46 protein-coding genes and 3 tRNA genes (2 of these 49 cut by a window edge) are annotated in these 57,671 nt (G+C 39.2%); 6 read left to right on the top strand and 43 right to left on the bottom strand.

The annotated features are described in order from the left end of the window. Together MMG00_RS03375 and gabT are read right to left on the bottom strand one after the other, a co-directional pair. A protein-coding gene (locus tag MMG00_RS03375) for an NAD-dependent succinate-semialdehyde dehydrogenase (protein ID WP_242151400.1) crosses the window boundary here: on the bottom strand, positions 1–277 show its 5' end (the start). 1,112 nt of this gene lie to the left of the window's left edge; 277 of the gene's 1,389 nt are visible here — the first part of the coding sequence; the start codon lies at positions 275–277; the stop codon falls past the left edge of the window. A 172-nt stretch (positions 278–449) separates the two neighbouring features. Continuing rightward, the gene (gabT, locus tag MMG00_RS03370; RefSeq protein WP_242151396.1) at positions 450–1,733 is read right to left on the bottom strand and encodes a 4-aminobutyrate--2-oxoglutarate transaminase; all 1,284 of its coding nucleotides are present in this window, start codon (positions 1,731–1,733) and stop codon (positions 450–452) included. A 318-nt stretch (positions 1,734–2,051) separates the two neighbouring features. Here gabT and MMG00_RS03365 point away from each other — a divergent pair, with 318 nt between their 5' ends. Further along, positions 2,052–3,527 carry a PucR family transcriptional regulator gene (locus MMG00_RS03365; protein WP_242151393.1) on the top strand — a complete coding sequence of 492 codons (1,476 nt, stop codon included), beginning with the start codon at positions 2,052–2,054 and terminating at the stop codon, positions 3,525–3,527. A 108-nt stretch (positions 3,528–3,635) separates the two neighbouring features. Here the strand turns inward: MMG00_RS03365 and MMG00_RS03360 are convergent, their stop codons facing one another. From MMG00_RS03360 to MMG00_RS03350, 3 genes are read right to left on the bottom strand one after another with little or no spacing between them, the layout of a single operon-like run. Further along, positions 3,636–4,628 carry an asparaginase gene (locus tag MMG00_RS03360; RefSeq protein ID WP_242151390.1) on the bottom strand — a complete coding sequence of 331 codons (993 nt, stop codon included), beginning with the start codon at positions 4,626–4,628 and terminating at the stop codon, positions 3,636–3,638. Between the two features lie 12 nt (positions 4,629–4,640). Beyond that, complete coding sequence (locus MMG00_RS03355) at positions 4,641–5,951, bottom strand: MFS transporter (RefSeq protein WP_242151388.1); 1,311 nt, start codon at positions 5,949–5,951, stop codon at positions 4,641–4,643. A 35-nt stretch (positions 5,952–5,986) separates the two neighbouring features. Then, positions 5,987–7,078 (bottom strand): tartrate dehydrogenase, encoded by a 1,092-nt coding sequence (locus tag MMG00_RS03350; protein WP_242151385.1) that lies wholly within the window; start codon positions 7,076–7,078, stop codon positions 5,987–5,989. Positions 7,079–7,242: 164 nt separating this feature from the next. Between MMG00_RS03350 and MMG00_RS03345 the strand changes: the two genes are divergently transcribed. Then, a complete protein-coding gene (locus MMG00_RS03345) occupies positions 7,243–8,154 on the top strand; it encodes a LysR family transcriptional regulator (RefSeq protein ID WP_242151381.1) in 912 nt (303 codons plus the stop codon). A gap of 36 nt (positions 8,155–8,190) precedes the next feature. Here MMG00_RS03345 and MMG00_RS03340 read toward each other — a convergent pair whose 3' ends face one another. Beyond that, a complete protein-coding gene (locus MMG00_RS03340; protein ID WP_242151377.1) occupies positions 8,191–9,075 on the bottom strand; it encodes an EamA family transporter in 885 nt (294 codons plus the stop codon). Positions 9,076–9,905: 830 nt separating this feature from the next. Here MMG00_RS03340 and MMG00_RS03335 point away from each other — a divergent pair. Then, complete coding sequence (locus tag MMG00_RS03335) at positions 9,906–10,088, top strand: hypothetical protein (RefSeq protein WP_242151374.1); 183 nt, start codon at positions 9,906–9,908, stop codon at positions 10,086–10,088. Between the two features lie 370 nt (positions 10,089–10,458). Here MMG00_RS03335 and MMG00_RS03330 read toward each other — a convergent pair whose 3' ends face one another. The 4 genes from MMG00_RS03330 to MMG00_RS03315 form a co-directional block, all read right to left on the bottom strand. Then, positions 10,459–11,781: an MFS transporter gene (locus tag MMG00_RS03330; RefSeq protein ID WP_242151372.1), complete on the bottom strand. Its 1,323-nt coding sequence runs from the start codon at positions 11,779–11,781 to the stop codon at positions 10,459–10,461. Beyond that, the gene (locus MMG00_RS03325) at positions 11,781–13,661 is read right to left on the bottom strand and encodes an ABC transporter ATP-binding protein (RefSeq protein WP_242151369.1); all 1,881 of its coding nucleotides are present in this window, start codon (positions 13,659–13,661) and stop codon (positions 11,781–11,783) included. Before MMG00_RS03325 ends, MMG00_RS03330 begins: the two co-directional genes overlap by 1 nt. Positions 13,662–13,681: 20 nt before the next feature. Beyond that, entirely contained in the window at positions 13,682–15,415 is a 1,734-nt protein-coding gene (locus MMG00_RS03320; RefSeq protein ID WP_242151366.1) for an ABC transporter ATP-binding protein, read from the bottom strand. A gap of 164 nt (positions 15,416–15,579) precedes the next feature. Further along, positions 15,580–17,688 carry a TonB-dependent receptor gene (locus tag MMG00_RS03315; protein ID WP_242151363.1) on the bottom strand — a complete coding sequence of 703 codons (2,109 nt, stop codon included), beginning with the start codon at positions 17,686–17,688 and terminating at the stop codon, positions 15,580–15,582. Between the two features lie 199 nt (positions 17,689–17,887). Here MMG00_RS03315 and MMG00_RS03310 point away from each other — a divergent pair, with 199 nt between their 5' ends. Further along, positions 17,888–18,475, top strand: a complete 588-nt coding sequence (locus MMG00_RS03310; protein ID WP_242151361.1) for a TetR/AcrR family transcriptional regulator — start codon at positions 17,888–17,890, stop codon at positions 18,473–18,475. 239 nt (positions 18,476–18,714) lie between these two features. On the opposite strand, the gene MMG00_RS03305 is transcribed toward MMG00_RS03310, so the two are convergent. From MMG00_RS03305 to MMG00_RS03225, 17 genes are all read right to left on the bottom strand, one after another. Continuing rightward, positions 18,715–20,562, bottom strand: a complete 1,848-nt coding sequence (locus MMG00_RS03305) for an SLC13 family permease (protein WP_242151359.1) — start codon at positions 20,560–20,562, stop codon at positions 18,715–18,717. Positions 20,563–20,766: 204 nt separating this feature from the next. After that, the gene (locus MMG00_RS03300) at positions 20,767–21,312 is read right to left on the bottom strand and encodes a hydrolase (RefSeq protein ID WP_242151356.1); all 546 of its coding nucleotides are present in this window, start codon (positions 21,310–21,312) and stop codon (positions 20,767–20,769) included. A gap of 326 nt (positions 21,313–21,638) precedes the next feature. Continuing rightward, positions 21,639–21,860, bottom strand: a complete 222-nt coding sequence (locus MMG00_RS03295; protein WP_242151354.1) for a hypothetical protein — start codon at positions 21,858–21,860, stop codon at positions 21,639–21,641. A gap of 481 nt (positions 21,861–22,341) precedes the next feature. Continuing rightward, positions 22,342–23,148 (bottom strand): tryptophan synthase subunit alpha, encoded by an 807-nt coding sequence (gene trpA, locus MMG00_RS03290; RefSeq protein ID WP_242151353.1) that lies wholly within the window; start codon positions 23,146–23,148, stop codon positions 22,342–22,344. Next, on the bottom strand, positions 23,148–24,332 hold the full coding sequence (gene trpB, locus MMG00_RS03285; RefSeq protein ID WP_242151350.1) for a tryptophan synthase subunit beta: 1,185 nt from the start codon (positions 24,330–24,332) through the stop codon (positions 23,148–23,150). Before trpB ends, trpA begins: the two co-directional genes overlap by 1 nt. Before the next feature lie 344 nt (positions 24,333–24,676). After that, on the bottom strand, positions 24,677–26,083 hold the full coding sequence (gene trpCF / locus MMG00_RS03280; protein ID WP_242151347.1) for a bifunctional indole-3-glycerol-phosphate synthase TrpC/phosphoribosylanthranilate isomerase TrpF: 1,407 nt from the start codon (positions 26,081–26,083) through the stop codon (positions 24,677–24,679). A 70-nt stretch (positions 26,084–26,153) separates the two neighbouring features. After that, a complete protein-coding gene (gene trpD / locus MMG00_RS03275) occupies positions 26,154–27,194 on the bottom strand; it encodes an anthranilate phosphoribosyltransferase (RefSeq protein ID WP_242153272.1) in 1,041 nt (346 codons plus the stop codon). Between the two features lie 359 nt (positions 27,195–27,553). Beyond that, a complete protein-coding gene (locus MMG00_RS03270; protein ID WP_242151345.1) occupies positions 27,554–28,231 on the bottom strand; it encodes a hypothetical protein in 678 nt (225 codons plus the stop codon). Positions 28,232–28,303: 72 nt separating this feature from the next. Then, positions 28,304–28,951: a metallophosphoesterase gene (locus MMG00_RS03265; protein WP_242151342.1), complete on the bottom strand. Its 648-nt coding sequence runs from the start codon at positions 28,949–28,951 to the stop codon at positions 28,304–28,306. A 153-nt stretch (positions 28,952–29,104) separates the two neighbouring features. Next, positions 29,105–29,491 carry a hypothetical protein gene (locus MMG00_RS03260; RefSeq protein WP_242151339.1) on the bottom strand — a complete coding sequence of 129 codons (387 nt, stop codon included), beginning with the start codon at positions 29,489–29,491 and terminating at the stop codon, positions 29,105–29,107. Between the two features lie 154 nt (positions 29,492–29,645). Then, complete coding sequence (gene nadE, locus MMG00_RS03255) at positions 29,646–30,431, bottom strand: NAD(+) synthase (RefSeq protein WP_242151336.1); 786 nt, start codon at positions 30,429–30,431, stop codon at positions 29,646–29,648. A 108-nt stretch (positions 30,432–30,539) separates the two neighbouring features. Further along, positions 30,540–31,652, bottom strand: a complete 1,113-nt coding sequence (locus MMG00_RS03250) for a nicotinate phosphoribosyltransferase (RefSeq protein WP_242153270.1) — start codon at positions 31,650–31,652, stop codon at positions 30,540–30,542. Between the two features lie 248 nt (positions 31,653–31,900). After that, positions 31,901–31,977: transfer RNA gene (locus MMG00_RS03245), tRNA-Asn, on the bottom strand. Between the two features lie 357 nt (positions 31,978–32,334). Then, a tRNA-Asn gene (locus MMG00_RS03240) sits at positions 32,335–32,411 on the bottom strand. A gap of 380 nt (positions 32,412–32,791) precedes the next feature. Then, positions 32,792–32,868, bottom strand: a tRNA-Asn gene (locus MMG00_RS03235). 84 nt (positions 32,869–32,952) lie between these two features. After that, entirely contained in the window at positions 32,953–34,806 is a 1,854-nt protein-coding gene (gene ilvD / locus MMG00_RS03230) for a dihydroxy-acid dehydratase (protein WP_242151333.1), read from the bottom strand. Positions 34,807–35,057: 251 nt separating this feature from the next. Further along, a complete protein-coding gene (locus MMG00_RS03225; RefSeq protein ID WP_242151330.1) occupies positions 35,058–35,480 on the bottom strand; it encodes a YchJ family protein in 423 nt (140 codons plus the stop codon). A 163-nt stretch (positions 35,481–35,643) separates the two neighbouring features. Between MMG00_RS03225 and MMG00_RS03220 the strand changes: the two genes are divergently transcribed. Beyond that, positions 35,644–38,100: a ComEC/Rec2 family competence protein gene (locus tag MMG00_RS03220; protein WP_242151327.1), complete on the top strand. Its 2,457-nt coding sequence runs from the start codon at positions 35,644–35,646 to the stop codon at positions 38,098–38,100. On the opposite strand, the gene MMG00_RS03215 is transcribed toward MMG00_RS03220, so the two are convergent. The 16 genes from MMG00_RS03215 to MMG00_RS03140 all read right to left on the bottom strand — a co-directional run bounded on the left by MMG00_RS03215 (position 38,087) and on the right by MMG00_RS03140 (position 55,284). Beyond that, positions 38,087–38,860: a DeoR/GlpR family DNA-binding transcription regulator gene (locus tag MMG00_RS03215; protein ID WP_242151324.1), complete on the bottom strand. Its 774-nt coding sequence runs from the start codon at positions 38,858–38,860 to the stop codon at positions 38,087–38,089. The two genes, MMG00_RS03220 and MMG00_RS03215, sit on opposite strands and share 14 nt — an antisense overlap. A gap of 495 nt (positions 38,861–39,355) precedes the next feature. Next, positions 39,356–40,780 carry an Asp-tRNA(Asn)/Glu-tRNA(Gln) amidotransferase subunit GatB gene (gene gatB, locus MMG00_RS03210; protein ID WP_242151321.1) on the bottom strand — a complete coding sequence of 475 codons (1,425 nt, stop codon included), beginning with the start codon at positions 40,778–40,780 and terminating at the stop codon, positions 39,356–39,358. 61 nt (positions 40,781–40,841) lie between these two features. Next, positions 40,842–42,293, bottom strand: coding sequence for an Asp-tRNA(Asn)/Glu-tRNA(Gln) amidotransferase subunit GatA (gene gatA, locus MMG00_RS03205; RefSeq protein ID WP_242151318.1), 1,452 nt, complete (start codon positions 42,291–42,293; stop codon positions 40,842–40,844). Between the two features lie 12 nt (positions 42,294–42,305). After that, positions 42,306–42,593 (bottom strand): Asp-tRNA(Asn)/Glu-tRNA(Gln) amidotransferase subunit GatC, encoded by a 288-nt coding sequence (gatC, locus tag MMG00_RS03200; protein ID WP_242151315.1) that lies wholly within the window; start codon positions 42,591–42,593, stop codon positions 42,306–42,308. Continuing rightward, entirely contained in the window at positions 42,577–42,825 is a 249-nt protein-coding gene (gene ccoS / locus MMG00_RS03195; RefSeq protein WP_242151312.1) for a cbb3-type cytochrome oxidase assembly protein CcoS, read from the bottom strand. Before ccoS ends, gatC begins: the two co-directional genes overlap by 17 nt. Next, the gene (locus tag MMG00_RS03190) at positions 42,822–45,290 is read right to left on the bottom strand and encodes a heavy metal translocating P-type ATPase (RefSeq protein WP_242151309.1); all 2,469 of its coding nucleotides are present in this window, start codon (positions 45,288–45,290) and stop codon (positions 42,822–42,824) included. Before MMG00_RS03190 ends, ccoS begins: the two co-directional genes overlap by 4 nt. 557 nt (positions 45,291–45,847) lie before the next feature. Further along, on the bottom strand, positions 45,848–46,681 hold the full coding sequence (locus MMG00_RS03185) for a FixH family protein (RefSeq protein WP_242151306.1): 834 nt from the start codon (positions 46,679–46,681) through the stop codon (positions 45,848–45,850). 17 nt (positions 46,682–46,698) lie between these two features. Beyond that, positions 46,699–48,135 (bottom strand): cytochrome c oxidase accessory protein CcoG, encoded by a 1,437-nt coding sequence (ccoG, locus tag MMG00_RS03180; RefSeq protein ID WP_242151304.1) that lies wholly within the window; start codon positions 48,133–48,135, stop codon positions 46,699–46,701. A gap of 183 nt (positions 48,136–48,318) precedes the next feature. Continuing rightward, on the bottom strand, positions 48,319–49,368 hold the full coding sequence (locus MMG00_RS03175; protein ID WP_242151301.1) for a cbb3-type cytochrome c oxidase N-terminal domain-containing protein: 1,050 nt from the start codon (positions 49,366–49,368) through the stop codon (positions 48,319–48,321). A gap of 38 nt (positions 49,369–49,406) precedes the next feature. Then, positions 49,407–49,637, bottom strand: coding sequence for a cbb3-type cytochrome oxidase subunit 3 (locus MMG00_RS03170; protein ID WP_242151298.1), 231 nt, complete (start codon positions 49,635–49,637; stop codon positions 49,407–49,409). An 18-nt stretch (positions 49,638–49,655) separates the two neighbouring features. Next, positions 49,656–50,480: a cytochrome-c oxidase, cbb3-type subunit II gene (gene ccoO / locus MMG00_RS03165; protein ID WP_242153267.1), complete on the bottom strand. Its 825-nt coding sequence runs from the start codon at positions 50,478–50,480 to the stop codon at positions 49,656–49,658. Between the two features lie 19 nt (positions 50,481–50,499). Then, the gene (gene ccoN / locus MMG00_RS03160; protein ID WP_242151295.1) at positions 50,500–51,957 is read right to left on the bottom strand and encodes a cytochrome-c oxidase, cbb3-type subunit I; all 1,458 of its coding nucleotides are present in this window, start codon (positions 51,955–51,957) and stop codon (positions 50,500–50,502) included. Positions 51,958–52,125: 168 nt separating this feature from the next. Further along, positions 52,126–53,490, bottom strand: coding sequence for a deoxyguanosinetriphosphate triphosphohydrolase (locus MMG00_RS03155; RefSeq protein ID WP_242151292.1), 1,365 nt, complete (start codon positions 53,488–53,490; stop codon positions 52,126–52,128). A 5-nt stretch (positions 53,491–53,495) separates the two neighbouring features. Further along, positions 53,496–54,512 carry a tRNA (adenosine(37)-N6)-threonylcarbamoyltransferase complex transferase subunit TsaD gene (tsaD, locus tag MMG00_RS03150; RefSeq protein ID WP_242151289.1) on the bottom strand — a complete coding sequence of 339 codons (1,017 nt, stop codon included), beginning with the start codon at positions 54,510–54,512 and terminating at the stop codon, positions 53,496–53,498. Positions 54,513–54,715: 203 nt separating this feature from the next. Then, complete coding sequence (locus tag MMG00_RS03145; protein WP_242151287.1) at positions 54,716–55,096, bottom strand: diacylglycerol kinase; 381 nt, start codon at positions 55,094–55,096, stop codon at positions 54,716–54,718. A gap of 41 nt (positions 55,097–55,137) precedes the next feature. Continuing rightward, positions 55,138–55,284, bottom strand: coding sequence for a hypothetical protein (locus tag MMG00_RS03140; RefSeq protein WP_242151284.1), 147 nt, complete (start codon positions 55,282–55,284; stop codon positions 55,138–55,140). 175 nt (positions 55,285–55,459) lie between these two features. On the opposite strand from MMG00_RS03140, the gene topA reads away from it, so the two are divergent. After that, positions 55,460–57,671, top strand: the 5' portion of a protein-coding gene (topA, locus tag MMG00_RS03135) for a type I DNA topoisomerase (RefSeq protein WP_242151281.1). The gene runs 296 nt beyond the window's last position; the window shows 2,212 of its 2,508 coding nt (coding positions 1–2,212); the start codon lies at positions 55,460–55,462; its stop codon lies off the right edge, out of view.

Genomic DNA, 57,671 nt, shown 5'->3' with positions numbered 1-57,671 from the left:
TTAAGTAGCTTACTGCGTAATCGACTTCACCTAAAGATTCTTTAAGCGGTTTACCGTTCTCTTCAGTCATCACTTTAGCGATATCAGCTTTATGCTCGATAATGAGCGCTGCCCATTTACTGATTAACGCTGCGCGCTCATAATTGGACGTTTTTTTCCATGATTTAAAGGCAATAGCGCCCGCTTTTAATTTTGCTTTTACTGAATCTGCATTATCAATTGGCAACGTTGCTAAGATTGCGCCCGTTGCCGGGTTATGTACTGTTAAAGTTGTCATTGCAGTACTCCTACTCTATTCCTTGATGAGGCAACATCAAGGAGATGGGTATTCAAAGTTGAATAAAATAAGCGACTTAGATCTCAAAAAAAGATCTTCCCCCCTTTTTAAGAGGGGAAGATAAATCTATTATGCAGATCTGTTTCAATTCATCATTTTCAATAACGAAAATTTATGCGTTTGCAAAAGCATCCTTAAGGATTGCTAAGCCTTTCGCTAATTCTTCATCTGTAATTGTTAATGGTGATAAGAAACGAATCACGTTGCTATTTAAACCTGCATAAAGGAGGAATAAACCATTGTCATTTGCGTATTTTACAATTTTACCAGTACGAGCAGCATCAGGACGTTTTGTCACAGGATCTGTTAATTCAGCTGCAACCATTGCGCCTAAACGGCGAACATCACCGATATAGTTATGGGCTTTTTGCGCTTCTTTTAAGAAAGCTTCAAGTTTTGCACCTAATACTTCTGCTTTTTCGTTTAATTTTTCATCTACCACGATATCCATTACGGCAAGTGCTGCGGCACATGCTAATGGGTTACCTGAGAATGTTCCACCAAGCTCACCTGCTCCTGGCGTGTTAACTACTTCTGCACGGCCAACAACCGCACTTAAAGGCATCCCTGCAGCAAGTGATTTTGAAGTTGTCATAAGGTCTGGAACAATACCGAAGTTTTCCATCGCAAATAATTTACCCGTACGGCAGAAACCCGTTTGGATCTCATCTGCAATGAAGAGAATGCCGTGTTCTTGACAGAAATTAAACACATACTCAACGAAACGTTTTGGAGGAATTACAAATCCGCCCTCACCTTGTACTGGCTCCATGATTACACATGCAACCGTATCTGGTGAAACTGTACCTTTGAAGAATTCATTGAAACGCTCAATCACTTCATCAACATATTCATCAACGCTCATGTGCGCTGGGCGCTCATAAACAAATGGGAATGGTGCTTGATAAAGATCTGAGGCAAAAGGACCAAAGCCTTCTTTATAAGGTTTTACTTTACTTGTTAAACCCATTGTAAGGTTTGTACGACCGTGGAATGCGCGGTTGAATGATACAACGCCTGATCTTTTAGTATATTTACGCGCAATTTTAACGGCATTTTCAACTGCTTCTGCACCTGAGTTAAGAAGGATTGCTTTCTTCGCGTGATCACCTGCTGTCATTTCACAAAGTTTTTTACAAACTTGGATATAACCTTCATACATCACAACGTTAAAACCAGGATGCGTGAAGTTATGAAGTTCATTTTGAATCGCTTCGATTACTTTAGGATGACTGTGACCAACGTTCATCACACCGATTGCACCTGCAAAGTCAATAAACTCTTGACCGCTTTGTGTCATCACTGTTGCATTTTTAGCAGATGTAGCGATATTTAAGTTACCGTTACCAACGCCTTGTGCAACATATTGTTCACGTAAAGCTTTTAAATCTGACATAGAGATTCCTCCAAAAAATTAATATGTGGGTATATATGTGATATGGATTCGATAGAACATCGAACCTTGAAAGTAATTTTTTAAAATAGGTCGGCAATCTACACAGATTGTTCTTAGCTCTCAACTATTTGCCACAGCAAGCTTTCTTTCCTATCAATTCACCAGACTACATAATGTCGCGCTACTTACGAGATTGCGTAGATTGCCAGTTCCTATTCTTGACGTAGATCATCATAGTTTTTTCCCATTTTTCTGACAATTAGCTAAAGATAATGAAATATATGGTACAGTCATACGATCGTATGAGAGATAAATATTATGACACTGCAATTAACTATTAAAGAACTGCTCCATAAAGCAGAATTAAAGATCAGCCTTAAAGCCGGTAGAAATGGGCTTGATCGCACGATTTTATGGGCTCATACTTCGGAATTAGAGAACCCTAGCAAGTGGGTTTTACCCCACTATCTCATCATGACAACGGGACTTGGAATTCCCAAAGATGCCGAAAAACAGCGCCAATATTTACAATATTTAGTTGATGCTGAGCTCGCGGGATTACTCATCTCAGATCATATGAATGCGCCAACAGACTTAGAAGCGCTCTATGAAAAGGCTGATGAAATCGGCTTCCCTATCTTAATGAGTGATTACAATACGCCCTTTATCAATATCGCCAAAGTCATTAGTGAAGCCAATAAAGATAAAAAGGAATCGATTAATCACCAGCTCATTAAAGTGTTATACGAACATACAAGATCGTTAATTAAAGAGCATAATATTAACGATCTCGTCAATCGTGTGAGAGCGCTTTTAAACTTTGAGCTCTATTTAATAGATCTTGAGCGCCCAACCGTGCCGCCCTTTCCTGATGCGCCTTATCCTGATGAATGGCAAGATACTTTTAGCAAACATCCATTTTCCAATAATAAAACTCAACGGCTAACACAAAATGGGGTTACTTGTACAATTGTGCCTTTAAAAGCGAAAAGTTACGCGCTTGCCATTATTGATCAATCGATTAGTAATGATCTTTTACAAAACCTCATTCTTCTCTTTAGCTTCTATATTGAAGGTCGAAAAGAGAATTTTTCGCAACTCATGAAGCTCAGCAACGAGCTATTTGATGATATTTTACATGAACGGGTTAATGAATCTTATGTGGAGAAACGCCTCCCTAACTTTAGAATCACGCCTAATCATAGCCAAATACTGATTTTTAAACGCAACCTTAAGCTAAACTATGAAACCTTCTTCTTTAATCATGCGATCTACGGCATTTTGATTTCCCAAAAAGATCATCTCATGATGCTCACCGATAGCGATAATATTCCGCTACTGAGCCAAAATAGTGAAGCGATGGGAATTAGTAATCCGCTTGAAAGCCTCTCTCGCTTAAATGATGCCATTAAAGAAGCAAAGCTTGCCTATAAAAAGAGTTCTAAAAGTTATCCTATTCAATATTATGCCGAAGATAACTACGCAAAATATGGCGTTCCCAAAAGCTTGGAAGATGCCAAAAAACTCTTTGACCTCAATTTAGGGGCCCTTTATCAGCAAGATCAAGAACGAAATACCCGATATTTAACAACCCTAAAAGTCTTTTTAGATAATGATCGTGCTTGGGAAAAGAGTGCAAAGCAGCTCCATATTCACAAACAAACACTTGTCTACCGTATGCAAAAGATCCAAGAGATCACCGGCAGAAAAACAGATACGATGGAAGATATCGTAGAACTATGGATTGCGCTAAAAGCTGGGGAGATTTTAGGATTGATTGAAGAGAGTCATTAAAACATATTAGCCTAAGTAACTAACCTAACATTTCCTAATACAAATATAGAACAAAAAAGCCCTTTCATAACTTATTATGAAAGGGCTTATACGACTTAAAAAATTATATTAAAAAACCATAGTTGAAAGATACTTTTGAAAATATCCATCAATACTTTCCTTATTAGAAAGTGCTAAAGCTACTAACAATCTTGATTTTTTCGGAGATAACCAACCACTCATGATCGCGTTTCGTTGCTGAAGATCTATCTCACTACCAATATAACCATAAGTATTATATGCCGTAGATCCCGCTAGTGTTGCTGAAGATATAATAACTGGTTTAGTCTCCGCAATTATCGACACTGCTTCAGCAGCTTCTTTTGAAACATGTCCTGCGCCAAAGCTAGAAATCACGATTGCATCCGCTTTAGGTGCTATTAAATTGAGTATCTCAGGAGTATCACCCAACGTAGCTTGATACAAAAATACATCCGCAGTAATAGCCTGTGGTTTTATAAAACTACATCTATTTTCTGGTGTTTTAAAATAACGGCAGCTATTTTCAAATATAATACCAACAGGGCCCACCTGAGAGGTAAAAGCATTAACATCTGCGGTGTGCCTTTTTTCAACCCATTTCGCTTCATATATCCAATTATTCATTACCACTAACGCTCCTCTAGCACTACTATTTTCAGAAGATGCAGCAATAAGTGAGGCAAGTAAATTAGAAGGTCCATCCGCCCCTGCTTGATCTGGTGATCTCATGGCACCCGTTAGAATTAACGGGATATCTGAATCCCATATTAAATCTAAGAAGAATGCGGATTCCTCTAATGTGTCAGTTCCTTGGGTTAAGACTATCCCATCAACACCTTGAGCAACCTGCTCTTTAGCCCAATCATAACACTTTAATAGATTTTCAAATTGGATATAACTACTTGGAATTTGCGTAATATTTTCGGTCACAACTTCTAAATTCTTAAGTGCCTGAACATCACCTAATGACTCTATCAAATCTTCTGCTGTTAACTTAGGAGTGACCCCCTTCTCAGAATCTCCTTTAGTCATACTCACAGTGCCACCAAGCGAGCCTAATGCAATTATCCTCTTACCCATTATCTCCCCCCCCTATTTTAAATGACCTGGTTTAACTAATAACATGGAAACCATCCCAATACACGTCACCACAGCTGCAGCAGTAAACATTGCGCTATATCCTGATTGGCTGACTAAATATCCGGTCAATGTCGGTGCTAATACAGCTCCTATATTTGATAAGAAATGCATCATTCCACTATATGTACCAATTTTATTCTTCGGTGTTGTATCAATCACAACAGTCCAATAAACAGTATTTGCTAATGCGTTTAATGCATTTCCTACTGAAATTAATGCGATGACAGCTGCGGCACTTGTTACTAAATTTACAGACAAGAAACATAATGTCGTCAGTAATAAAATACCTGCTGCAAAATAGCTGCGAGCTATGGTTAATTTACCGGTTTTTTGAAATAACCAATCAGAAAAGCGACCGCCTAACAAAACTGTAAAACAAGCGCCTATCCAAGGGATCATTCCCATATACCATAAAGAAGACAAGTTATAATCAAACTGATCCTGTAAAAAACGCGGAGTCCATGTCAACAGTAAGAAGTTAACGTAAATAAACGCAAAATAACCGATCGTATTAAATACTAGTGTTCGGCTTTTAAAGAAGTCAAACCATCTTAAAGACGTGTTCTTAGCTGCAGTAGCTATAAACTCTGTATCAGCTATAGCGTGACTTGCTTCTATTTCAGATAGTTCCTCAGCACTAACATATTTATTTTCTCTTGGCGTATTTGTAAAATATCGCATAAGAATAATAATTGCTATTAATCCCACAACCCCGAGAATAATAAACATTGCTCGCCAGCTACCCGTTAAAGCTAATAATCCAACGGCTACAGGTGCTGTTAATAGTGCCCCCAAAGGTGTGCTTAATAGCCCAATTCCTACGACAAACCCTCTCTCCTTAGGTGTCGCCCAGGTACCAATTGTCTTATTAATAACTGAATAAGCAGGTCCCTCAGAAAAGCCAAACAAGATGCGTATTACAGCAAAACCTGCTAATGCAGATCCTCCAAATATCATCATTCCTATTTCACCAGCGAACGCTGTACTAATTTCAAATATAGACCACGCAACACCAGCGACAATCCAAACTTTTTTTGCTCCCCACTTATCTGCTAAAGCTCCACCTATAAGCGCTCCAAACATGTATCCATAGCCAAAATATCCTAAAAGATTTCCCCAATCTTTATTATTAAAGCCAAACTCAGCCATAATTTCAGCACCGGCATAAGATAATGCCCCTCGATCGATATAGTTAATCAGTGCAACAATTAAGACTAATATAAATATCGTGTATCTAAAATTTTTTCTTTTAATTTTAGTCATAGACCTCTCCTTTGATGTATTAATATCATTTATTATTAGGATTCAATTAAACTTACTATTTTTTCACCCATCTCCTGTGTTGTATGCTCTCCTCCTAGATCTTTTGTATAAAATCCTTCTAGTAAAACTGTTTCAATTGCTGCCAAAATTACATCATGCGCCTTTTGATAGCGTTCATATCCACCCAACCCCCCAAAAAATTGGAGCATCATTGCACCTGACCAAATCATTGCAATGGGATTCGCGATATTCTTACCATAAATATCTGGTGCTGAACCATGAACCGGTTCAAAAAGGGATGGAAACGTTCTCTCTGGATTTACATTAGCAGAAGGTGCAAGCCCCATTGTTCCAGTACATGCAGGTCCCAAATCTGACAAGATATCACCAAATAAATTGGATGCGACAACAACATCAAATTGCTCTGGTTGCATCACGAAACGCGCACATAAAATATCAATATGTTGTTTATCCCATGTGATTTCCGGATAGTTTTTCGCCATCTCTTCAACACGCTCATCCCAATACGGCATGCTAATTGCTAAACCATTCGATTTTGTAGCGCTCGTCAGCTTTTTACGGGGCCTTGTTTTTGCAAGCTCAAAAGCATATTGCAAAATACGATCTATACCACGTTTACTAAATACGGATTCCTGTAACACAAACTCATGTTCTGTCCCTTCGTAAACTTTGCCGCCAATTGCCGAGTACTCTCCTTCCGTATTTTCACGTACTACGTAAAAATCAATGTCCCCTGGCTTCTTATTCGCTAAAGGCGATTTTACCCCCGGAAGCAAACGCACAGGTCGTAGATTCACATACTGATCAAACTTTCGGCGGAACTGTAATAAAGATCCCCAAAGTGAAACATGGTCAGGCACTGTTGCCGGCCAACCAACCGCACCATAATAGATTGCATCAAAGGATTTCAAAGTTTCAAACCAGTTATCTGGCATCATCTTTCCATGCTCTGCATAGTACTCACAATGCGCCCAATCAAATTCTTTAAACTCTAAATTTAAATCAAACTTTTTTGCAGCAGCTAGCAATACCTTAATCCCTTCAGGCATTACCTCTTTACCAATTCCATCTCCCGCTAATACAGCAACTTTAAATACTTTACTCATGCATCTTTCTCCCTTTTATAATGCTTTCATTGCATCATGGCAGAAAAAAAAGAAGAGTTCAGTCACGTTATGGAAACCTATAATCCTCTAAATATAGACAATTATCTTATAAAAACGCTAAGATCACAAGAGACACCCCATAATGAGTACTTCGAGAGGTTCCTATGATTGAACTACCACAAACTAATGATTTATTCGTATTCTTGATCGTCGTCAAAAATAAAAGCTTCATCAAAGCAGCCGATGAATTGGGTTTCTCACGTTCTTATATCTCTAAAAGAATTCAAGTACTCGAGGAAACATTAAACTGCCAACTCTTACATCGATCAACTAGAGCCATTGAACTCACTAACCAAGGGGAAAAGGTCTATCTCTGGGCACAGGAAATTCTCCTTGATGTTCGGAAAATGTCTGAAGACCTCACAGATTCAAGCGATGATCCGCAAGGGAATCTTACAATTACAAGTAGTCTTGGTTTTGGTAGACAGCATATTGCCCCCCTTCTATCCGATTTTGTAAAAAAATACCCCAAGGTCTCTATTCGTTTTGATACGATCGACAAAATGCAAGATCTTGTTGCTCAACATGTAGATCTCGATATCCATATCGGCAATCATATCTCACCAAACTTAATTGCTAAAAAGATTGCTAACAATAATCGTATTCTCTGTGCTTCTCCCGATTATCTCGCTAAAAATGGCACCCCAGAAGTATTAGAGGATTTACTGCAACACTCATGCCTTGTTATCCAAGAGCGGGATTCTGCTTATGCTATTTGGAAACTCAATTCAGATAATGGAGAACAACAGATCAAAGTTTCAGGACATCTCTCTTCAAATAATGGTGAATTAGTACGTTATTGGGCACTTTCCGGACAAGGTATTATGTTACGCTCCACTTGGGACATTGGCCATGAACTTGAGGCTGGAAACCTAGTACAAGTACTTCCCGAATATCGCCAAGATGCGGATATCTGGGCAATCTATCCAACAAGGTTAAGCAACTCTGCTCGCTTAAAAGCTTGTGTGAATTTTTTAGAACAAGAGATTCCTAAACGTCTAGGATTTATGATATAACCGCCTTTCACCATATCATTTCAATTAAACGATTCATTAAATGAGTCGTTTTTTGCTTATTACAACAACAATATTCGGCAAAATAATCGCAAAGAGAATAATCAAAATCCCGATTACTTGCAGAAGTGAGATCTTTTCACCTAATAAAAGGTAAGCAAAGATAATAGCAGATGGTAATTCTATGGAAGAAAGAATACCACCTAAACTTGGGCTTAATGCCGGCATGCCTTTGCTAAAGCAAATTAGAGGTAAAACAGCGGTAAATATCGCAATAACTGGCGCCCAATGTAAGGTCACACCGATATTTTGAAAATCTAATTTATATCCCCAAAATAGTAATAAGAAGAAACTTGCGCCAAAAGAGACATAAGTTGCCCTTTGAATGGGGTCTGCTTCTTTTGCAACTGCATTCGTCGCCATAATTGTCCCTGCATATGCAATAGCTGATCCAAATCCTAATAGAACGCCAATCCATGATAAGGAGAGATCACTGGATAATAGCTGCGTTGCTAAAACCGTACCTATCATAATCAATACAACAGACCATATCTGATATCTAGAGGGGATATTTCGCTTAAAAATCAATCCCAATAGCATTGCAATCCAAACTGATTGCATTAACAATACTGCAGAAACGGTGACTGATACATATTGTAATGAGGCAAAATAAAAACTATTTGTACTAGCCATGGCTAGCCCTGATAGAAATAACTTACTGCGATTAAGATGGCTTAATTGAAAAGATCTTTTTTGCTGACGTAAGAGATTTATGAGCATTAAAATAAGCGCTGCACAACAAACCTGAGCGACTAATAAATTTGCCGGCAATACACCACTATTGGTAGCCAGTTTGAAAACGGATGCCGGAATACCATAACTAATGGCACCAATTAATACGATAACACTACTATTCACTCTCATTTCAATAACGCCAAAACCTAAAAAAGAAATTGATGATAAATGATTATTTAAAGAAACTCATTTAACAACGGATTAAAAACAGAATATTTCACAAAAAGATCTATCACGTTAGTCATGCTTAGCTACCATGAAAAATAATATTATTAAATTTCATAAGATCAGCTCCTAATTTTAGGAGTTGATCTTAAAAAACAGAAATGTATTGTTAATAAAAGAGACTAATCTATCAAAGAATATTATAAGCTATTGACTTATCATTAATCAGCCTGTAATATTACAGAGTCGATTAAACAATCGATAACTCATAAAGGCCTTAAATCCTATGTTGAGCATCTCCAAAACTTACAACCGATAATATGAGATGTAGGATCTAAGCGATTATTGAATAATCATTTATAAATGATTTCTAATTTGTGTGTGAATTAAGATCTATTTTGAAAATGAATCAATATATTTGATGTTTTATTCCTGTCATAAATGACGATTACAATATGATGAAAGCATGATGTTAACGCATCTGTGAGATGTTAATGATAATCACTGGATCAGAAATGATTTTAATATAATCAATATTCATTCATTTAGTAGGATTAATATCAATTTTAATTAAAAATAATCAACTTTATGAAAAAAATGATATACAAAACTCCTCAAAAGAGTTAAGTTAATTAAGATCTGAGCAATATTGATGTCGCTCTCGCTCATTGAAATTAAAAATGAAGTGCGATACGCGATAAGCAGTTTGTTGAGATATTTTTTGTTGGCTAGCTCCTTAATCAGGCAACGCCAAATTCCTATGGTAATAACAAGAAAAAACTAGGAGAATTATTATGATGATTAAGAAACAACCTATTGATAGAAACGGTCATTTAGTAAATGTAGGTAGCTCACTTATGAGAAATCAAGAATGGGATACCATCATTAGAATCGACGAAAACACCGAGCAAGTATGGTACAAAAAAGGTGGATTTAACTGGTTCGAAGAGATGAAGAACTTTGTTCAATTCTCGTAACTATTAACTGTTATCTATTTTCATTGTCAAATAGAAGCGACTTTTAAAATATTCCTTTAAAACTCACTTTTATATTGACCCGATTTTAGGATTCACATTATGTGTCATTAGTTCAGCCCATCTTTCGATGGGCTTTTTGCTTTCTACAGGCTCACATTTTATAGTCGATTCGGTTTAAGAAAAACTGTTTAAAAAGTACAGCAGGATAGCGAGTGCATCAAATGCACGTGCATGGTGCCGGATAGAATGACTTTTGTGCTTCTCATAGCCAATGCGCCGGCAATCTGATTCAGTGATTTTTAAACCGACTTTACTATATGACAAGATTCAGCATCAGCTACTAATACCTATTTCTACCAATCATCAAGATCTATACCACTTCTCGCTGAAATAACTGCCGACAACTGATCGCTAAAAAGAATACCGTAAATAAGGAGATTGCTGTTGCAACCCCATAAACTGTTGCAAATCCAAAGCTATTGGCAATTCTTAGAGAGAAGAATCCTGCAATCGCAGCGCCGCCGATCATAATGGTATATTGCAATGATGAATCGAGCGTTGCCATCTCTTTACTCGCTTTATCCATAAATATGGCCATGACTGCCGGTAATAATAAGGTATAGCCAATACTAAGCACCATAATCTGTACGATAAAAATATTGCTATAAAAGGCTCTTAACTTTTCCGTAAAGATAAAAGAGATAAAGACCAATGAGAGAATGGCTAAAATACCAAATATTACGGTAAAGCGGCTATAGTAGCGCATTAAAATGCCGGAGATTGGCCCTGCAATCATACACAAAACAGGAAGATAAATTGCTAAAATGGTTCCGACTTCAGCCATATCCCAGCCTTGATCACTTAATACCGGAATAAAGGTTGTTGCAGTTAATGCATACGGAATACAAGAGAGTAACAGCAGTAAAAACCACTTCCAGCCCGTTCCCTCTTCTTGCCAATAAGTAATAAGCCTTTTCCCCATCATCTTCCAAGTAATCATCGCTGTATTTGAACAAACTTGCGATTGAACCCCTCGAATTTTAGGCTCACGATAGAAAAAGAGCTGAATATTAATCAAGATCGAAATAGCCAGCATTAAACCCACAGCAACATGCCAGCCCCAATATTGATAGAGGTAAAGCACCAGGCCGCCCCCGATCATTCTGCCAGAGCGAGCAGAGATGACAGAGATAACCCCGCCCATACCACGCTCTCTATAACTAAGGATTGTACTATTTAGCCCAAGCGTCGCGCCGGCAAGGAAGTTCCCCATAATACTCAAGACAAAACAGCAGAGCATAAGTAGGCCAAACTGCGTTGTAATATCAATCCAAAAAAGAGCAAAGAGCGCTAAGAAGATAATGATATTAGATAATAGCAACCAAAACCGAAAATGCCCGCGTTGATGATTGACCTGATAACGCTGAATAACCGATGAAATCACCAGCTGCGTAAGCTCCGTGAATCCTAAGAGGTAGAAGATACTCAGCTGATTTAAAGTAAATCCACTCTGCTTTAAGATCGTCACAATACTGAGCATATAAAAGCCCACAAGGATAATCTTAAAGTTACCTAAGCTTAAGAGTAGAAACCAATCCCAGCGATTAACGCCGGAGACTGGATCTAAATCGGATATAGAGGTTTGAGATGTCGCCTTTAATGATGCTGATTCTGATACCGTTTGACTCGCCATTATAGAATCGCTCCTATTGATGGATCATCTAATACTACCGATTTTAATGCACCATTTTGATCATTATTGGTAGCGATGTGCTGCGTATTCCAAAACTCATAATAACGCCCTTTTTTCGCTAATAAGGCTTCATGCTCGCCCTGCTCAATAATCGCGCCCTCTTCCATCACTAAAATTTGATGAGCCCCCACAATCGTGGAGAGACGATGGGCAATCACTAAAATGGTCTTATTCACAAGCAGAGCATCAAGCGCACGTTGCACCAATAGTTCATTTTTCGTATCTAACGCCGCCGTTGGTTCATCTAAAATCAGGATCGGTGCATCTTTTAAGATCGCTCTTGCAATCGCAATACGTTGTTTTTCTCCCCCTGAAAGACTACTACCGAGATCTAATAATGGCGTATCATAGCCTTTTGCTGTTTTCATAATAAATTCATGGCATTGGGCTTTTTCAGCAGCGGCAACGACCTCTTCATCTGTCGCATCAGGACGCGCCATACGAATATTATTCATAATCGTATCTTGGAAAAGATAAACATCTTGAAACACTACAGAGATCATCTCCATAAGCTGCTTTTGCGTCATTTCACGAATATCCACGCCACCAATTTTTACAGCGCCTTTAATGACATCCGCATGGCGTAAAATCATGCGGGTTAAGGTTGTCTTTCCCGAACCTGAATGCCCTACTAATGCCGTAAATGAGCGCTCAGGAATTGTGACGTTAATATTGTGGAGTGCAAAGATCTCTTTCGAAGACTGAGCATTCTTTGCAAGCTTATCCTTGTGATCTGCTTCTCCTATCTGAGTTGCTTGATAAACAAAATCGACATTTTCAAAAGTGATATCAAAACTCGTTGGCATCTTATCACAATGCTTCTCCGGCAAATCAGGCTGAGAGAGAAGCTGTTGTAACTTCTCACAGCCAATCACAAAGATTTCTAAGAGCGAGGACATCTGCACAAAGAAATTAAGGAGATCAGTCACGCGCGCAATGATAATAATCGCCGTAGCTAAGAGAAAATAGGAAGCGCTCCCACCGCCAACTAAGAAAATTCCTAAAAGGATGATAAAAACTAATCCTAATTGCACAGTTGAGGTGATCATTAAGTTCGGAATCTCCCCTTTCTTTGTGCCGTAGGCTTGAATCTTGGCAACATCATGAGCGATATCGGCAAAGGTACTCTGTTTATTCTCTAGCTCGCCCGTTGATTTAAGGACATCTAATCCTTGGATAAACTCAATGGCTTCCCCTTTTAACTGCCCATTTGCTTCCGCTAAGATACTAAAACCACGGCGAAAGGCCTTACGGCGCCAAAAATAAAGCGGAATTGCCATTGGAAAGACTAACAACATCACTACAGCAAAACGCCAATCATAAAAAACCATCGCAATGGCAGCTGAGATCGGCACAATCATGGCATAGATAATCGTCGTCATCAGCATAAAGCCATAACCAGCAGCCTCATTCACGCTTTGTACTAATACAGCATTGATCTCCCCTGAGCGCTGATTACTTAAATGCAGTAAAGGAATCTGGCGAAGTTTCTGCCCTAAACGTTTACGCAGTTCATCAATTGCAAGATTCGCATAGCCTTTCGTATCATAGCTTTCCGAAAAGAGCCGTGATACCAAACTGATAAAGAGTAAAACAGAGATCCCTCCAAAAGGAAGCTGCCAATCTTGTCCATTCACAATCGCTGCAAAAAAGGGAAACAATAGTACTAGAGAGATCCCAAAGGTGATCGCCGAAATCACACTAAAAATCAGACAGCGAATAAGTATTGGTTTTTGCGAACCTGCCGCCATTAAGAGCTGATTAACCGTCCCGACAACACTATCGACATCACGGGTCTTTTGATTCAAATAATTTCTCATAATCAATAATCCTTTTTACCTTACTGTGCCATGGTCCAGTTTTGCGTCTCTTGATAATCACGCCAGAGTTTTTGATAAGCTTCACTCTCTAATAACAATGTTTCATGACTGCCCTTTGCGATCAGCTTTCCTTCATTTAGATAAACGATCTGATCTGCCCCAATAATTGTTGAGAGGCGATGCGCAATCATAATGACTGTTTTATTCACCATGAGTTTACGAAATGAATCCATTAATAGCGCTTCGTTTTTGGCATCCGAAAATGCTGTTGGTTCATCTAATACAAGGATTGGGCGATTTTGTAAAAAGGCACGTGCAATCGTTAAACGCTGTTTTTGTCCGCCCGATAAAAGCTGGCCACGCTCCCCAATTTTTGTATCGTATCCTTCCGGCAAAGTCATAATAAAATCATGAATATTGGCAAGCTTTGCGGCATTAATGGCTTCTTCCTCAGTCGCTTCTAAACCGTAACGAATATTATCTAAAATCGAGCAAGAGAAAAGGAAACTATCTTGAAACACAAAGGAACACTGCTTCATCAGTTCATCAAGCTTCATGTGACGAATATCCACATCTCCAATCAAAATTGCCCCATCTGTGACATCCCAAAAGCGTGGGAGCAGATTAATTAAAGTTGTTTTACCAGAACCTGAGCTTCCGACAATGGCTGTAAAGCTTTTTGCCGGCACATCAAAGCTCACATTACTTAATACCGGTTTCCCTTCATCATAAGCAAAAGAGACATTGTCATAACGAATACTATAATTACTAGGAAGCTTCGCTTCATCTGCGCTCACTTCAGGCAAGCCTTCCATCGCTTCAAGCTCCCAGATACGCTCAATAGATGCACGAGATTTCTCAAGTAGACTATGAAGCCCCATGAAAGGATGGATACTCTCTACAATGCCGGCAGCGACTAAAAAGAAGAGAAAGAGATCCATAAAGTCGATCATATCTTTTAAGTAAAAAACTGTCCCTAAAACAAGTAAAAAAGCTTGTAATGGAATCGGTGAAAAGAGCGTTCTTGCAAGGCGATTTCCTAAACCAATCTTACCAAGCCAGCCTTGCATCACGCGATTATAATTCTCTAATGATTCATGATAACGCCCAAATGAGCTATCGCCAGAATCAAAGGCACGTACGGTACTCATGCCTTGTACATACTCAATAATCGCAGAGTTCACCTGCGCAAGCGCTGCGACATATTGTTTTCTAAATTGTCGGCCACGGCGCATTAAAAGCTGTAGCGTGATAAAGACAATCGCGCAAAAAGCTAACACTGCTAATGCAAAAGGCCAATTAAAGATAAAGAGCACAATAAAGATAAGTACCGGCGTTGCATAAGCTTCTGCTTTTAAAGGGGGCGCATCTGCGACATACGAGTGAAGCGCATGGACATCATCTAACAAAATCTTTGCCATACCACCTGTACCAATAGTTCTGACATATCCAATTGGCAATTGGCTAATTTTCGCAGCTAAACGCTTACGCAAAATCTCTTCTAACTCAAAAGCCCCATAATGCGCCTCATCATGCGCTTTAATTTTAAGCGTATAGTAGATAATAGATAGTAGTAATAAACCTGCGGTTAACGCATAAGCATAGCCATAGTTGGCATCTGCAAGCACCCAGATAATCCCAAGCATCATAAGCCAAAGTCCCATTTTCATAGCTTGTGCTGCCATTGCCATCAAGGAGGATCGCTTGAGTCTTGTTGCTATTGGGTCACAAATTTTTTGATGTTGTAAACTCATAATTCATTCTCTTTTAAAATTCTCTTTAAAATCTTCGCATTCGTTAAATACAGCAAAGATGCCTAGAGATAAATGCCTTTTAACACCCCATCTCTAAACATCTTAATGCAATGCCAATGACATCTTTCGCTGCATCTCACAGCATCTTTCATGACATCTTCTAATTAAAATTTCATCTCAACTGAGATTCCAAATGCACGAGGTCTTTGGGTAATCGCTTCCCTTCTCTCACCTGCTGGAATAAAGATTGGGTCTTTAGAGTTAAAGATGTTATCGGCATAAAAGGAGATTCTGGTGGAATCAAAATAAGCCGATTTAAAGGTATATCCCCCATAGAGATTCACTTGCGTATAAGAATCAATTTTGCCAGCTGCTTCATTGACGTAAGTGGAGTAATATTTGTCCGTCCAATGCACATTTGCCCCCAAATCCCAAGGGCCATTTTGATAATGCGTTCCCACATTTAACGTCACTTTTGGTGAGCGGCTAAGCTGCTTGCCCTCAACTCCACTATTGGGATAGCTTTTAATATCCGTTTTAAGGAAGCTAATACCGGTACTTACTTGCCACTGCGGTGTAATACGATAATTTGCCGTCACTTCTGCCCCATAAGTATTGACCTTATCGGCATTACGAATAGTGACGGAATCCTTACTTAAATAGTAAGGTAGCTGCATATCTTTATATTGATTATAAAAAAGGTTCGTAAAGAGCTCTAAACGCTGATCATCGGTACGAAAACGATTATAAAGCTCATAGCTCCACACTTTTTCAGATTCATATTCATAAGCCACAAATGGGTTAGAGAAAGTCACACCGGCACCACCTGGGTTATAACCACGGCTTACTTTAAATCCTGTCGTTAAATTATCATTGGTGTGATAAGCCACATCGACTTTTGGTAGGAAAATACTCTCGCTCTTATCAACATTCATACTCACCAATTTTGTCGCACCACCATGGCGCTTATGACTCTCTTTTTCAAAGCGACCGGCAAAGGTTAAATCCCATTTTAAAGTAGGAGAGTAAGTGACTTCTCCAAAGATCGCTTTTGTTTTTGTACGATCATCAAAATAGTTATGCTGATTCATCAACTTAACATATTCATCTTGTTTACCAGTGAAGTAGAAAAGCCCAACCATCCCTCTAACTTTATAATCAAATGCATTAAAGCGAACAATGGGTTCAATTTGCCATTCATGCCCTTTTACATTCGCCGGAATTCCATTGACATGATAAGCCCCTTCACGATCATTTCGATATTTTGTATAGATCACTTTATTTTCAAAGCTCACCTGATCATTTAAGTCCCACTCCACATCCCAAATTCCTGATGTGGTCTTTGTTTTAAAGATGGGGCGCTCTGGTGTATATCGTGCCGCTAAAGGATCTGACAATGCTTCATTTTGAGGCGTTTTCGCATCCACATGATTAATCGTTAAACGGGTTAAAAAGTCGGGCATATTGGCCGGCATATAGAGTAACTTGGCGCGAGCTGTGGTGGTTTCAATCTCTCTTGGGTTACCAACAGGCTCATAATGCATGAGCTTCACGTAGCTTTCACGAGTTTGGCGATCCACACTCAAACGAAAAGCGAGTTCATCTTTAATAATAGGTCCTGAAACCATTAAAGCGCCCTGCCTGCTTTTTTGGTTACCTAAAAGAAGTTTCGCGCCTCCTTCCCACTCAAAGCTTGGATCTTTAGAGTTCATTACCAGCGTTCCGGCAATTGCATTTCGTCCTTGCGATAAACTTTGTGGCCCTTTAAAGACTTCCACTTGTTCCATATCCCATAATGATTGGGTTCCAAACGCAAATTCGTTATAAGTTGCCGAGCGACCATCTGTTAAGAGATTAATACGAGGACGAGATCCTGCTAAAAAGGCAACAGCGCCTTGCGCTGGCCCTGATCCATCAACACCACGAATTGCCGGCAAATCATTACCGCCGCCCAGATCGACAACCCCCACCACTTCTTTCAAGAGATTCTTCATTGATTGCGTATTGGCATCTGCTTGCATCTGCTGGCTATCAAATACTTCTGCGCTAGCTGACGTTTCAAAGTGCGAGCGCCCTAACTTTTCCCCCACAACAATCACAGAGCCCAATTCATGAGTTGATCCTTTTGAGGCAATATTTCTCGATTCTTCTGGGAGATTCTCAAGCTCCTCGGCAGAAAGAGAAAAAGGAATCGATAATGCACTAATCACAGCTAGTGATAAAACTGTTTTACGAGAAGCAATAAGAGATGAAGCATGCCAGGAGGTCATCATGAAAAGATCCTTGAATTACAAGTTTACAAAATTAGTTAAAAATTACAGTTTTTGTAATATAATGCAATTCAAGATACAATGCAAATCATTCTTATTAACAAATAGAACTCATTATAAAGATAAACTATTACCTCTTTTTCTCTACGAAAACCTATCAATATCGGCTACCATAGAGCCACAATCAATATTGGAAATGATTATGGAACCCATTAATAAAACTGAGCAGACAATATTACAAGTGAGCGAAAACCTCTTTAGTCAGCACGGCTGGCAACGTGTCTCTATCAGTGAGATATGTGATGAAGCTAAAGTGAGCCGAGTGACGTTTTATCGTTATTTCAAAAATAAAAATGCGCTACTAAAACATATCTTCCTACAAAAACAAGAACGAGTAACCGCTCATTACGCCACGCTTTTAGAAGAATCTAAAAATATTGAAGAAGTGATTAAAGGGATATTTTCTTACCAAGAAAACGCCCTTAATCAATTTTTCACCCCCAATGTCTTAAAAGATTTTGACCAAAACCAAGATCCTGAACTGATCGAATTCTTTCAGATGCAGCATGAGCGAAAATATCATTTTCTAGACCAGTTCTTCTCAGAATTACAGGCGAAAAAAATTATTGATGCCGATTACCCTACGGTATTGATTCATCAGTATCTTAAAACCATGGATCACCTCATGTTTAATGAAGTTGTTCAAGAAGCTTATGGGGAAAATAAAAGCACCCTACGCCAAGATATCTTAAAACTTATTATGTTTGGTTTATCGGGCCCTAAAAAATAACGTAATAAAATGGGTCTATAGTAAAATCAGTTTAAAAGAGACTAAATCAGATTACCAGCGCATCAGTTATGAGAAACGCAAGAATCGTTCTGTCCGGCATCGTGCAAGTCGTTTGATTCATACGCTATAGCGTTTTATTTTTAAAATAATGCTTCTTAAACCAAAAGGCTTCCTTGTCGGAAGCCTTCTCTTTTTTTAAATTCTTAACTGTTACAATCGACTTTTAGCCAATACCCACATTATGGTTTCACAATCTCCATCGGAAATAGCATCGGAATAAAGATCACGGCAATCGCCATCACGATAAAGACAAATGGTACACCGATCTTCACAAAGTCACTAAAGCTATACTTACCCGGCGCAACAACGAGCGTATTAACCGGCGAAGAGACTGGCGTCATAAAGGCTGCCGATGCGGCAATTGCTACCGCCATTGCAAATGGATAAGGCGAAACACCAAGTACATTAGCCGTTTGAATAGCAATCGGCGCCAGTAAAACAGCGGTTGCGGTATTAGAGATAAACAGCCCGATCATTGCCGTAAAGCCAAAGATCATTGCTAAAATCACGCGAGGGCTTGCACCACCACTTGCTTCTAAGAGATATTTTACAGCAAGATCGACTCCACCTGTATTTTGCAAGGCAACCGCAAAGGGGAACATCCCAACAATTAAGATGATACTTTGCCAATGGATCGACTTATAAGCACTATCCATCGTAATACAGCCACAAGCCCCCATCAGTAAGGCACCAAAAATCGCCACTAATACTGTCGGGAAAATACCAGAAATCATTAATCCAACGGTAATTAAGAGCGCGATAATCGCATAAGGAGCCTTTTCCATCGCAGGCGCAACTTCATCAATTTCTGTAGGGATTGTTAATACAACGAAATCATTGGTCATTGTTTGCAATTGACGAATCGCTCGCCACATTCCAAATACCAATAATGTATCGCCACGCTTTAACTTCTCATTTAAGAGTTCATTCTCAAGCACTTCTCCTTGACGCTTAATTCCCATTACATTAAGTCCATAACGTGAGCGGAAAGCATTTTCAAGAACCGTTTTATCAATGAGCTTTGAATCTGGGTGAATTGTAACCTCAACCATTCCAATTTCACGAGAATGCTCGTTAAAGTAGCTACTCATTAAAGGAAGGGAGACGAGATTAAATTTCTGCATGAAAAGCTCAACCTTTTCAGGATAGAAAAAGTCAAAGAGCATCACATCATTCTCTTGAATCACACGGTCAGGAACCGCATCAAGCACCACGTTTTTAAGTCTATTTAAGCGGCGTTCTACGACAATAATATTTGCGCCATGCCCCCCACGAAGATTCATCTCAGAGAGTCTTTTACCAATTAATGGCGAACCTTTTCCCACTTGTGCACGATAGTTACGTCCTTTTAATTGATACTCTGTGGCTAAATCATCAAAGTTAATACGAACCTTTCCAGATCCACTTTGATCATCTGCCTTTTTCCCTAAAAAGCGGCGAGCAAAGAGCATATAGAACATGCCCACAAAGAGAATAATCAATCCAATAGGGGTAAAGGAGAAGAATTCAAAAGCTTTATGCCCTGCTAATTGTAATTGACTAGAAACAACTAAGTTTGGCGCAGTCGCTACAAGCGTTAACATACCACTAATGAGCCCCGCAAAACTCAGCGGCATCATCAGGCGTCTAACATCCGCCTTCATCTTGGTAGCAACACTAATAATAATCGGGATAAAGATTGCAACAATCCCCGTAGAGCTCATCACTGAACCAAGTAGCGCCACAGAGAGCATCAAAAGCACAATAAGACGGGTCTCACTATTTTTAGATTGCTTAACAAGCCAATCCCCCACCCGAAAGGCAACGCCAGTTCGAACTAACCCATCACCAATAATAAAGAAGACCGCTACAATAATGACACTACTATCACTAAAGCCTGCTAGTGCTTCTTCTAAAGAGACACTTCCTGTCAATGGTAGTGCTAAAAGCGCACAAACTGCCACGACATCCATGCGAGGCTTATTCATCATAAAGGCAATAACTGCCGCAAACAACAGGACTAAAACAATTATAAGTTCTTGTGTCATATCTGCTACTTCTTCATTAATTTTTCATAAAAAAAGATATTGGATGGTTAAGTAATAAAATTCCAGCAGCTATTTCGCAGCATGCTGGAATTATTCATCATTAAAGAGATTTCCCAAAATTGATAAATCTCTTTTTTTATAAACATGATTTAATCCGTTTTTTATGGGATTAACCATAATGCGATACTCGTTACAGGACAATCCCTATTTAATTAATTTACTAATCGTCTTAAATTGCGGATTCTCAGCACTTTCAAGTAGCTCAAAAAGACACATTTCAGTACTAGTTAATGTTGCCCCTAACTGAATCATCTTATTGAGCCCAAGCTCGGTATTTGCTTCTACTCGTGATGAAACCGCATCTGAAACGACTTCAACATCATAATCTTCATCTAAAAGATCTCTGACGGTTTGATAAACACAAACGTGTGTTTCTATGCCGGCCACTAAAAAGTGCGCATGATCATATTTTTCTAACACTTTTTGAAACTCAGGATGTGGAACACCGCTAAAAGTCATCTTTTCAATAGGCGCTAAACCTTGTGCTTCAAGTAGAGATTTTAATGGTTCAACCGTTTTGCCTAAACCTTTAGGATATTGCTCTAACCAGACAATAGGAAGTCCTAACGCTAATGCGCCTTTTACTAACACTTCTAAATTCTTTAAGAGCGCCTCGTTTTTATCCATCACTGGTAATAAACGCTCTTGGACGTCGACAAGTACTAATACAGTATGATCGGGTCTTAACATGATGCTCTCCTTATCTTTTTATCATTTGATATTTTTTCATATCCCTCGTGATTGCATCTGCTTATTCCTATTTCAATCATCAATATTGACGTATTTTTTAAATAGAATCTTTATCATCATGACCGAAACAGAGGCTAAAAGCACGCTTTATCACAAGGTTATCTATAAAATATTTTAATGAAATTAACATATATCATTGATGCGCTTTGTTCATTACATCTTCAATACAGATACTCATTCCTTGAGAAATCATCTAAAATAATTCCTGCAGATACAAAAATATCACCATCTATCGATAGTGATATTTATCCTATAATCCCTTGAGATTATTGGGATTCATCAGATGTTCCAGGTCTTGATGAGTATTTTCCTTTCGTCATCTCCACCTCTTTATGATAATGAGATTGTAAGCCCTCTTCAGGAATATAGTAAGAAACCTCTCCAACCTCTTCTGTTTTATCATCGTGCAGAAGAACAAAGGGCATCACCACCATATAAACCAGCGCAATCACTAACCCCGCGTAAATTAAATAGATAAATCTATGCATTTGTATCCCTTATCCGATAATCTCTAAAACATCTTTTGTTATCACAAAATCTTCTGCCCTAGATTATACGACAAATTTTTTTTTAATGTTAGCTCAGCAGAGGGCAAAACTTGATGAATCTCCTCTTTTTATACTCCTTCATCATACTTTCCCCTCTATTTCTAGAAAACATAAAGAAGTACCTCCTAAATTTGAGCGATAGTCGATTCCATTTAAGCAATACTGCTTTAAAAGAAAACCGTCCGGCATGAGCACTAAGCCACTTGCACGATGCTGGATAGAACGACTCTTGCGTTTCTTATAACAGATGCGCCGAGAATCTAATTCAGTTTCTTTTAAACCGACTTCACTATAACTTTAAAACAGGGAAATGATCCCCCTATAAAAAAAGCGCGTTAATCATCTATTAACGCGCCGATATTACTCTTTTAATCAAATAGTGAGCGCTAAATAGGAGCGCTTCTTGATGACTAAAGTAGTCTTATTTTGTTGCAGCTTTCATCGACTGAATAAATGCCCCAAGTTTTTCTAAAAGTGCAGATTCATCTGTGAGATTCTCCCGAATAATCTGCGTTACGGCAGAACCACTAATCACACCTGCAACCCCATGATCAAGATAATGCTTTGCTTGCTCAGGAGAGGAAATTCCAAATCCTTGTACGATGGGCGGCGCGCCTACTGCTTTGAGTTTTGCGATATTATCCTCTAGAGAATCATTTTCTAATCTTTGTGCAACACCAGTAACGCCTGCGCGAGACACAAGATATGTATAGCCTTCTCCCTCTTTAGCGATGCCGCTAAAAGTCTCATCGGTTGCATCTGGTGGACAGATAAAAATTGGCGCAATATTATGAGCTGTTGCCGCCTTTTTAAAATCTGCAGATTCACGAAGCGGGACATCAGCCACTAAAACTGAATCAACCCCCGCCTTTGCACATTTTGCATAAAACTGATCAATCCCTGCTGCATGAATTAAGTTTGCATACATCAATAAACCAATCGGCACTTCTGGATACAAGTCACGAATCTCTTTTAAAAGAGTGAAAGATTTCTCCACACTCATGCCATTACCAATAGCACGAAGCACCGCGCCTTGAATTTCAGGACCATCAGCGAGCGGATCTGAAAAAGGAATACTCACTTCCAACGCATCAGCGCCTGACTCAATTAACGTGATTAAGATCTGCTTAGAGAGCTCATAAGTAGGATCGCCTAACACCACAAAAGGAACAAACGCACCCTCATTTTGAGCAGATAAACGATTAAATAATTGTTGATAACGACTCATTATGCGTTCTCCTTTAAAATTTTATGAACTGAGAAAATATCTTTATCTCCGCGCCCAGAAAGATTTACCACCAATAACTGCTCTTTATCAGGATTTTCTGCAATCATTTTTAAGGCATAAGCAAGTGCATGAGATGACTCTAATGCCGGCAAAATCCCTTCACGGCGGGCAAGTTTTTGGAAAGCATCTAAAGCTTCCTCATCCGTTACTGACACATAGTCCGCTCTGCCGATATTATGAAGATGTACATGCTGCGGCCCAACTGATGGGAAATCTAACCCTGCAGATACTGAATATGAGCCTTTAATCTGCCCTTCATCGGTTTGCATCAAGTGAGATTTCATCCCAAAGTAAATTCCCGGCGTTCCATGTTTAAGTGATGCCCCGTGCTCATCTGTATGAATGCCCTTACCTCCTGGTTCAACGCCAATCAGGCGCACTTTTTCTTCTGGAATAAAATCTGTAAACATTCCAATCGCATTAGAACCTCCGCCAATACAAGCAAGTACCGCATCTGGTAAACGACCTTCTCGTCTTAAAATTTCAGCCTTAGTCTCTTCGCCAATCATCTTTTGAAATTCCCGAACGATTGTCGGAAACGGGTGAGGTCCTGCCGCTGTCCCTAAAAGATAATGCGTTGTTTTATAACTTGCAGACCAATCACGAAGTGCTTCATTACAAGCATCTTTAAGCGTTCCTGAGCCACTTGTAACCGGAATAATCGTTGCGCCCATAAGCTCCATACGAAACACATTTGGGGCTTGTCTTTCGATATCTTTCTCCCCCATATAGATTCGGCATTTCATATTGAGAAGCGCACAAGCTAGCGCTGTTGCAACGCCATGCTGCCCAGCGCCAGTTTCTGCAATAATCTCTGTTTTTCCCATACGTTTTGCAAGGAGCGCTTGGCCTAAAACCTGATTTGTTTTATGCGCCCCACCATGAAGAAGATCTTCGCGTTTTAAATATAATTTACTTTTAGTGCCTTCGGTTAAATTTTTACAAAGCGTTAACGCCGTCGGTCTTCCGGCGTAATTTTTTAAAAGATCCATAAACTCTGCCTGAAACTCAGGATCATTTTGTGCTTTGATAAACTCCGCCTCAAGTTGATCAAGCGCTGGAATTAGAAGTTCTGGCACATATTGCCCACCGAACTCACCAAAATAAGGATCTAACTGTCTCATGATTTTCTCTTTCTCTTTTCTTAAATAAATTATGTCGTTTTAGTACTTTAAATTGCGATGTTTTTTATTTTTCTTGAAGCTGCCTATTTATTGTCAGCCTCTATTAAATATATCTTGCATGCCTTTATCGTTTGCATAATGCCGGATAGAACTCTTTCTCGCTTTTCTTATCTTTAGCGCCGGCATTTTGTTTCTCTTAATGATTGCTGAATACTTTTTACTTTTTACTTTTTACTTTTTAAACAATCTATAACCATTTCTGTGATACCGGATAAAACTGTTTTCTCACTTTTCTCATCTTTAGTGCCTGTATTTTTCTCACATCTATAATGTTGATTCAAAACTTAGCGTCTCTTTTCAGAAACTTGTTTATAGCTCACAATCTGCTGAAAAATTTCTTGAAGCTTTGCGGCATCTTTTTTCCCTGGCGCTGATTCAACGCCGGAGTTAATATCCACCCCTAAAGGCTGAAAGCTCAATGCTTCTTCAATATTTTGACTAGAGATCCCCCCTGCTAAAAAGAGGTTGGATAGATCTAGACCTTTTAATAGTGACCAATCAAAAGGTTCTCCACTGCCGCCCTTTTTACCATCTAATAGATAAAAATCAACATCTTGGTAGTTCATTAATGGTAAATCTTGCGCATCATTTTGAATATTTACCGCTTTAATGATCTTCACATCTACCGGCAATTTCTGGCGTAACTCCGTAATAAAAGATTGTGGTTCATGCCCATGAAGTTGAATGGCATGTAATCCTACCTCTTTAGCAATAAAGACAATTGCATCAATATCATCATTTTGAAACACGCCAATAAACTTTAAAGGAACTTTTGCGGCAATCTCTTTTGCCTCGTGATAAGTCACGCCACGTGGGCTTGAAAGGATAAAGATCAAGCCGCCATACATGGCACCAGCATCAAATGCCGCTTTGGCATCATCTATAGAGGTTAAACCACAAACTTTATGCCCTCCGGTTAAGAGCTCTTGGAGCGCACGATCTAAATCATCACTTCCCATTAAATGACTACCAATTAAAAAGCCATCTGCAAAGTGAGAAATACGGCGAATATCGCCATAGCTACGAATGCCTGATTCGCTAATCACAATTTGCGCTTTTGGCATTAAAACACGCAGGCGCTCTGTTTTATCTAAATCAATAGAGAGATCACGTAGATCTCGGTTATTTACGCCGATCACTTTTGCACGCAGTTTAAGCGCTCTCGCCACTTCTGCTTCATCATTCACTTCTGTTAAAACGCCCATTCCCAACTCATGGGCAATATTGGCAAGATAGCGATACTCATCATCACGAAGTACAGAAAGCATTAAAAGTACCGCATTAGCACCATGAAGACGCGCTAAATAGATTTGATAAGCATCTACAATAAAATCTTTACAGAGAATGGGGGCTGTTGTTAATTCTTTGGCAATAGTAATATTTTTAAAATCCCCACCAAAATGGCGAGCTTCTGTTAATACTGAGATGGCTGTTGCGTAAGGGCTATAGGCTGTGACGATTTTTTCTAAATCAAAATCTTCACGGATTAAACCTTTTGAGGGAGATGAGCGTTTGCATTCTAAAATATACGTTGGGAGATTATTGGCTTTACGAGCATCAATCGCTTCATAAAAATCACGATCACTTACAACTAAGGAGGTTTTAAAAGTATCTAATGGCTTCTCTTGTGCCATCTTTGCAATATCTTCTCGGCGAAGTTTAACGATTTTATCTAATACTGTTCCGCTCATCTTTATTTTTCCTATTATGATTTTTATTGAGTGAAATATGGAAAGGGCTTTATTCTATAATTCTTTAAATTTAAGCAAATTTTTCTAACGGAAACATCTCGCCATCATCTGCAAACTGATTGCCAGTAATGGTCTCTAATAATCTTAATGCCTTTCCTTCCTTAATGGCAGTTAAGGCTGTTTGTGCATTTTCTTGCAAGTTATCGCGTCCAAATAGCTTTAATACCATCGCCACATTAATAGCTACCGCATGACGATGCGCTTCTGGCGCTCTACCGTGAAGCATTGTTAAGAGTGTTTGACGATTTTCAGTCGCATCGCCGCCACGAATCGCTTCTAAAGGATGCTCATTTAACCCAAAATCTGAAGGCTTCACATAATAAGTTGTGACAACTCCCTCTTTTAATTCAGAAACCTTCGTCGGTGCATGAAGCGCAACTTCATCCATACCACCGCCATGAACCACTAATACATGCTCGTAACCAATTAATTTTGCCGTCTCAGCTAAAAGCTCAGTAAGGCTTGCATCATAAACGCCCATCAAAGCCCGCTTTGGTCTTGCAGGATTAGTTAAAGGTCCTAACAGATTAAAGATAGTGCGTGTTTTTAATTCTCCACGAGTTTTTGCGGCATGTTTAAAACCACCATGATAATGCTGAGCAAAAAGGAAGGTAATATTATCTTGATCTAAAGAATGACGCGCTTCAGCAGGTGTTTTAAGAAGATTCACCCCTAAAGCTTGAAGGAGATCTGATGATCCTGTTAGGCTAGAAACAGAGCGATTACCATGCTTTGCAACAGGCACACCGCAACTTGCGGCAATAAGTGCGCTCGCTGTTGAGATATTCACCGTATTTAACCCATCACCGCCAGTACCCACAATATCTGCAAAAGGATAATGAGGCGTTTCAAAGGCTTTCGCTTCACTAATAAATGCCTCCGCAGCGCCAGCAACTTCTTCAGCAGTTTCTCCGCGAAGCTTCATAGATACTAATGCCGCCCCTAATAAGGATTCACTCACTTCACCACGGGCAATTGATGTAAATAATATTTTGCTCTCAGCTTGCGTTAAAGTCTTGCCACAATATAGCTTTTGGAAAATCTCTTTCATTACATCGTTCATCATTACTTGCTCCATTCTCATCATGATTTTAATTTCTTAACTTTAAATTGAATCTTTAAATCTTGATGCGGGAGTTACTGACGTATATTGAAGACATAAAAAAACCCGCATCTTCTTGCGGGTTTTTGGATATTTGTACCTAGATTATATGTCTTTATAACCGTGCACGCTTATACCTCCCGCGTTTGCGAGATGTGCCACCAATAGTTATAAAAGTTCATCGTTTGCATCTTAGGTTTTCCTATTTCTTTAAAAGTGATGGTGCTAATGTGCACGCTTTCAATTTTTGTTCTCTTAAAGTTATAGATCTCTTTGCTTTAAGAGTCAACTCTTTTTTTAAAATATTTTCAAAAACAATCATAAAAAGATCTTTTACTCATTCGATTATTCCTGACCTTATAGTGATCTTGTAGAGATAAAAAGAAGATTGTATAAAGGGTACAAAAAAGACTGATATCGATAAAAAACCAAACATCACTTTCTCCTTTCAATATAAAACCATAAACCACGGAAAGAATAACACCGATTAAAACCGTGAAGATCATCCAGTAATACCGCCCCCTTTTGGGGGCGAATTTTAAAAACAGGCTTTTAAAAAAATCGCTCAAAATTGCCGTTATCACCGAAGGGATGATTCCAAAGAATATTGCAATAATGCCCATTAAGCTAGAACCAAAAATAATAACTAGCATCCTAGACCAACTTTCATGAGCTTCTAACAAGAGCATTACATATCCAAGATAAAGAATTATCACTAATACGATAACCGTACAAGATTTTCGCCATGCTTTTAAAATATTCAAATGATAGACTGCAAAAAGCCCATAGGTGACTAAAAATAGACTAAAGCCGCCTAGAATATGCGATAGCCATATCTCACCAACCGTGCGAGCGCTAAAACCAAAGCGATCGATAACTCCTGCAAAATTGATCACGGTTAAAAAAAATAGAAAAGGGCTCCCGATAAATAATAGATAATGGGCAATCCTATTACCTCCCCATAAGGTTTTTTCTGTATCATTCATTACTAGTTCCCTTCCCTATCTTTCAAGTGGTTCAGCAAATTATCGAGCAATATTAAAGTCTTTTAACGCTCTTTATTGGCAAAAAGTCACTACCCGATAATCAGAGCGAGTTCCGATACGAAACTTCCCACCCCAAATGCCAATGCCAGCACTAATCAATAGCTGACTATTAGAAAAATCCCACAATCCTGAAGAAACCCCATTAATGCTTTTAGCGGCATAATTATAAGGCCAAACTTGTCCATCATGCGTATGCCCTGAAAATTGTAAGAACTCCCCTAATTTCGCCAAAGTCGGAAAATTTACCGGCTGGTGATCGAGAACAATCATCGGAATATCAGGATCTAAACCCTCTAATAGCGTTGAAAGTTCAGCACGATCAGGATTCATCTTGTCATCACGCCCAACAACATAGATATTCTCTGGAAGAAGAACCACCTCATCTCGTAATAATCGCCAATTTGTCTTCTCAAAAAATGCCAAGCTATTCTCAACACCGGCAATATATTCATGATTTCCTAAAATGGCATAAACGCCATTTTTAGCTCTAAACTCACTCAATAACTCGTCAATATTCTCTTTATAAAGGGGGCGAACATCATTATCAATCACATCCCCACTGACAAAAATATAATCAGCCTCTTCTGCATTAATGAGCGCCACCCACTTTTTAAGCTCATCTCGCCCAATCGTATGCCCTAAATGTAAGTCGCTAAGCATGACAATCTTCAGGGATTTGCCATGCTTAAAGTCTCCTCGAATTTCACATAACTTTGCGGCATTACTCCCTGATTGAGGGATAACTTCAATAGCCTTTTTTGTGGTTAAATCATAAATATATTCGTGACGAACCTTCTCATGATAAGTGCTGTTTCATATCCATATAATGCCGGAATATATCCCAATCATGATCAGCAGAAGCCAGCCATTATTGGTTGTTAGGTGCGTTATTTTTTCTGCTGAAACCCACTCTGTAAAATAGTTAATCCCCTTAAAAATATCGAAAAGTAATATCGGGATTAAAAGATAAAGTAGAAGAATCATCCAGCTAGAACCGATCAAATAAAGCGGTTTGACAAGCCATAAAGGCAGACTTCTTACTAGAAAAATGGATATAGGCAAGCTCACGAACAAAATAAAAGCAGATAAAAGCGCGATTAATTTTAAACCATAATATGGGGGCGTTAATTGATAATAGCGCCACAACACATACCCCTGCACTATAAAATAGAGCACTAAAATCACCCAAAACATTCTCATCTAGCCAAGCTCCTCTCTTTTATTTTAAAATAGAAAACCTATCAATCATCACTGAATTGATAGGTAGATCCTGCTGATTTTGATATCGCATCTTAATTACAGCAAATAAAGCGTCAATTAATGACAATAGAGGCAAAAGATCTCAAATACCTCTTTATTCATAAGGTTTTACCGGAAAACGCGGCATCGCTCGCTTATGATGGGAGCGGTTATGCCAATAATTGATACGTTCAAGCTCTGCATCTGTAACTTTTTCACCCCGAAGATGGCGGTTTAATGCATCATACGTCACGCCCATCTCATCTTCATCGGTTTGCGCTTCCCAAAGTCCTGCTGAAGGCTTTTTATCAATGATCGATTGCGGAACATTTAAAAGAGAGGCTAAGGCAAAGACTTCATCTTTATCTAGATGAATCAGCGGGGCAATATCAACGCCGCCATCGCCAAATTTTGTAAAATAACCGGTATACCACTCCACAGCATTATCTGTACCCACAACTACGCCATTTTTTGTTTGCGCAATCGTATAGAGCGTTGTCATCCGAAGTCTTGCACTGTTATTTCCTAGAATCACCCGATCTTTAGCAAGATCACCGGTGTGATTAAATTCACTTCCAATTGCTGCCATTAATGAATCATGGGTCTTTGTTAAATCTACCACATGATAAGGTAGCCCTGCCTTTTCCATCACTAGCTTTGCATCATCTAAGTCATTAGGATGGCTATGAGATGGCATCATGACGCCTATGGCTCGATCTTTAAAATTTCGAGCTAATAAAAATGCAATCACCGCTGAATCAACCCCGCCGCTCACGCCAAAGACAAAGGTATCAGCACCTCGATATAAAAGCTCCGACTCAAGCCATGCTTCTAAGGTTTCAATATACGCCTCTAACGCTTTTTGACGATCTTTAGAAAAAGTTAAATATGCACGATTCATTTTGATTACCTATTATATTTTTATTGTAACAAAAGAGCGTAAAAGTGATCCTTCTTACGCTCTTTTGATAAATCTCTTGTAAAAATAGCTCTACTTTAACAATCTACTTTACGACTTTACTTCATTATCGTTGTAAAGTACGCGTTCTAAACGCGGATTCGGGCGATATTTACGACCAGCTTTCGCTTCTTCTTTCCCATCTAATAAAACATTATCGCCGGTAAAATTAATATTAACTTTCAGTAAGCTTGAGCCTACACCATAAATATCAACAGGCGTATTTTGCTTCTCAAAATCAGCGATTTTCTCGGCATTAAAACCGCCACTGACGACAATTTTCACATCCGTAAAGCCTTCCTTATCTAATGCTTCACGTAGCGCAAAAATTAAGGTGGGATTTGAGCCCCTTGGATCAAAAGTTCCAAGCTTCTCTTGATGGCGCATAAAATATTGATCTACCATGGTATTTGAGGTATCGACTCTCACAGCTGAGAGTTTCCCTTCAAAATGGCGCGCCACACGAAGTGATTCTTCAATGACATCATTATTGTAATCAACAAGTACCATAAGTTTATCATTCGGGAATACTTTGTAATAAGCCTTCGCCGCTTCTAAGGTATCGCCATTAAAAAGCTGCACTAAAGCATGTGGCATAGTACCTAAACCTTCAATGCCCCACCACTCATTCATCGCATGGGTTGCTTGCGCTGTTGAACCACCAATAAATGCGGCATAACCGTCCCCTGCTTGCTGACTAAAATGATCATCACGGTCGCCCATAAAGATAATCTCTTTATCACCAGCGGCTTCAACAACTTCTAACACATGGGTGGCAACCGATGTTCTACGCGCTAAAGTACCATCAATAATTCCTTCTAAATACCCGAAATCTTGATAATTGCCCGTAATTGTTAATACCGTTTCAAAGGCATCAACACGATCTCCATCATTGAGCGCCCAAATCTCTAGCTTTTCAGGGTTATGTGCAAAGGTATGAAGGAGTGAAATCGCCTCATCAATTCCACACAATACCGCCCCATTTTTACGTTGAAAGAACTGCATCGTCACAATACGCTCAGGGGCGCATTGCTTTGCAATTTCTGCTGTTTTAAGAAAATAAACTGCTGAGAACCAGCCTTCACCAATCCGCTCATCAAATTTAAACGTCTTGTTCGTTAGTCTCTTTATCTTACCGCGATGTTTTAATTCATACTCTTTAATATCACTAGTAATTGTCGCTGTCATTATACGGTTCTCTTATCCCCTTAATTGGGTCTAGAAAGGTTAATTATGTTTGAAGAGAGTACTATAGCAAGGTTCTTACAACCTTTTCAATGATTCTTAACTATTTCCCCATTTCATGACCACTAGGAAGCTCCTTGTAGAATAAGAGATATCATAACCTACGAAACTTCTTAAAAACAGCGCAATAAAAAAGCCAAAGTTATCATAACTTTGGCTCTCTATTCTGGCTCCTCGACCTGGGCTCGAACCAGGGACCCCTTGATTAACAGTCAAGTGCTACTACCAACTGAGCTATCGAGGAATAGAAAAGCAATTCTACCCCATTTTTTAAATAAGGCAACTCCTTTACCCGATCATTTTTAAGCCAGAAAAGAAAAAGACCCATTAAACACAATAATATCAATCAACTAGAATAAGTAATGAAGACTTCAACCCCATCAAACATCTCTTACCTATTATCTGATTATCTATTAACAACACGTTAATCATATCTAAACCATGCGGCACTAAGCCATCATTCTTAGATGCTATGACTTTACTGAATCATGATTTTCTTATTTAAATCTAACTTTAAAAACGCTCGCTATAAGCCAAAAAACTATTATTTTTATATAGACAATAAAAAAAGCCAAAGTATTACTACTTTGGCTTTCTATTCTGGCTCCTCGACCTGGGCTCGAACCAGGGACCCCTTGATTAACAGTCAAGTGCTACTACCAACTGAGCTATCGAGGAATAGAGAAGTAATTCTACCCTATTTTGATAATAAGGCAACTCATATCACCGGATAATTTTTAATCATCTTATTCATACAACTAGTCTCTATTTTATCATGTGATAGCACATGCTTAATTTACCTTTATAGCAACTAACAAACCTTGCTTATTTAGCATCTAATATTATCGATATTGATGCCCGCTTTTAATCACCACCATACAATCTCTAAAAGTGATCTCTAAAGACGGTATCGAATATTGAAATAAGGTATTACCTTGATTCAATATTCTTTGGTTATTTTTATAAAAATTCATTACGACTTTTAAAATATCTGTTAAGAGTACAAATTTTAAGCACATAAAAAAAAGCTAAAGTATTGCTACTTTAGCTTTCTATTCTGGCTCCTCGACCTGGGCTCGAACCAGGGACCCCTTGATTAACAGTCAAGTGCTACTACCAACTGAGCTATCGAGGAATAGAGTAATGATTCTATCTCATTTTTCCTAAAAGACAACTCTACCTAAGACTGTTTTTTAGACAATGACTAGTCATTAATCAATTACTTTAGCTTTTCTAAGCGAGACACATCTCTCACCGCCCCAAATGCCGCAGAAGTTGCCAATGCCCCATAGACTTTAAGCGCATTAGAGATCTTACGAGGGCGCGGCTTTGCCGGCACAAATCCTTTTGCCCGCTGAGCTTCCAAACGCTTTGCAAGAATTGCCTCATCAACGATCAATTCAATTGAGCGATTAGGAATATCAATGATGATCTCATCTCCATTTTCCACAACGCCAATTAAGCCACCATCTGCAGCTTCCGGAGAAACATGACCAATGGATAAACCTGATGTTCCGCCGGAGAAACGACCATCAGTTAAAAGAGCGCACTGTGCATCGATCTTTTTACTCTTTAAATAAGAGGTCGGATAGAGCATCTCTTGCATACCAGGACCACCCTTTGGCCCCTCATAACGAATAATCACCACTTCCCAAGGTTTCACTTCATCGCCTAAAATACCGGCAACGGCACTATCTTGACTCTCATAAACACGCGCCTTACCGACAAATCTTAAGATAGATTCATCAACACCTGCCGTTTTGACAATACAGCCATCTTCAGCAAGGTTGCCGTAAAGAATGGCAATCCCCCCATCTTGACTATAAGCATGTTCAATATTACGGATACAGCCCTTTTCGCGATCAAGATCTAACTCATCAAAATGTCTATTTTGCGAGAAAGCCTCTGTCGTACGAACGCCGCCCGGCGCTGCTTTAAAGAAATCATGATGTTTCGTGGAGCGAACAATATCCCACTCCTCTAATCCCTCTTTTAAACTAGAATTTAAAACCGTCGGCTGATCTGTATGTAAGATACCAATACGATCAAGCTCTCCTAAAATCCCATAAATGCCGCCGGCACGATGAACATCTTCCATATGATAGAGACTTGTAGAAGGCGAAACTTTGGATAAATGTGGCACTTGACGAGAAAGACGATCAATATCTTGCATCGTAAAATCAACGCCCGCTTCATGGGCTGCCGCTAACAGGTGAAGAACGGTGTTAGAAGAGCCGCCCATAGCAATATCGAGCATCATGGCATTTTCAAAAGCGTTAAAGTTGACGATATTTCTTGGAAGTACCGCCTCATTACCATTTTCATAATGATCTTTGGTAATTTTTACAATGGTTCTAGCAGCTTCTAAAAAGAGCTCTTTACGGCGTGCATGCGTTGCTAATAATGAACCATTACCAGGAAGCGCTAAGCCTAATGCTTCTGTCAAACAGTTCATCGAGTTTGCCGTAAACATTCCTGAGCATGAGCCACAAGTTGGGCATGCAGCGCTCTCAATTGCCGAAACTTTAGCATCTTCAGCATCATCACTTGCAGCCATGACCATTGCATCAACAAGATCAAGCTTCATCTCAACGCCATCCCAAGTCACTTTCCCGGCCTCCATCGGGCCACCTGAGACAAAAATTGTGGGGATATTTAAGCGAAGCGCCGCCATTAACATTCCTGGCGTAATCTTGTCACAGTTAGAGATACAAATTAATGCATCCGCACAGTGTGCATTGACCATATATTCGACAGAATCTGCGATTAAATCACGACTAGGTAGTGAGTAAAGCATGCCATCATGCCCCATTGCAATACCATCATCGACCGCAATTGTATTAAATTCTTTTGCAACACCGCCCGCGGCTTCAATTTCGCGAGCAACCATTTGACCAAGATCCTTTAAATGAACATGACCCGGAACAAATTGTGTAAAGGAGTTTGCCACCGCAATAATCGGCTTTTTAAAATCCTCATCTGTCATTCCTGTTGCACGCCATAGTGAACGCGCGCCTGCCATGTTACGCCCTTGTGTTGATGTATGTGATCGATACTTTGGATCTTGAACCATGTCTTTCCCTCTGTTCTCCATTTAGACACAGCGACATAAACTTTAGGATCTTTCCCTATAGCTGTCATCTGCTCTGCTCAATTTTATCTTCAATTTATAATATCTCTTGATAAGACAATCTAAACGCTCTGCTTATCATTAAGAGATAACTCTACAATTTTTCTATCATTAATATACACGTGAAAAAGTGGCTTGTGAAAATTTCACTATTTATTCAACTTTTTAAGGATCTAAACCAATGCTTTAACTTACTAAATAGCAGTCTTTAAAAACTCTCCATCTAGATATTTCCACATCGACTCTTCTCGCATAAAACGACTTCTCTCGATAAATTTTCCGGCCTTACCATTGTCACGGTAACGCGCTTCAAAAGTCACAAAACTTTCACCACGTTCATTTTCTACTTCTGTCTTTATTATTTTTAAATAAATCCACTGTAGAGGAGGATCTTCTTTTAAGATTTCAGGTGGCCTTGTGGTACTGTGCCAACTTGTCATTAAATACTCGTCATTATCTAATGCAAATGCCGAAAAACGTGAACGCATCAATTTCTCAGCAGTTATCGGGTTTTGCCCCATATGAATAGGATAACAGCAGTCTTGATATTTTTCACTACTTTGACAAGGACATTTCTCGTTTAAAATTTTTTTCTGCTTTTTATTCAAGGAACTCATCACTTTTACCATCTTATTAAAAAATATAAGTTTACATTGTAGCCTTAATCTTTACCCTCTCGCCCCTAATTTAATCAACTTTACTAAGGTTAAAGTAATGGATCATCTTCATTAAAGATCCTCTCTTCCCCAAAATATCTTAAAAATTAGAGGGAGCATTTTTATGACCTCTATCGCTATTACATTTGTCATCAATGCCTTATGGTTAATTCTCTCTCCATGGGATTTAGTCTCAACGCTAACTCTGACGATCACTATTGCAATAGTCTGCGTGCTTCTTTCTTGTTATAGCTTTTTTAAAAGAAAGCCTCATTATACGGTTATCCCGCTTCTACCCTTTTTCGGGATTCTCTTAAGCACTTATTGCTACCTTCCAGCGCTTAAGGATTATCAGCATATTGCTTCAAATCTTCCAATAACCATTCAAGCATCCTTTCAAATTGAGCGTAATCACTACCCACAAAGTACGACCATCAAGATATTATCTGCAGATGCAATTTCAAAAAATGAATCACCAAAAAGCACCCTAGCTTCTCATACCCCATATTCTGCATTGATAGGTAGCACCCTACAAGTCTTCAACATTTCTCCCGAAATAAAGCAGAACTTTATGGAAGGGGAGATTTATGAAGGCCCCCTCTCCATTAGAGCAAGGTTCTATAAAAATATCCCCGGAGATAGGCAAAGAATCCTGCAATCTTTAGCTAGAAAAGCCATTGGGTATGGCAAGTTTGAAGGAGAGATCCAAAAACTTAAAGACCGATCTCAAGTAGATCATTTTAGGCACATAACGGCACAAAACTTTACAGAAAATTTTCGATATGGAAATTACTTAAGCGCCCTTTCTGTTGGAATCACGCAATATTTAGCACCTCAAGATTGGGACATGCTTCGCAAAACAGGAACTATCCATCTTGTCTCAATTTCAGGATTACACCTCTCTTTAACTGCTTTTTATGCCTTTATTATTTTTAGAGTTGCTACAGGCCTTATTGGTATTCGAAAGATCCAACCTTATAAAATAGCCGCAGCTCTTGCCATTATTATCGCTTGGCAATACGCCATTATTGCAGGATTAAGCTTACCTACAACGCGAGCGGCTATCATGTTTACTATCGCAATGTTCGCCCTTCTCATTAATCGGCCTATTTTTAGCTTACATGGCGTGAGTATTGCGTTAGTAATTATATTAGTGATCAACCCTCTATCACTCTTATTGCCGGGATTTTGGCTCTCTTTTATTGCCGTTATCATCTTAATTCTCTCGGCAAGGATTTTCACCTCTCCCTTAAAAGCGCTTCTACTCACACAGCTCGTGATTTCCCTACTGTTAATTCCCCTCACGGCAAGTTTCTTTGGGGAGATATCGCTGATAAGCCCGCTTATCAATCTCTTTGCGATTCCCTGGACTTCGATGGTCATTATGCCTTTTTTGCTACTGGGCACACTTTTCTTATTGATTCATTTACCAACAGCACATTTTTTTAATATGCTAGCTGATCAAGGAGTCTTTGTTTTAACGCAAAGCATTAAGTGGAGCGCTAAGATTCCAAATGCCGCAATCGAGACATCTCGCTTATCTTTAACAACAGCTGTTATCATCACTTTTACCTCACTACTAATACTCTATTTTTATCCTCAACGGTTACTGATTAAAGCACATATTTTATATACTATTCGGACCCTAGAGCGTCGATTTATGACTTCTCCTACGCCCATCCCACTGCAATTACCCAATAGAATGTCGCAAAGAATGTCGCGATTTAAAAAAATCTCACTTTTAGCGATTACAATGGTGATAATCAGTAGCACAAAACAGCTCCCTTCTTTAGAGAGATACAACAAGAAAACAACCTCCATTGATCTCTATCTTCTACCGGTGGGCGAAGGATTATCCCTACTTTTCTACTCTCAAGAATTAACATTTCTATTTGATACCGGCAATCGCTTTCGGCAATTTGATGCAGGGGCTCAGGTTATTCTACCCACCTTAAAATCTTTAGGGATAGAACGTTTAGATCACATCTTTTTAAGCTTACAAAACCAGCAACATATTGGAGGGACAAGAGTGATTCGAACAAAACACCCTAATACGCCGATCATTGCACATCCAAAATTACTCTGGCTTATGGAAGATACCCAAGATTGTAGGCAATATCATTATCATTCAGAAACCATCACTATCTCTCCTATCAAGATCATTGATAATAGCTGCGCCTTTCATATAACCCTTTTTAACGAGATCTCCCTCTATCTCTTCTCAGATATTACAGATAGTGAATGGCAGCGCTTTGAAGAGCAGCTTCCTTTTATGAATAAAGAAGGTATCTCGCAGCAGATAATCCTTTTTCCAAACCAAGGTCAGCGTTATTTCGCCCCCACTTTGTTACAACAATCTTATTTAAAGCAAATTCTCCTATTTTCAACAAGAAAAGTCGCAGCGAAACTTGAAGCGGCACTAATGATGACACCTCAACTTAAAAAATATAATGCCTACTATGGCACTATTCATCTTAAAATAGATACAAAAAATGCGAAGTCCTACTCAAAACTTCGCATTGATGATTATGCTGATAAAGCCCGTTACTGGTGGCTTAAATCTCTTACTACGCTTGAATAACCTCTGGCGTAATTAAGGTAATATCACGATTATAGAGTGTTGTATTAATATCAGCAGGTAGAGGAACATCTGTGATAATTGTATCAAAAGAGCTCAACGGTAATGCTAAATAGGTTGCCACAGCCCCATACTTACTGTGATCAGCCACTAAGATAATGCGCTTTGAAACATTCGGTAACATTTTTTTAATTGGCACTCGCTCTTCTGTTGGTAGAGAGATCCCTTTTACGCCCCAAGAAGGTGTAGAAATAAAGGCAATATCAATTAAGTAATTTTCAACACCGCGAGCAGCGCTTTCACCAACACTACAATTGGTATAAGGACAAACCGTACCACCCGTATGAATAAGCTTGCCACGACCATGTTCAATCAAGAAAAACATGATAATGAAATCATTAGTAATAATCGTTAAATCTTCACGATCTTTAATTTGTCGCGCTATCGCTAAAGTTGTCGTGCCTGAATCTAGAAAGATACAACTGTTTTTAGGAATTTCATTGGCGGCTAAAAGCGCAATCATGCGCTTGCCCTCTTCATTGGTGGTATCACGTACTTTATGTGATAGTTCTGAAGAGAGTCTTTCTGCGGCCTTAACACCACCAGAAACTGTCACCACTTTGCCTTGCTTCTCAAGCTTTTGTAAGTCTCTACGAATCGTCATATGTGACACATCAAGTAACTCAATCAATTCATTAATGGTCGCAATCCCCTTCTCAGCGACAACTGAGAGAATTGCTTCATGTCTTTCTATGGGAATCATAGTTTGCCTCCTTTGTTCCCTTTAGTTTTAAGCGACTTCCTTCCATCTGCTTAAAACCATCCGATGATGATTGACAATTGTATCAAAATTTACATTTATTTACACTAAATCTCCTCTTCCCCATAAGAGGCGATTAAATAAACATATTAATGAAACTTATTATCTATTTATATTAAAATATAAAATATAAACATTTACGAAAATAAATCAATGTTTAATTTCACAGATCTTGTTAAGCTATTTATATCCTGAGATTATTTTTTTAACAATCCTTTTTTTCTCCCATAATTTTTTTATAACAATCTCTCAAATAGAAGCCTATTTCTCTCTTATCAGAAAATAGAGACTATTAAATCCTCTTTATAATCTTCGTCAATAAAAAAGGTCAGAACCTTAAAATAGGTCCTGACCTTTATCTTAAATGAAGCTTATTTAAATCATAAAAACGATCTTAAAAACTCTAAGAGATAATATTATCTAAATCAAAATAATGATTTATTGTAATTTCTCAGCAATCATTTGATTAATCACCGCTGGATCTGCCTTTCCTTGGCTAAGCTTCATAACTTGCCCTACAAAAAATCCTAAAATTTTTGTTTGACCTGATTTAAATTGCTCAACTTGTTTTGGATTTTTAGCAATTACCTCATCAACCCAACCTTCTATTGCGCCAGTATCAGTCACTTGCTTTAACCCTTCTGCTTCAATGACTTCATCTGCGCTTTTCTCTGAGTCAATCATTAAGGCAAACACTTTTTTCGCAATATTATTAGAGATCGTCTTATCTTGAATACGATTTAATAATCCTGCTAATCTCTCCGCTGAGATACTTAACTCACTAATCTCAAGATCTTTCTCATTAAGATATGCCGAAACATCTCCTAATAACCAGTTAACCGCTATTTTCGCATCGGCTTTAAATGATAAAAGCGCTGCAAAATAATCTGCCATCGCGCGTGATTGCACTAAAACTCCGGCATCATAATCTGATAGATCATGCTTTTCCATCAACTCAACCTTAAGCTCTTCAGGCATTAATGGAAAGCTTGCTTTAACCGCATCAATACGCTCATCACTAATGATAATTGGCAATAGATCGGGATCATGGAAATAACGGTAATCGTTCGCTTCCTCTTTAGCACGCATTGAGCGAGTCTCATTTTTATCAGAGTCATAAAGTCTTGTCTCTTGCGTAATCGTTCCGCCTGACTCTAAGATTTTAATTTGGCGCGCGACTTCATAATTAATCGCTTGTTCGATAAATCTAAACGAGTTAATATTTTTTAGCTCTGTTCGCGTTCCAAGTGGTTCCCCTGGTTTTCTAATAGAGACGTTTGCATCACAGCGAAATGATCCTTCTTGCATGTTACCATCACTAATATCTAACCATGTCACAATTTGATGTAGCTGGCGAAGATAACTAATCGCTTCACTTGCAGAACTTAAATCTGGTTCAGAAACAATCTCTAAAAGTGGAGTTCCCGCGCGGTTTAAATCAATCCCCGTCATTCCAGGGACAACTCCATGACGTGAACCACCTGCATCTTCTTCAAGATGTGCACGGTTTACACGAATCTTTTTAAGACCACTTTCTGTCTCAATCATTAAGTGCCCATCATAGACAATCGGCGCATCTAATTGGCTTGTTTGATAGCCTTTTGGCAGATCTGGATAGAAATAGTGTTTACGCTCAAAAATGGTTCTTTGTTGAACCTTTGAATTCGTCGCAATTGCAAGACGAATCGCCTTATCAATCACTCCATCATTTAAGCGTGGCAATACCCCTGGTAATGCTAAATCAAAGATCCCCGCTTGTGTATTAGGCTCTTGCCCATAAAGCGTGCTTGTTCCTGAAAATAGCTTGGTTTTTGTCGTTAACTGAGTATGGACCTCAAGTCCAATTACAACTTCCCAACTCATCTTTATTCCTTTTTGTTCTCTTAAAATAAAATTGTCATCTGCAAATTATCGAATTTAAACCTTAGTCAAAATTCGCTGGGAATTTCTTATGCCAATCACTATTTTGCTGATATTGATGAGCCGCAGCTAAAAGCTTCGCTTCATCAAACGCACGTCCTATGAGATGGAATCCTACCGGCATACCATTACTGATTCCCATTTGATGACTCAATGCGGGTAATCCTGCTAAGTTTGCACCAATTAAGTTTGCATCAAAGAGAGAGTTTTGAATACTAGAAGCTTGATGATTCTTACCAAATGCCGGACCTGCAACAGTTGGGCCGGCGATAAAATCAACATCTTTTAAAATTTCATTATATTCATTTGTAATTAAACGGCGGATCTGTTGGCTTTTAATAAAGAAGTCTTTATAAAGAACATCCGTTGTTGCGTAGGTTCCCATTAAAATACGGCTTTTCACCTCTTCGCCAAAACCTTCTGTTCTTGTGCGGTAATAGAGATCTTCTAGATTTTGCGCATTTTCTGCACGATATCCAAACCGAATCCCATCAAAACGAGATAAGTTACTCGCAGCTTCCGCTGGGGCGATAACGTAATAAACAGGGGTGACAAGCTCATGGTATTTAAGATCCACTTCAACCATCTCCACACCAAGTTTACGGTAAATTGCTAATGTTTCATCAATCGCTTTTGCGGTTTCAGCATCAATATCACCTGCAAAGAAATCTCTTGGAAGCGCCATTTTGGAGCCTTTTAAAGATTGTCCTAACTCTTTTGAAAATGCCGGAAGCATGCGATCTGCCGATGTTGGATCCTTTTCATCAAATCCTGCCATTCCTTCTAAAACAATCGCACAATCTTCTGCTGTTTTTGCTAATACGCCGCCCTGATCTAATGATGAGGCAAAGGCAATTAGCCCATAACGAGAAACGCGCCCGTAAGTTGGTTTAATACCTGTGACACCACAAAAACTTGCTGGCTGACGAATAGAGCCGCCCGTATCAGAACCTGTTGCCGCCATGACAAGCCCTGCCGCTACCGCTGCTGCTGAACCACTCGATGAACCACCAGCAACATGACCCTCATTCCAAGGGTTATTCGTGCCGCCATAAAAACTCGTTGCGCCCGTTGACCCCATGGCAAACTCATCCATGTTCACTTTTCCAAGTGATACCGCACCTTTTGATCTTAAATTCTCTACAATCGTTGCATCAAAAGGCGGCACATAATTACTCAGCATTTTTGATGCTGCCGTCGTTAAAGTCCCTTTCGTTGACACTAAATCTTTATGAGCAATCGGAATACCCGTTAAGAGCTCATTTTTACCTGATTTAATGGCTTCATCTGCCTCTTTTGCGGCAGTTTTTGCCTCATCAAAAGTTGTGGTGATAAAGCTATTTAACGCTCCATCATATTTTTCAATACGTGCTTGAAAATACTCTTGAACTTCTAAAGCTGAAACTTCGCCTTTTTCTAACTGTGCGCGAAGTTCCGAGATAGTCTGTTTATGCATAATAATACTCTTTTATTCAATAACCTGAGGAACAAGATATAAACCGTTTTCAACACTTTGTGACAATTTCTGGAGCTCATCTCGCTCATTTTTAACCGTCACAACATCGGCTCTTAATGTGAGTTTTGCATCAAAAGGATTTGTCATTGGCATAATTCCCTCAGTATTCACATCTTTAATACCACGAATTACTTCAGCCATATCTTCAAGCCTCATCTTTTGGCTCTCTAACTTTGCATCATCAATACGTAGATGTGATAAGAATGCTAACCACTCTACTGTTTTATGATCTATCTTCATTTTTTAACCTTTCTTTTGGAATACTCTGGTCTTCCTCTAAAGAAGACGCTTGTTCTACAGATTTTTCTTGTGTCTGTTCTTCTAAGGGACGAACATCTTCATCAAATAATATCTGATGCGCAGGACCTTCCATATCATCAAACTGATCTGAGCGAACAGCCCAAATAAAGGCATAACCTGCTGCAATCATTCCCACTAATGTTAGTGGAAGTAATATAAAAAGCGGACTCATGACTCTGATCGACCCTCCCTAATTCGTAACGTGTTTCCAACCACGATCAATGAGCTTAAACTCATTCCAAGTGCTGCCATCCATGGTAAGACAAATCCTGTCATTGCGCACGGAATTGCAACAATATTATATAATAACGCCCAGAAAAGGTTTTGCGTAATAATTTTATCAGTTCTTTTAGCTATTTTTAGCCCCTCAACCAATGGCTCAAGATGATTTTGACTCATTAAAATCATATCCGCCGTCGATTGCGCTAAAAGCGCCCCTTGCCCAATAGCGATTGAGACATCCGCCTTTGCCAGCACAGGCCCATCATTAATCCCATCACCAAGCATGGAGACAATTGCTCCCTTTTTTTGAAGCGCTTCCACATACGCAAGCTTATCTTTAGGGAGAAGATCGCCTTTCGCATCTTCGATCTTAAGAGATTCATTAAAACGATCCACTGTTTCCTGTCTATCTCCACTTAAAATATGTAATACATAACCTTCTGATTTTAAGTAAGCGATCACACTTTCTGTATCATCTTTTAAGGTATCTAAAAGAGAGAATGCCGCAATAAGCTCATCACCGACACCTAACCCTACCCAAAGCCCGGCATCAATTTCAAGATCAATCCCCTCAAGCTTAAACCAATCTAGGCGACCAATCTTATACTCAACCCCATTAATCGTTCCTGTAATTCCGCGCCCTACACTGTTTTCAATATTAGAAGCGGTTAAAAGAGTCGCTTTCTCTTGATAGACCCACTCATTAAACCCAAAAGCAATCGGATGACTAGAGGTTGCCTCTAAGGTTGCAGCAATTTGCATCACCTCATATTCACTTAAATTGTTATTAAAAAGATGAATCCCACCAATCGTTAAGCGGCCTTCTGTTAAAGTACCTGTTTTATCAAAAACGATATCTGTAACCTTGCCTAAAGTTTCTAAAGCCCCCGCTCTTGTCGCAATCAATCCTTTCTCAATAATCGCTTGGTTACCAGCGCTTAGCGCTGAAGGGGTTGCCAATGCTAATGCACACGGACAAGAAACGACTAATACCGCTAATGTCACGGCAAAAGCTTGAGAGAGACCATCAATAAAGTACCAAGCAATAAATGTCCCAGCACACGCAATCAACAGACCAATTACAAAATAAGTAGAGATAATATCAGCAAGCATTGCAATCTTTGGCTTTTCACTCATCGAGCGATCTATTAATCTCGACATTTGTGAAAGAACCGTTTCGGCACCAACCGTTGTTACTTGCATTTTAAGTGGCTGTTCATAGTTAACAGAACCTCCAATTAGCGCATCGCCTTGATGCTTTTCAAGTGGTAGACTCTCTCCTGAAAGCAAAGACTCATCCACCATTGCTAACTCATCTAATAACAACCCATCTACAGGAATACTCTCCCCTGGTTTAATTAAAAGGGTATCCCCTACTGCCAAACGATTTGTTGCCACTAATTCAATTGTGCCATCAAGATTTATTCGCTCAGCAAAATTAGGCTTTAACTTTAAAATATCATCTGAGATTAATAAAGATTTATGTCTTGCACTTGTCTCTAAAACTCTCGCTCCTAAGAGTAAAAAGACAAACATTGTCACACCTTCATAATAGGTTTCACCAATTCCCATCACCGTATTATAAGCACTCCATAAAGTGCCGGCTATCACCGCTATTGAGATATTGACATTCATCGTTAGATGCCGATTTTTAAGATCGTAAAAGGCAGACTTATAAAAACTTCGACTAGAATAAGTCGCGCAAGGAATCGTGGCAAATAGACTAAACCAACGCAATAGCTGATATGAACTATCTGTCATATCACCTGAATAGTAACCAAAATAGAGTGCAACGGAGATTGTCATAACTTGCATCGAAAAGAGCGCTGCGATGCCAAACTCCATAAGAAGGGAGCGCCACTCAACCTTTAAGCGCTTTTGCTCAACCTGCTCATCATAAGGAGTGCCTTGATAGCCTAAATTTAAAATCGCAATGAGGATCTCTGAGATCTTAATTTCTTTGGGGTTAAAGCTAAGATGGGCGCGGTGAGTGGTGAGGTTAATATCAAAACGCTCCACGCCTTTTAACCGCTTAACGGTATTTTCTAATAACCACACGCAAGCAGCACAGGTGATCTTATCAATAATTAGATAAGCATCAAACATCTCAGTTCCTTGCTTATCGACTCTTTTTGAAACAAATTGTACTGCCACATCCGGATGATCATAAAAATGCATCTGCTGTTTTAATTCATCTGGAATTAAATTTAACGCCGTTTCCGGTCTTTCTGCAGCCTCTGATCTAAAATCATAATATTTAGTTAACCCTGATTGATCAATCATCTCAGCAACCGCGCGACAACCTGCGCAACACATTGGTTGTAAATTGCCCTGTATTTCTGCTGTAAAAGGAGCTTTACCGACAATCGGTAACTCACAGTGATAACATTGAAGCTGATCCAAAGTTTTTGTCATAAAGAAATGTTCACACCTTATTGATTTATTTCAGACTTATTATAAAACAACTGTCCCTAAAATAATGCCTTAACCCTATGCAATTCTACCAGTATTATGATCATTACTCATATAATCCGGCTAATTTATAATGATTTTTCTTGTCCCATCCTCGCTAGATGAATATTCATCTTTAAAATCAACAACTAAAACAGATCCTTAATTTATCGCGAAATAGGTTTAAGGAACGCTCCTGATTTAAAATACGGGCATGAGATCATAACAAGAATACCAGCACTCTCCTGTTGAGGCATAAACCTTTTTAAACTGGAAAAATAGTAAAATCGATTTAAAAATGACTAAATCAGATTGCCGGCACATCAGTTATAAGAATCGCAAGAATCACAAGAATCGTTCTATCTAGCATCATGCCAGCTGGTTTAATTCACATGCTGTACTATTTTACTTTTAAAACAGTACTCCTTAAACCAAACCAACTACATTATAAAAATGCCTTTATTAATATCTGTAAAACAAAAAAGAGCATTTCTGCTCTTTTTTAATGATCTTATTATCACTTAATGCACACGTAAACGGCTTTCCAAATCACACTCAACGCCAGGTGTACAGTTAACTAATGTACGACCGACAAGTTCATGTGTCTCTTCACCACGTTCGATATCAAGCTCTAAACCCCATGGCCCAACACGCTCAAAACTAATAGGGATTGAGTATAAACCTGGCTCAACCATCTCTAGCGTATAGCTACGATTTAGCTCTTGCTCTGCTGAACGGGTAAATTTCGCAATCACATCAGCATTTTCTAATGGCACATTATCTTTATCTAAAAGCTCAACCATAAAGAAATTATCTTGATTAGCATAAGGCTTTTCAGTAAATCCAAACTTCACCTGCCAGCCGCGAGCATCTTGCTCTGCTAAACGTTTTTGATACGCATTATAATAGGCTTCTTGCTTTTGATAAGCATTAGGAACTTCCCCAGGGAAGCGGGTACTTACAAATGAATCTTCGGCATTACTTTTAAAGATTAAACCTTTCTCAGCCATCACCACAAATGCACCATTTTGAATGGTTAATACTAAGAAAAATCCTAAAACAGTAATCGGCGCCCAATGCATTCTTTTACCATCTTTACCTCGAAGACTTTTCATCCCGCCTGAGCTAATTAAGTAATACGCAAAAGATGCCATTAAGTTACACGTAATATAGAGTGTAAATACATCTCCCCCTCTCCATCTTAAGATAGAGAAAGGCACGACTACCGCAATCCCCATTAAAGCAGTAATACTCCCTGCTTGCATTGGTGTAAATCGAAATACTTTATGTAAAATTAAGCATGCCACTAAAACACTGGCGACGCCTAACAACATAATTGCGACTGTTTCATTCATAAAATTACCCTTATCCTTTATTTATTGAGGAAGATCGCCTTCACTTTCTGAACATCAATAGCATCGCCTGTAACAGGATCTGTGACTGTTAAAATGAAGTATACGTCTCGAGTATAAGCAACACCTTTATCCTTACGAACACTTGCATTTAATGCTACTCGTTTCCCTGGTTCCACTACAATATCATTGAATTGCATTGAAAGCTCATAACCTTCGTTTTCAACTGCAACATGAATTTTTTGTGAGTCTAAAGTCAAGTTGTTAAATTTAACTTCATAAGTATTTTGCAAACGTCCATCACTTAAAATTGTTGGCGGCTTATTACGTGAAGATTCAACAATATAGTGCGCAACATCACGATGCATCACGCTCCAGCCTAAGATTGTTGCAATAATAATAATGACAATACCGTAACCAATATTACGAGGGCTAAAGTAGTTCGTCTTTTTACCTTCCATTCCATTTTCAGAGTCATAACGAATCAGGCCTGTTGGGAATTTCAAACTTGTCATCATGTTATGACACGCATCGATACAAAGTCCGCAAGTGATACATTTATAGTTAATCCCCTCACGAATATCAATCCCCGCAGGACAAACCTGAACACAAAGATCACAATCGATACAATCGCCATAACCTTCTTTGATACGCTCATCACGATCACGCAGACCTTTTGTAGGTTTAGCGCGACCTTTCTCACGCTCACCGCGTGCTTCATCATAAGTGACAACCAAGGTATCTCTATCAAACATTACCCCTTGGAATCTTGCGTACGGGCACATATAAGTACATACTTGTTCTCTTGAAAAACCTGCTGAAATAAAGGTTGCGGCAGTAATAAAGGCAATCGTCCCATAGGCTGCAAATGGCGCTTCGCCAATAAAGACAACTTTAATTAACTCAGGTGCCGGCATCCAATAAGAGGTGAATGTAAAGCCAGTCCAAAAGGCAACTGCTAACCAAATAAGCCACGTTAATCCAATCTTCCCGATTTTCTCACCTGTCCATGGGCCTTCATGTAATCTCTTACGAACATTTCGATTACCTTGAACCCAACCTTCAATCATAATGAAAGCATCGGTCCATAAAGTTTGGAAACAGAAATATCCACAGAAAACTCGCCCAAAAACAGCCGTCACAAAGAAAAGCAGGAAGGCAAAGATTGCTAAAACCCCAGCAAGCCAAAAGATATTTTGTATATCCACCGGCAAACTAAAGATGTAGAAAGTTTTTGCTGTTAAGTCAAACACGATCGCTTGCGCTGGCAAGCCTGCACCTCTATCCCATGGCACCCACGGCAAGAGATAAAAGATTAAAAATGCCAATACTAAAATGGAACTTTTAAACGTTCTAAACTTCCCCTTCACACTTCTAGGATAGATGGGAATACGTTTTGCATATAAGTCGCCACTTGAAGATGTGGATGAGTTCTGCTCTGATAGATTTTTTTCCACTTTATACACCCTTATGAGCTAATTATTATTAGCCCATAATTATACCTAACTTTGGACAGAACCTTAAGCATTCCCTATAAAGTAATCACAATTTACGCCCTACATCAAAAAAAGCCCTTTAAAATTTCTTTTAAAGGGCTTTTCATATCGGTTATTTTAATAAAATTTATTTATTAATTTCCATTACTCAGGCGTTTTACCACCACCTAATTGGTGAACATATACTGCAAGTGCACGGATCTGCTCTGGACTTAAACGTGTTTCCCATCTAGGCATTACACGGTTAGTTGTATTAGCATCAACACCATCACGGATTTGTGGAATAAGTGCTGCCACTTTCTCTTCCTCAGTCTCCATTGAGTTAATGTCAATAATTTCCCAGATCTGATCTGTTAAATTAGGCGCCCCTAAAAGTGGGTTACCTTGAGCAAGGCGAGGATCTTTCGTAAAGTCTACGTGACATGTAAAACATGCCCCTTTACCAAAGAACAGCTCTTCACCACGCGAAGTTGCATCATCTGGCGTATAGTTATTAGAAAGTGATAGTGCATATTTCGCAACATCTTCAATCTCAGCGGGTGTCATTGATAATTTACCGGCTGTCATGTTACTGCGTCTACCACCATCTTTACCGTTGATACCTTTAGTGATGGTCTCTTCAATATTTGCAAGTGAACCACCCCAGATCCAGTTATCATCGTTAAGGTTAGGATAAAGACCAATCACCCCTTCCGCTTGCGGGCCATGACAAGTTGCACAGTTATCTACGAATAATGTTCTACCCGCATTTTCTGCAAACTTGATCATGTTAGGATCATTGATAATCTCTTCTTCTGTCTTAGTCATTAACTCTGAGAAGTGTTTATGACGTAATTCAGCTTCTTTAGAAAACTGTAACTCATTTACTAAACGAGTACGAGTATTCCAGTGAACTTTAACCTTTTCCATCGCTGCATTATCTGCATCTTCAACATCAACTAAAAGGTCACCTGATTGCTGAACGATAGGACGCTCAATCTCAACTTTATAAACCCCTTTCGTAAACGTATTTGGAAGCGGCCAAGTTGGGAATAGAATCCAATAACCAATCGCGAAAATGATTGTTCCGTAGAAAGCATAGAGCCACCATCTTGGGAGAGGGTTATTATATTCTTGAAGATCACCATCCCACACATGACCGGTTGTATCGGTTTCTAAGTTCTCTAAATCTTTTTTATTTATGTTTTCACTCATTATTTTATTCCTCAGTCATTTTGATCATGAAGGGCACTTTATTTCTGCTCGTGCTTTTTTTGATCTTTCTGCGCTGCAGGCTCTTTTTGATCAAAAATAAACTCTTCATCATCCATAAATGGAATATATCGATATTCATCAAAACGTTTTTTCCGTTCTTTACCGGTAAATGTGTAGATGATGATTCCGATAAAAACTGCGAAGAAAATAACAGCGGCTAATGTCTTACTGTTACCTAAATCTGTAAACCACATAAAGAAATCCATCATCTCACATTCTCCTTTTAATTAACGGAATTCACTGAATTCAATGCCCTGGTCTTCTTTAAATTCAACCATTGTTCCTAACACTTGAAGGTAAGCAACAATCGCATCCATCTTAGTAAGACGCTCAGGGTTCATATCGTAGTTTCCTGCAACAGCCTGTGCTTCTAGGTTTTGAGCTGCAAGATCAATAACAAGCATATTGGCAACATCTACACCAAAGCGTTCAATATTTGCTTCATACTCTTCTTGAGTTTTTGAATATGGAACACCTGCAATACGTGCTGCGCTTAAATGCTCTTTAACATCTGCATAATAAAGATCATCTTCAGCTAACCACGGATATTTCGGCATGATTGAAGCAGGTACACGGCTCTTTGGATCTTTCAAGTGGTCAACATGCCACTGGTTATCCATTTTACCACCTACACGTGCAAGGTCTGGCCCAATACGACGCGATCCCCATTGGAAAGGCTTATCAAATTGAGATTCAGCTGCTAATGAGTAGTGACCATAACGCTCATACTCATCTTGCATCGGACGAATTTGCTGTGAGTGACAGTTGTAACAACCTTCAGCAACATAAATATTACGACCTAAGAACTCAAGTGGTGTGTAAGGACGAATCGCATCTACTTCGCGAGTCACCATTACTGCTTTACCATTTTCATCAAGTACTGGTTTGTAATTCTCATCAAGCTTTACTTCAGTTACATTCTTTTTAACTTCTTCGATTGTGCCATCAATATAGAAGAGTGGGACAATCTCAATCAATCCACCAATACTGATAACCGCTAATGTGAAGAGAAGTAATAGCCCGGTATTTTTTTCTAAACGTTCATGTTTAATCATTTAAAATTTTCTCCTATTATGCATGAGCTTTTGCATCAGGGATTAACGCATTGTTATCCGCTTGTGCACGTGTACCAATGATCATCGTCATAACGAAGTTTAAGATCATAAGAACCGCACCAAGTAAGAACATGCCACCGCCGATCGCTCTGAAAATATATGGAGTATGCATGAATTTAACTGTTTCAATAAACTCATACGCTAATGTTCCATACTCAGGGTTAAATGCACGAAGCATCATACCTTGACCGATACCTGCAACCCAAAGTGAAACAATATAGATAACGATACCGATAGTTGCTAACCAGAAGTGAGCAAAGATTAGACGCTCGCTCCAGATTTTACCACCAAATACTCGTGGAACCATGTGATAGAGCGATGCAAATGTAATCATTGCAACCCAACCAAGTGCCCCTGCGTGTACGTGACCTACAGTCCAGTCAGTATAGTGAGATAATGCGTTCACTGAACGTAAGCTCATTAATGGACCTTCGAATGTCGCCATACCGTAGAATGATAATGAAACAACCATGAAACGAATAATAGGATTTGTACGAATCGTATCCCAAGCACCTGACAACGTCATAATCCCGTTAATCATACCACCCCATGATGGGAGAAGAAGGATAATAGAGAATGTCGCTGAAAGCGATGATACCCAGTCAGGAAGTGAAGTCCAATGCAAGTGGTGCGCACCCGCCCACATGTAGAGGAATGTTAATGCCCAGAAGTGAACAATTGAAAGACGATACGAGTAAACAGGACGTCCAGCTTCTTTTGGTACGAAGTAATACATCATACCAAGGAATGCAACTGTTAAGATAAATCCAACTGCGTTATGACCATACCACCACTGAACCATCGCATCTTGCATACCGCTAAATACGTTATATGATTTGAGGCCTTCTGCACCAAATACAGGGATAGAGATGTTGTTAAACACATGGAGAAGCGTCGTTGCAAGAATAAACGCTAAATAGAACCAGTTCGCTACGTAGATATGCTTTTGTTTACGACGTAAAACAGTTGTTACATATACTAAGAAGTATGTTAACCATAGCACTGCAACTGCCCAGTCAAAGATCCACTCAAACTCAGCATATTCTTTACCTTGCGTATAACCCATCATGTAGCTAATCGGTACAAGCGTAAATACGATTGTCCAACCAATCCACACAACATATGCAAGCACAGGAAACGCCAAGCGCACTTGACAGGTTCTTTGTACAACATAGAAAGACGTACCAATCAACGCCGATCCACCCATACCGAAAATTACTAACGTGGTATGAACAGGTCTTAGACGCCCGAACGAAAGTCCTGGTAAGTCAAAGTTTAAAATAGGCCAAGTCAGCTCAAGCGCTGCCCATAGCCCAGCGGATAATCCTAGCGCTCCGAAAAACAGAGTACTAATTACGAGTCCACGGATGACCCCGTACTCATAATGATCATGAAGACTTTTACTTTGTCCCATAGTTCCCCCAAAATTTAACAAACATCATATTAAATGCATCCCATACTAATGTTACTCGAGCCCTCATCTTACTAGAATCAAGCATTAGTGTCTTGATATCTATCAATATATAATAGTATCAAGGTAAAAACGCCAAGACCACGAGGTTTAGCGCATATTAAACAAGACTTATACAGGCAAATCAACCCCTGTAATCATTTTGAATACTTTTACGGCATAGCGATCTGTCATCCCTGACACAAAGTCCGTTACTTGCTGAACTCTCGTGTAAGGATCATCACTCACGCGTCTATCTTCGGTAAAAAACTGATCTGGCAAGAATTTTAGAAGCATTTTAGTTCTCGCCCCGCCTTGATCTCCCTGCTCTACTGCACCAACAAAAGCTTCTAGTAGAGTATCTAAAACTTTAAAACCAGCTATTCCAACTTCTAAGACCGTATCTGAATGATAAACGTGTTCTTGAGAATATGCCTTGATCTTACTCAAGACTTCAGTCGCTGGAATATGGTCTAGCAATCCTGTGGTAAATTTCCCTGAAACAATCGCTTCTTCATGATCTTTAAAGACCTGCATGGCTTGCTCAATTAAAAGCCCTATTGCAAAAGCTCTTAAATACTCAACCTTATCTTTAGTACGACCAATTTTAGCAAGTTTATTAGTAGGAAGCTGCGCTGTCACGCTAATCACCGCTTCTAAATAATGAATAATCTCTTCACTACTAATTAAAGAGAGACGATAAGCATCTTCTAAATCCACTAAGTGATAGCAGATATCATCGGCAGCTTCTAAAAGATAAGTTAAAGGGTGGCGATACCAAGCACCTTCAATCGTCTTATGTTTTACTAAATGGCACTTTTGTACCACTTCTGCAAAAAGCGCTTTTTCAGATTGAAAGTAATTAAACTTTTTAAAGGCAATATTGTGCTCATCAGGTTTTTGAGAACTTGCACATGGATATTTAATAATAGATGCCAAAACAGGCAAAGAGAGCTGAAGCCCGCCTCTGTTATCAGAATTTTGTAATCTTGTGAGCACTCTAAATGCTTGCGCATTTCCTTCAAAAGCTAAAAAATCTGCTTTTTCAGCATCACTCATCTTGGCAACAACTTCCTGCCCGACAGGATTACGCTTAAAAAAGCGACTAATTGCCTCTTCACCAGCATGCCCAAAAGGGGGATTACCAATATCATGCGCAAGCGCACCAGCTGCCAAGATAGCCCCTAAATCTGCCGGTGTAATATTCTCTAAACGCCCATTTTCAACCAAATACTCCCCAAGCATTGAACCAAAACTTCGGCAAACACTACTTACCTCTAAACTATGCGTTAGCCGAGTTCTGACATAATCCGTCTGCGCTAAGGGAAAGACTTGTGTTTTGTCTTGTAATCTTCTGAAAGCGGCTGAAAAAATTAAACGATCAAAATCTTTTTGAAAATCGGTTCGATAGCTTTGAACATCAAAAGAGCTATTAACACCCAATCGAGCTTGCGGCAACAATTCTTGCCAACGCTGTTTTAAATAGAGATCGTTCATAATAATTACTCGCTTTCAATATATTGAGAAACTTGATCAATCGGCCAACGGGCTTTTAATTTCACTTCTGTAGAAACTTCTCCACGCGAGAGTCTTTCATATCCTAGATAAGCAACCATTGCCCCATTATCTGTACAAAATTCTGCTCTAGGAAAATAGACATTAAATCCGAGCGTTTCAGCAAGCCTTCTTAACTCTGCTCGCAGATGCTTATTAGCACCAACACCACCTGAAACTACTAATTCTGTTGCCCCTGTTTGCTTCAATGCTCTTAATGACTTTTGAATCAAAGTATCCACTAATGCCTCTTGAAAACCTGCGGCAATATCTGGGTAATCAGCTTTTGTGGCATTCTCAATCGTTAGTAACGCCTTGGTCTTAATACCACTAAAGCTAAACTCAAGCCCGGGTCTATTGAGCATCGGTCTTGGAAACTCATACCTTGAAGCATCACCCTCTTGTGCAAGCTTTGCAAGCTCTGGTCCCCCTGGATAAGGAAGCCCCATAATTTTTGCCGTCTTATCAAATGCCTCGCCTACTGCATCATCAAGACTCTCACCTAATAACTCATACTCGCCAAATGCTTTAACTAACACTAACTGCGTATGTCCACCCGAGACTAATAATGTCACAAACGGATACTCAGGCTTACGCTCTTCAAGCATGACCGCCATAAGATGCGCTTCCATATGATTTACCCCTAAAATAGGAATATTAAGTGCAAGCCCTAATCCTTGTGCATAAGTCGCCGCCACCATTAGGGCGCCAATAAGCCCAGGCCCTCTTGTAAAGGCAATACCTTCAAGGTCAGAAAAATTAATTCCAGCCTCTTCTATTGCCGCATTGACTAAAAGTGGTAATTTACGAATATGATCTCTGGATGCAAGCTCTGGAACAACGCCACCATATTGTGCATGCAAAGCAATCTGTGAATATAATTGGTGTGCTAATAGGCCTTTTTCGCCACTATAAATTGCGACACCCGTTTCATCACAAGAACTCTCTATCCCTAATACAATCACAGCTTGCCTCTACTCTACTTTGAAAAACCATCCCGGCTTTCCTCTTTATTTATAATTAATACATCTACTTCTAAGCACATATTCTATTCGTTAGCGCTAATTTATAAGCGCTTATTATTTCCTAACACAAAGCATAGCTCACACCATTTTTATAATAATATTTTCTATTATTATTTAATAGCTTTTTAAATTCATTCCTTCTTTTATGTGGGATAAAAAAGAATCGCACCCCAGACAATAGCCGCAATTATCATTGCCACCATCACAAGAGCTGAACCAATATCTTTAGCCTGCCCTGATAAAGGATGATACTCAGCGCCAATTCGATCAACAATCGCCTCTATTGCAGAATTAATAAGCTCCATTAAAAAAACAAGCAAAGCACTCCCTACAAGGAGCGCTAATTCAACACCTGTTTTTGCCAAATAGATTGCAAGAGGAATCACCACAATGCCGGCTAATAGCTCTTGACGGATAGCTGCCTCATTTCGATAGGCGGCTTTTAATCCCTGCCAAGAGTAACCAGTTGCCGCAATAATTCGCGCAAATCCTTTTTTTCCTGGCTTATTCATTTTTTCTGACATATATATAAATAGTACTTAATTTAAGTTAGGATTAAATAAACCTATCTAGGGAGCTGTACTTCGATGATCTGATTTGATTCACTCTCCTTATCAGTATCATCAAGCATCACCCAGACAATAAAGGCGATAATAAGGATTAAATAGAGCCACTTAAAAGATCTTTTTGATTTTTTCTGTTCGTAATACATAGTGATATAAATTCTACTTTTTAACGTTAATTTAAAGAGATCGCTTGAAATCTTAAAGTAAATTACTCAAACTACTACTTCATTTCCAAATACTGAATTTGATATTGTAGCAAATCCGAGTCCCTTTGAACTATAAAATTAAAATAAACAATCGTAGGAATAATTGAGAAATTAAATGAGCAAATCATTAGTTATTGTTGAGTCCCCCGCAAAAGCGAAAACCATTGAAAAATATTTAGGAAAGAACTTTACGGTTCTTGCCTCCTTTGGTCATGTACGCGCTTTAATTCGTAAACAGGGTTCTGTCGATCCTGATGATAACTTTTCGATGAAATATGAAGTTATTCCACAGAACAAAAAACATTTAGCTGCTATTGAGAAAGCTTTAAAAGATGCTGAAAATCTTATGCTCGCAACGGACCCGGATAGAGAGGGTGAAGCGATCTCATGGCATATCTTGGAATATTTAAAAGAAAAACGGGCACTTGTTGGCAAAAAAATTACACGCGTTGTCTTCAACGAAATTACCAAAAGTGCTGTTGAACATGCCGTTGCAAATCCCCGACAAGTGGATATGGATTTAGTAGAAGCGCAGCAAGCTCGTACGGCACTTGATTATCTTGTGGGATTTAATCTCTCGCCGCTTTTATGGAAAAAGATTAACCCAGGGCTTTCAGCAGGCCGCGTACAATCACCAGCACTTCGCATGATTGTTGAGCGTGAAGATGAAATCAATGCGTTTATCTCCCAAGAATATTGGTCCATCTTTGCCGATATGGCAAAAGAGAAATCCACTTTTTCAGGCCGTTTAACAGAATATAAAGGCGAAAAAGTTGAGCAATTTACCTTCACTGATGAGAAAGCCGCTACTGAGGTTCAAAAAACCTTACTAGAAAAATTTGGGAAAAACATTCCTGTTTATAATGTTGAAAAGAAACAACGTAAACGTAATCCAGCGGCACCCTTTACGACCTCAACACTACAACAAGAAGCTTCTAGAAAGCTACGTTTTAGCACCTCTAGAACAATGCGTACCGCACAAGATCTCTATGAAGGGATTAACCTTGGTAGTGAAACCATTGGTCTTATTACCTATATGCGTACAGATTCTGTCACTCTTTCAAATGAAGCGCTTGAAGATATCCGTAAATATATTGGTAGCAAACATGGGGCTGAATATTTACCAAAATCCCCACGCGAATACACAACAAAAGCAAAAAATGCACAAGAAGCGCATGAAGCGATTCGCCCAACATCTGTCTTTAGAACACCAGAAGCTGTGAAAGAGCATCTGACATCGGATCAATTTAGACTTTATGAGCTTATTTGGAAACGAGCAGTCGCTTCACAAATGAAATCAGCCATTATGGATACCACCTCGATTGATCTTGGTGAAAAAGGCCTTCATACCTTTAGAGTAACTGGCTCAACGATTGCATTTCCTGGATTTATGAGCATCTACCTTGAAGATGTTGATGATGAAAAAGAGGATCAAAAAGAGGAAGATCGTATTCTTCCTGAGATGAAAGAAGGTGATCAGATCGACCTTCAAGCTATCAATCCTAACCAGCATTTTACAGAGCCGCCACCTCGCTATACGGAAGCATCACTTGTAAAATCATTAGAAGAGTTTGGTATTGGTCGTCCATCAACTTACGCCTCAATTATCTCGACTCTACAAAATCGTGAATATGTGATTCTCGATAATCGCCGCTTCACGCCTACTGATATGGGTAAAATTGTCTCTCGCTTCTTAAGCGCCGAGTTTACCCGGATTGTCGATTATGAATTTACGGCAAAAATGGAAGATGACCTTGATGAGATCGCAAGCGGCGAGCGTGAACGCGTACCACTACTTCAAGAGTTTTGGACACCTTTTATTGCCCAATGTGACTTTGTTGAAGAGAATGTTACCCGCGCAGAAGTCGCGCAAGCTAAAGTCTTAGGAGAGGATCCTAAGAGCGGTAAGCCTGTTTCTGTTCGTGTTGGTCGTTATGGACCTTTTGCACAAATTGGGGATAAAGATGATGAAGATAAGCCGCGCTTTGCATCTCTTCTTCCGGGACAAAGTATTGATACCATCACCTTTGATGAAGCGATGGCGCTCTTTAGATTGCCTCGAGTTTTAGGAACTGCGGAAGATGGTTATGATATTCGTGCAAATATCGGACGCTTTGGTCCTTATATCCAATATGGCACTCGTAAATTTGTTTCACTTAAAGAAGATGACCCTTATAGCGTTACCTTTGAGCGAGCGATGGAGATTGTCGAAGCACATAAAGCAGCAGAAGCTGCGAAATTTATCGGCTCCTTCCAAGATGGTGATGTCACTATTGAGATCATCAATGGCCGCTTTGGACCTTATGTCACTGATGGTAGTAAAAACG

The sequence above is a fragment of the Ignatzschineria rhizosphaerae genome (assembly GCF_022655595.1).
Taxonomy (GTDB): domain Bacteria; phylum Pseudomonadota; class Gammaproteobacteria; order Cardiobacteriales; family Wohlfahrtiimonadaceae; genus Ignatzschineria; species Ignatzschineria rhizosphaerae.
Note: the sequence above shows the minus strand (reverse complement) of the source record. Positions and strands in the feature narration are given on the sequence as shown.

Excerpts from the sequence above, each read along its gene's own strand:
- gabT (WP_242151396.1), bottom strand. The coding sequence starts at position 1,733 with ATGTCAGATTTAAAAGCTTTACGTGAACAATATGTTGCACAAGGCGTT.
- MMG00_RS03365 (WP_242151393.1), top strand. The coding sequence starts at position 2,052 with ATGACACTGCAATTAACTATTAAAGAACTGCTCCATAAAGCAGAATTA.
- MMG00_RS03360 (WP_242151390.1), bottom strand. The coding sequence starts at position 4,628 with ATGGGTAAGAGGATAATTGCATTAGGCTCGCTTGGTGGCACTGTGAGT.
- MMG00_RS03355 (WP_242151388.1), bottom strand. The coding sequence starts at position 5,951 with ATGACTAAAATTAAAAGAAAAAATTTTAGATACACGATATTTATATTA.
- MMG00_RS03350 (WP_242151385.1), bottom strand. The coding sequence starts at position 7,078 with ATGAGTAAAGTATTTAAAGTTGCTGTATTAGCGGGAGATGGAATTGGT.
- MMG00_RS03345 (WP_242151381.1), top strand. The coding sequence starts at position 7,243 with ATGATTGAACTACCACAAACTAATGATTTATTCGTATTCTTGATCGTC.
- MMG00_RS03340 (WP_242151377.1), bottom strand. The coding sequence starts at position 9,075 with ATGAGAGTGAATAGTAGTGTTATCGTATTAATTGGTGCCATTAGTTAT.
- MMG00_RS03335 (WP_242151374.1), top strand. The coding sequence starts at position 9,906 with ATGATGATTAAGAAACAACCTATTGATAGAAACGGTCATTTAGTAAAT.
- MMG00_RS03330 (WP_242151372.1), bottom strand. The coding sequence starts at position 11,781 with ATGGCGAGTCAAACGGTATCAGAATCAGCATCATTAAAGGCGACATCT.
- MMG00_RS03325 (WP_242151369.1), bottom strand. The coding sequence starts at position 13,661 with ATGAGAAATTATTTGAATCAAAAGACCCGTGATGTCGATAGTGTTGTC.
- MMG00_RS03320 (WP_242151366.1), bottom strand. The coding sequence starts at position 15,415 with ATGAGTTTACAACATCAAAAAATTTGTGACCCAATAGCAACAAGACTC.
- MMG00_RS03315 (WP_242151363.1), bottom strand. The coding sequence starts at position 17,688 with ATGATGACCTCCTGGCATGCTTCATCTCTTATTGCTTCTCGTAAAACA.
- MMG00_RS03310 (WP_242151361.1), top strand. The coding sequence starts at position 17,888 with ATGGAACCCATTAATAAAACTGAGCAGACAATATTACAAGTGAGCGAA.
- MMG00_RS03305 (WP_242151359.1), bottom strand. The coding sequence starts at position 20,562 with ATGACACAAGAACTTATAATTGTTTTAGTCCTGTTGTTTGCGGCAGTT.
- MMG00_RS03300 (WP_242151356.1), bottom strand. The coding sequence starts at position 21,312 with ATGTTAAGACCCGATCATACTGTATTAGTACTTGTCGACGTCCAAGAG.
- MMG00_RS03295 (WP_242151354.1), bottom strand. The coding sequence starts at position 21,860 with ATGCATAGATTTATCTATTTAATTTACGCGGGGTTAGTGATTGCGCTG.
- trpA (WP_242151353.1), bottom strand. The coding sequence starts at position 23,148 with ATGAGTCGTTATCAACAATTATTTAATCGTTTATCTGCTCAAAATGAG.
- trpB (WP_242151350.1), bottom strand. The coding sequence starts at position 24,332 with ATGAGACAGTTAGATCCTTATTTTGGTGAGTTCGGTGGGCAATATGTG.
- trpCF (WP_242151347.1), bottom strand. The coding sequence starts at position 26,083 with ATGAGCGGAACAGTATTAGATAAAATCGTTAAACTTCGCCGAGAAGAT.
- trpD (WP_242153272.1), bottom strand. The coding sequence starts at position 27,194 with ATGAAAGAGATTTTCCAAAAGCTATATTGTGGCAAGACTTTAACGCAA.
- MMG00_RS03270 (WP_242151345.1), bottom strand. The coding sequence starts at position 28,231 with ATGAATGATACAGAAAAAACCTTATGGGGAGGTAATAGGATTGCCCAT.
- MMG00_RS03265 (WP_242151342.1), bottom strand. The coding sequence starts at position 28,951 with ATGCTTAGCGACTTACATTTAGGGCATACGATTGGGCGAGATGAGCTT.
- MMG00_RS03260 (WP_242151339.1), bottom strand. The coding sequence starts at position 29,491 with ATGAGAATGTTTTGGGTGATTTTAGTGCTCTATTTTATAGTGCAGGGG.
- nadE (WP_242151336.1), bottom strand. The coding sequence starts at position 30,431 with ATGAATCGTGCATATTTAACTTTTTCTAAAGATCGTCAAAAAGCGTTA.
- ilvD (WP_242151333.1), bottom strand. The coding sequence starts at position 34,806 with ATGGTTCAAGATCCAAAGTATCGATCACATACATCAACACAAGGGCGT.
- MMG00_RS03225 (WP_242151330.1), bottom strand. The coding sequence starts at position 35,480 with ATGAGTTCCTTGAATAAAAAGCAGAAAAAAATTTTAAACGAGAAATGT.
- MMG00_RS03220 (WP_242151327.1), top strand. The coding sequence starts at position 35,644 with ATGACCTCTATCGCTATTACATTTGTCATCAATGCCTTATGGTTAATT.
- MMG00_RS03215 (WP_242151324.1), bottom strand. The coding sequence starts at position 38,860 with ATGATTCCCATAGAAAGACATGAAGCAATTCTCTCAGTTGTCGCTGAG.
- gatB (WP_242151321.1), bottom strand. The coding sequence starts at position 40,780 with ATGAGTTGGGAAGTTGTAATTGGACTTGAGGTCCATACTCAGTTAACG.
- gatA (WP_242151318.1), bottom strand. The coding sequence starts at position 42,293 with ATGCATAAACAGACTATCTCGGAACTTCGCGCACAGTTAGAAAAAGGC.
- gatC (WP_242151315.1), bottom strand. The coding sequence starts at position 42,593 with ATGAAGATAGATCATAAAACAGTAGAGTGGTTAGCATTCTTATCACAT.
- ccoS (WP_242151312.1), bottom strand. The coding sequence starts at position 42,825 with ATGAGTCCGCTTTTTATATTACTTCCACTAACATTAGTGGGAATGATT.
- MMG00_RS03190 (WP_242151309.1), bottom strand. The coding sequence starts at position 45,290 with ATGACAAAAACTTTGGATCAGCTTCAATGTTATCACTGTGAGTTACCG.
- MMG00_RS03185 (WP_242151306.1), bottom strand. The coding sequence starts at position 46,681 with ATGAATGAAACAGTCGCAATTATGTTGTTAGGCGTCGCCAGTGTTTTA.
- MMG00_RS03175 (WP_242151301.1), bottom strand. The coding sequence starts at position 49,368 with ATGAGTGAAAACATAAATAAAAAAGATTTAGAGAACTTAGAAACCGAT.
- MMG00_RS03170 (WP_242151298.1), bottom strand. The coding sequence starts at position 49,637 with ATGATGGATTTCTTTATGTGGTTTACAGATTTAGGTAACAGTAAGACA.
- ccoN (WP_242151295.1), bottom strand. The coding sequence starts at position 51,957 with ATGGGACAAAGTAAAAGTCTTCATGATCATTATGAGTACGGGGTCATC.
- MMG00_RS03155 (WP_242151292.1), bottom strand. The coding sequence starts at position 53,490 with ATGAACGATCTCTATTTAAAACAGCGTTGGCAAGAATTGTTGCCGCAA.
- MMG00_RS03145 (WP_242151287.1), bottom strand. The coding sequence starts at position 55,096 with ATGTCAGAAAAAATGAATAAGCCAGGAAAAAAAGGATTTGCGCGAATT.
- MMG00_RS03140 (WP_242151284.1), bottom strand. The coding sequence starts at position 55,284 with ATGTATTACGAACAGAAAAAATCAAAAAGATCTTTTAAGTGGCTCTAT.